The sequence below is a fragment of the Geobacillus jurassicus NBRC 107829 genome (assembly GCF_001544315.1).
In the GTDB taxonomy this organism is placed as follows: Bacteria; Bacillota; Bacilli; order Bacillales; family Anoxybacillaceae; genus Geobacillus; species Geobacillus jurassicus.
The window spans coordinates 1-57,671 of the sequence record NZ_BCQG01000015.1 but is presented as its reverse complement, the minus strand read 5'-3'; the positions used below and the strand labels follow the sequence as shown (position 1 = coordinate 57,671).

Here is a 57,671-nt window from a genome sequence, read left to right as displayed (position 1 = left end):
ATATTCCGCAAGATCGGCATAAGCACGGGCTTGTCCTTGACTTTCCGATCGGCGAAAACATGGTGCTGCAAACGTACTATCAGCCGCCGTACTCGAAACGGGGTCTGTTGAATTTTCAAGCCATTTACGAAAAAGCGCGCCGGCTCATCCGCGAGTTTGACGTGCGCACACCGGATGAGTATACGAAAGCGCGGGCGTTATCGGGCGGCAACCAGCAAAAAGCGATCATCGGACGCGAAGTCGATCGCGACCCGGATTTGTTGATCGCCGCCCAGCCGACGAGGGGGCTTGACGTCGGGGCGATTGAGTTTATTCACAAGCGGCTCATCGAACAGCGCGACCGTGGAAAAGCGGTGCTGCTCGTCTCGTTTGAGCTTGACGAAGTGATGAACGTCAGCGACCGGATCGCCGTCATTTATGAAGGAAAAATCGTCGCCATCGTCGATCCGAAAGAAACGACGGAGCAGGAGCTCGGGCTGTTGATGGCCGGAAGCAAACGGAAGGAAGCAGGTGTGTCGTGATGAAGTCGAATCGTCTCCAGCAATTTTTGATTCCATTGTTGGCCGTTCTTCTTGGCATGCTCGTCGGTTCGATCGTGATGCTTGCAAGCGGCTACAACCCGATCGCCGGCTTTGGCGCTCTCGTGTACGGAGCGTTTGGCGATCCGTACTATATCGGAGAAACGATCCGCCAGACGACGCCGTATATTTTAACCGGTCTGGCGGTGGCGTTTGCCTTTCGCACCGGCTTGTTTAACATCGGGGTCGAGGGGCAGTTGATCGTCGGTTGGCTGGCGGCCGTCTGGGTCGGAGTGTCCTTTGATTTGCCGAAGATCATTCATTTGCCGCTTGCCATTTTGGCTGCTGCGCTCGCCGGAGCGCTATGGGGCTTGATCCCGGGTGTGCTAAAGGCGTATTTGAAAGTGCATGAAGTCATTATTACGATCATGATGAACTATATCGCTTTGCATGTGACGAACGCCATCATCCGTTCGGTTTTGTCCGATGAAGGATTTAAATCAAAGCCGGTTAAGGAAAGTGCATCGCTTCATTCCGACTTTTTAGATGCCATCACGTACCATTCGACGATGCACTACGGCATTTTGATCGCCATTGCCGCCGCATTTGTCATGTGGTTTTTGCTTGAACGAACGACGAAAGGGTTTGAGCTGCGGGCGGTTGGGTTCAATCAGCATGCGTCGCAGTACGCTGGCATGAACGTGCGCACTAACATCATTTTAGCGATGGTCATCTCCGGTGCTTTTGCCGGCGTCGCTGGCGCGATGGAAGGGCTTGGCACATTCGGAAACATTTCGACGAAGGCCGGCTTCACCGGCCTTGGGTTTGACGGCATCGCCGTTGCTTTGATCGGGGGCAACAACGCGTTTGGCATTTTGCTCTCCGCCTTGTTGTTTGGCGCACTGAAAGTCGGGGCGCTGGAAATGCCGTCAAGCGCCGGCGTGCCGACCGAACTTGTCGATATTATTATCGCGCTCATTATTTTCTTTGTTGCATCCAGCTACATGATCCGCTGGCTGTTATCTCGTTGGCAAAAGGGGGCGGAGTAAGTGAGCGTGTATGACGTATTGCAAACGATTGTCCCGACAACGATTTTCTTCGCGGCTCCCCTCATTTTCACCGCCCTTGGCGGCGTGTTTAGCGAACGATCCGGCGTCGTCAATATCGGGCTCGAAGGGTTGATGACCATCGGTGCGTTTGTCGGCGTTGTCTTTAATTTAACGTTTGCCGATCGGTTTGGCGAACTGACGCCGTGGCTTGCTTTATTGGCCGCCATGGCGGTCGGAGCCGTGTTTTCGTTGCTGCACGCCGTCGCTTCGGTTACGTTTCGCGCCGACCAGGTCGTGAGCGGGGTGGCGATCAACTTTTTGGCCCTCGGTTTGTCGTTGTTTTTAGTGAAAAAAATGTACGGCAAAGGGCAAACGGACCAAATTCAAGTCGGGTTTGACAAAATTGATGTGCCAGTGCTAAGCGACATACCGGTCATTGGCCCGCTGTTGTTTTCCAATGCGTACGTGCCGTCGTATATTGCTATTGTGTTGGCGTTTGTGTCATGGTACGTCATTTACAAAACACCGTTTGGCTTGCGGTTGCGCGCGGTCGGGGAACATCCGATGGCGGCGGATACGATGGGGATTAACGTCGCCAAAATGCGCTACATCGCTGTCATGATCAGCGGGGCGCTCGGCGGGTTGGGCGGCGCGGTGTACGCGACGATCATCTCGCGCGACTTCAGCCATGCGACGATCTCCGGGCACGGGTTTATGGCGCTTGCGGCGATGATTTTCGGCAAATGGCATCCGATCGGCGCGATGGGGGCGGCGCTCTTTTTCGGGTTGGCGCAAAGCTTAAGCATCGTCGGGCAGACGATTCCGTTTTTGAAAAACGTCCCGACCGTTTACTTGCTCATTGCCCCGTATGCGCTCACGATTTTGGCGCTCGCTGGCTTCATCGGCCGCGCTGAGGCGCCGAAAGCGGCTGGCACGCCATATATCAAAGGGAAACGGTGACGAAAACGGCTGTCCGAGAAAGCGGACGGCCGTTTTTTTGATATGGTGCACCGGATGGATCGATTTGCATTTTTCGCTTGGCAAAAGGTATATTGTTGATAAGGGATCTTACAATAAACTTAGTGCACTCTTGTGAAGAGAAAAAGTAAGGAGGAGTTGGGTTGATCGACGAAAAAGTAACAGCGGTCGGACCGGTTCGCGTCCATACGATTTCGACCGATAAGTACAAAACGAACACGATTGTTTGGAAAATGAAAGCGCGCCTTGCCAAAGAGACGGTCACGTTGCGCGCGCTCTTGCCATACGTCTTGCAAAGCGGCACGGCTGACTACCCGAGCGTCAAGGCGCTGCGCACCTATTTGGATGAACTGTACGGGGCGACGCTGAATGTCGATTTAACGAAAAAAGGCGAACACCATATCATGACGATTCGCATCGATGTCGCCAATGAACGGTTTTTGCCGGAACAAACGCCCCTTTTGGAGAAAGCGCTTCAGCTGCTGGCCGATCTTCTTTTCCGACCGGCACTTGACGGCGGCCGGTTTGTTTCCGATATCGTCGAGCAGGAGAAACGGGCGTTAAGCCAGCGCATCCAAGCGGTGTACGATGACAAAATGCGTTATGCGAACATGCGCCTCGTGCAAGAAATGTGCAAAGGCGAGCCGTACGCCCTCTCGCCAAACGGCGAGCTCGAGGATGTCGACGCCATCACGCCGGAAGGGTTGTACCGCTATTATGAACGGGCGCTGGCCGAAGATGAGTTGGATTTATACGTCATCGGCGACGTTGCAGAAGAGGCGGTGCTCGCCGCGGTGAAGCAGCGTTTCTCCTTGCCGGACCGCACGCAGCCGGCGCGCTCTCCATCTGCTTCCGTTCAAGCGCGCAAGGAAGTGAACGAAGTCATCGAGCGGCAAGATGTGAAACAAGGAAAGCTCAACATCGGTTACCGGACGAACGTAACGTACGAAGATGACGATTATTACGCCTTGCAGCTGTTTAACGGCATTTTCGGCGGCTTTTCTCATTCCAAGCTGTTCATCAACGTCCGTGAGAAGGCAAGCCTTGCCTATTATGCCGCCTCGAGGCTGGAAAGCCATAAGGGGCTTTTGCTGGTCATGTCCGGCATTGAACCGGCCAATTACGAGAAGGCGCGCCGCATCATCGACGAGCAAATGCAGGCGATGAAAAACGGCGATTTCACTGACGAAGAAATGTCGCAGACGAAAGCGGTCATCCGCAACCAGCTGCTTGAGACGCTTGATACGCCGCGCGGGCTTGTGGAGGTGTTGTACCATAACGTCGTCTCGACGCGGAAGCGCCCGCTTAACGAATGGCTTGTCGGCACCGATCAAGTGACGCGCGAGGATGTTGTGCGCGTCGCTGGCAAGATGGAGCTTGATACGGTGTACTTTTTGACCGGAATGGAGGCGACGGAAGATGGAAAAACAGGTGTATGAAACGCTTCAGGAAGAGCTGTTTTACGAAAAAATGGACAACGGGCTGGATGTGTACATTTTGCCGAAAAAAGGATTCAACAAAACGTACGCGACATTTACGACGAACTACGGTTCCGTCGACAATCAGTTCGTCCCGCTCGGCAAAACGGAGATGAAGCGCGTTCCGGACGGCATCGCCCATTTTTTGGAGCATAAGCTGTTTGAAAAAGAAGACGGCGACGTGTTCCAGCAGTTCAGCAAACAAGGCGCCTCGGCGAACGCCTTTACGACGTTCACCCGCACCGCCTATTTGTTCTCAAGCACGGACAATGTGGAGAAAAACTTGGAAACGTTGATCGATTTTGTGCAAAGCCCGTATTTTTCCGACAAGACGGTGGAAAAAGAAAAAGGGATCATCGGCCAGGAAATCCGAATGTACGACGACAACCCGGACTGGCGCGTCTATTTTGGCGCCATCGAAAGCATGTATCACAACCATCCGGTCAAAATCGACATCGCCGGCACGGTCGAATCGATCGCCCAAATTACAAAAGAGCTGCTGTATGAATGCTATGAAACGTTTTACCATCCGAGCAACATGCTTTTGTTTGTCGTCGGCCCGGTCGATGAACAAAAAATCATGCAGCAAATCCGCGACAACCAAGCGAAAAAGTCGTTCCCCGACGCCCCGAAGGTGAAGCGGTTCACGTATGAAGAGCCAAGCGGTGTGGCGGAAAAGAAAAAAGTGATTCCGATGCACGTGCAGACGAACAAATGCTTTGTCGGCATTAAAGCGCCGTCCGTGCCTGACGCCGGCGAGCAAAAACTTCGTCACGAGCTCGCGTTTCATGTGCTGCTTGATTACTTGTTCGGCAAAAGCTCGCCGCATTACGAGCGGCTGTACCGAGAAGGGCTGATCGACGATACGTTCATGTACGACTATACAGAAGAGCGCGAATTCGGCTTTGCCCTTGTCGGCGGCGATACAAGGGACGCCGACCGGCTTGCGTCGGAAGTCCAAACGGTGCTGCTCTCCTTTTCCGCGGATACAGTCAAAAAGGAAGAGTTTGAACGGGTGAAAAAGAAAAAAATCGGCGCCTTTTTGCGCGCTTTGAACTCGCCGGAATACATCGCCAACCAGTTCACGCGCTACGCGTTTTACGGCGCCAGCCTGTTTGACATTTTGCCGGCGCTTTCATCGCTTACAATGGACGACATGGCGGCGGTTGCCTCTTCTTGCTTCCGCGAGTCGAAAATCGCTGTTTGCCAAGTCGTTCCAAAAGGGCAATGAGGCATCCTTCCTGCGAAGGATGCTTTTTTGCGGCAAAGAGGGGGAGGTTTCCATGCGCTACGCTTTGATCACCGGGGCATCCGGAGGCATCGGGCAAAGCATCGCCCGCGCGCTTGCTGAGGCGGGTTACGGGCTGTTTCTTCATTACTACCGGCGGCGGGCGCCGGTTGAATCGTTAAAAGCAGAGCTAGTCGGCACGCACGTTGTGCCGATTGAGGCCGATTTGTCGGCGCCAACGGGGGTAGACGAGCTGCTTTCGCGAATTGACCGCCCGATTGAAGCCATTATTTACAACAGCGGGGCGAGCTATTACGGGTTGTTGACTGACATGAACGATGAACTGATCGAACGGATGGTGCGGCTTCATATGACAAGCCCGGCGTTGCTCATCAAAAGACTGATTCCATCGATGGTGGCGAGAAAGCGCGGCCATATTGTGTTCATTTCCTCGATTTGGGGATTGTGCGGCGCGTCATGCGAGGCGGTGTATTCGATGACAAAGGGCGGGCAGAACGCGTTTGCCAAGGCGCTCGCCAAGGAGCTTGCCCCAAGCGGCATCCGCGTCAATGCTGTTGCGCCGGGGGCGATTGATACGGATATGCTGCGGTCGTTCAGCGCTGAGGAGCTTAAAGCGCTCGCTGACGAAATCCCCGCGGGCCGGCTCGGCACTCCGGATGAGGTGGCGAAAACGGTGGTGTTTTTGCTGTCGGACGCCGCTTCGTACATCACCGGCCAAGTCATTTCCGTCAACGGCGGCTGGTATTGCTGAACGTATATTTTCCGGTCCAGCAGGCAAACTATCCTTGAAACGTTCAACAAGGAGGGATTGACATGTCGGTACTGGATAACTTTGAACAATGGAAAGACTTTTTGGCGGAGCGTTTAGAACAAGCGCAACAGCAAGGATTGACTCAGCAAGTGATCTCGGACGTCGCTTACCAAATCGGGGACTATTTGGCGAAAAACGTCGACCCGAAAAACCCGGAAGAACGGGTGCTCGCTGACCTTTGGAGCGTTGCGGATGAAAAAGAGCAGCACGCCCTTGCCAACATGATGGTCAAGCTTGTCCAACAAAAATAATCACCCGGCAAAAAGAGAGGGGGTTCCCTCTCTTTTTTCTTCCTCCTTTTCGGTTGCTTTTCCATTTGCGATTATAGTAGTATGAACTTAGCATAAGGCGTTCGTGTGGACATCGGCAAGGGAGGAGACGGGATGGGCAAGCAGGAATGGTATTTGGAATATGAAATTCATGTCAACCGCCCGGGGCTCTTAGGCGATGTCGCTTCGTTGCTCGGCATGTTGTCCATTAACATCGTGACGATCAACGGTGTTCGGGATTCGCGCCGCGGCATGCTGCTTTTGTGCGACAATAACGAGCAAATTGAACGGCTGGCGACGATCTTGCGGACGATGGACAACATTACGGTGACGAAACTGCGCCAGCCGAAGCTGCTCGACCGCCTCGCCGTCCGCCATGGCCGCTACATCCAGCGCGATGCTGATGACAAAAAAACGTTCCGCTTTGTCCGCGATGAACTTGGACTGCTTGTCGATTTTATGGCGGAAATTTTTAAAGAAAAAGGACACAAGCTCATCGGCATCCGCGGGATGCCGCGCGTCGGCAAGACGGAGTCGATCGTCGCCGCCAGCGTGTGCGCCAACAAACGATGGCTGTTTGTGTCATCCACCTTGATCAAACAGACGGTGCGCACGCAGCTGATGGAAGATGAGTACAGCGAGGACAACATTTTCATTATCGACGGCATCGTCTCAAGGCGCCGGGGGAATGAGCAGCACTGGCAGCTCATTCGCGAGCTCATGCGCCTTGAGGCGACAAAAGTCGTGGAGCATCCGGACATGTTTGTCCGCCATACGGAGTACACTCTTGATGATTTTGATTACATTATTGAGCTGCGCCATGAACCGGACGAAGATATTTCCTATGAAGCGATTGACCGCCCATCTTTGTTGGGCGGCGACGGGTTTTCTGAATTTGGGTTTTAATTTGAAAAAGTGGAAGGTGTTGGCCGTTGACGGAACTAGGGAAACGTTTGCGGGAAGCGCGGGAAGAAAAAAATATGAGTTTGGACGAGCTGCAAGAGATGACGAAAATTCAAAAACGTTATTTAATTGGCATCGAAGAGGGAAACTACGCCATCATGCCGGGCAACTTTTACGTGCGCGCCTTCATCCGGCAATACGCCGAAGCGGTCGGACTCGACCCGGACGAGCTGTTTGAACAGTATAAACAAGACATTCCGCAGTCTTATCAAGATGACATTCCGCAGACGCTGTCGCGCGTAAAGACGCGCCAGCAATTGTCGGCCGAGGGGGCGAAGTGGCTTGATTGGCTGCCGAAAGTGATTGTCGCGGCGGTCGTCATCGGGGCGGCTGTCCTCGTTTGGGTGTTGCTCCAGCGCGGCGCCGTCAATGAGCCGCCGACAAAGACAAGCCCAAAAACAGCGGAGGTCGAAAAGCCGAAACATTCGCCGCTTGAGCAGGCGGAAAAACAGGAACAGACGAAGGAGCCAAAGAACGGTGCAGGCGGAGAAAACGAGCAGCCAACGCCCGCTGACAAAGAGGAAAAGCCGACTTCACCAGCTATGGCGCTCAATGTGACGGAAAAAAGCGGCAATACGGCGACCATCGAGGTGGAAAATGCCGGTTCTTTTTCCATCGAATTAACGTCCAAAGGGGCGTCATGGGTGGCAGTATACAATACGAAAGGCCATACGTTTTACAGCGGCAACTTGACAAACGGACAGACGAAAACGTTCGATTTGTCGGCGGAAAGCGAAGTATGGGTGAGAATCGGACGCACGCCTGACGTCGACATGAAAGTAAACGGCCAGCCGTTTGCCTATCCGTTTGCCCCACAAGACAAGGTGTTCCAAAAACTGCGGTTCATCCTGAAAAAATGACGGCAAGAGGCGGCTTTTTTGCGGAAAGGAAGCCGCTTCTTTGTCCGAACAGATGTTGACTAGCGGAGGTATTCGTTGTGAACTTGCCGAATAAAATTACAATAGCGCGCATCATGCTCATTCCGTTCTTTTTGATCGTGATGCTCGTCCCGCTCGGATGGGGAAGCGTTCATATCGGTGGGACGGAGCTTCCGGTCGCTCATCTTGTCGGCGCGCTCATTTTCATCGTTGCTTCAACGACCGATTGGATTGACGGCTATTATGCCCGCAAGTACGGGCTCGTGACGAACTTGGGCAAGTTTTTGGATCCGCTTGCCGATAAATTGCTTGTGTCGGCGGCGCTCGTCGTGCTTGTTGAGCTCGGGGCGGCTCCATCCTGGATGGTGATCGTGATCATCAGCCGCGAGTTTGCTGTCACCGGGCTGCGGCTCGTGCTGGCCGGCGAGGGGGAAGTCGTCGCCGCCAACATGCTCGGCAAAATCAAAACATGGACGCAAATTGTCGCCATTTCCGCCTTATTGTTACATAACTTCCCATTCTCGCTCATTCCGTTCCCGTTTGCTGATTTGGCGTTGTGGGTGGCGGTCATTTTCACGATTTGGTCCGGATGGGATTATTTCGCGAAAAATAAACATGCGTTTTCCCATTCGAAATAGCCGGCCGAAAAAGGAGGAGAAGGTTCGTTGAATGCGGAGATCATTGCCGTCGGCTCTGAGCTGCTGCTTGGGCAAATCGCCAATACGAACGCCCAGTTTTTGTCGCAGCAGCTCGCCGCCCTCGGCATTAACGTCTATTTCCATACGGTCGTCGGCGACAACGCCGGCCGCCTCGAACAGGCGGTGAAAACGGCGCAAACGAGAGCGAACCTCATCATTTTCACCGGCGGCCTCGGTCCGACGAAGGATGATTTGACGAAGGAGACGATCTCTCGTTTGCTTGGCCGCCGGCTCGTGATCGACGAGGAAGCTTTGCGGGAGATTGAAGCGTATTTTGTCCGCACGAACCGGCCGATGACGGAAAACAATAAAAAGCAGGCGCTCGTCTTGGAAGGATCGACAGTGCTGAAAAACGAGCACGGCATGGCGCCGGGGATGGCGCTGACCATTGACGGTATTACGTACATGTTGCTGCCCGGGCCGCCGAAAGAAATGCAGCCGATGTTCACAAAATACGGAAGCGCCTTTTTGCGCCGCACGTTTTCGCTTTCCGAGCGCATCGAGTCGCGCGTGCTCCGCTTTTTCGGCATCGGCGAATCGGCGCTCGAGACGGCGATTGCCGATTTGATCGACGCCCAGTCGAACCCGACGATCGCGCCGCTCGCCAATGACAGCGAAGTGACGCTCCGCCTGACGGCGAAGCACCGGGATGAGGAGGAGGCGAAGCGGCTGCTTGATGAGGTGGAAGCGGCCATTTTGGCGCGCGTCGGCCGCTACTGCTACGGATATAATGACGAAACGTTGTTTACGAAAACGCTCGAGCGGTTAAAAGAAAGAGGATGGACGATCGCGTCGGCCGAAAGCTTGACCGGCGGCCTGTTCCTTGAGCAGCTCACCTCCATCCCAGGTGCGTCGCAAGTGGCAAAAGGCGGTGTCATCTGCTACACGAACGGCGTGAAAGAAGAGGTGCTCGGTGTACCGCGGCTGTTGCTTGAGGCGGAAGGGGCGGTGAGCGAGCCGTGCGCTCGCCTGCTTGCTGAAAACGTCCGTACGATGTGCAATGCCGATGTCGGCATCAGCTTCACCGGCGTCGCCGGCCCCGATCCGCTTGAGGGCCACCCGCCCGGCACCGTGTATGTCGGCATCGCCATCCGCGGCCGCGACACGACCGTCCACCGTCTCACGTTATCCGGCACGCGCGATGCCATTCGCGTCCGCACCGCCAAATACGGTTGCTTTTTTCTCCTTGAGATGCTCGCGACCGGCCGTTGACCGGCCGCCCCTTCCTTGAACATCCCTCCACCGCACATCATTTTTCCACCGCATGGCATGGCGATTGTTGCTAGTTTCCCCATTGAAAAAACGAATAAATGTTCGTTTTTTGCTTGGCAACGGCCGCAAAACGCGGTATAGTATAAGTAGTCCTAGAATAAGGAGGAGTAGGTTAGTGAACCAAGATCGTCAGGCTGCATTGGAGCAGGCGTTGAAACAAATTGAACGACAGTTTGGCAAGGGGGCCATCATGAAGCTCGGCGAGCAAGCTGACCGCAAAGTGTCGGTCGTGCCGAGCGGCTCGCTGGCGCTCGACATCGCGTTAGGCGTCGGCGGCTATCCGCGCGGGCGGATTGTGGAAATTTACGGCCCGGAATCGTCCGGGAAAACGACCGTTGCCCTTCACGCGATCGCTGAGGTGCAAAAGCGGGGCGGGCAAGCAGCTTTCATCGATGCAGAGCATGCGCTCGATCCGATTTATGCCCAAAAATTAGGGGTCAATATTGATGAATTGCTGCTTTCCCAGCCTGACACGGGCGAGCAGGCGCTCGAAATCGCCGAAGCGCTCGTGCGAAGCGGCGCGGTCGATATTATCGTCATCGACTCGGTGGCGGCGCTTGTGCCGAAAGCGGAAATTGAAGGGGAGATGGGCGACGCCCATGTCGGCTTGCAAGCCCGGCTCATGTCGCAGGCGCTTCGCAAGCTGTCCGGCGCCATTAACAAATCGAAAACGATCGCCATCTTCATCAACCAAATTCGCGAAAAAGTCGGCGTCATGTTCGGCAATCCGGAGACGACGCCGGGCGGGCGGGCGCTCAAGTTTTACGCTTCCGTCCGCCTAGAGGTGCGCCGCGCTGAGCAAATCAAGCAAGGCAACGATATGGTCGGCAACAAAACGAAAATCAAAGTCGTCAAAAACAAAGTCGCGCCGCCGTTTAAAACGGCTGACGTCGACATTATGTACGGCGAAGGCATTTCCCGCGAAGGGGAAATCATCGATATGGCGTCCGAACTGGACATCGTGCAAAAAAGCGGTTCGTGGTATTCGTACAAAGACGAGCGGCTCGGCCAAGGGCGGGAGAACGCGAAACAATTTTTGAAAGAAAACCCGCACATCGCCGATGAAATCGCCCGCGCCATCCGCCAGCATTACGGCATTGATGTCGAAGAGGGAACGAGCGAACCGCAGCAAGACGAGTTCGGGCTGCTTGAGGAATAACTGCGCAAGGCGTCCTGGCAAGCTGCCGGGGCGCCTTTTTCCATTCGCACGCCTGCGAAGGAGGGCGGTGAGCCCAAAAAGAACGGCGGGCGAAACGGTCTTTTTCCGTTGTCATCCTCTAGGCGCGCCCGCCTGCCGCCAAAGCCGAGGGCTGGGGCGCGCCGGTGTAATATCTTGACAATTCATGTTGCCGCCTTTACAATGAACATGTATATTTGTCCATACGCCCGCCCGCTGCGGCGGACCGCCTTCGTGCGGAGGGCTGCGCGGGCGATTGCCATGCCAAGCGACTGATCATGTATTGAAAACGGAAATGTCCATTTGCGCCGGCTATGGCGGTGCGAAGAGAGAGCGAGAGAAAACCGAACAGCAAGAGGAGGTGAAACGATGGGCTCGATCATCATCTCCGCTTTGCTTGCCTTAGTCGTTGGTGCCGTTGTTGGCTTTTTTGTCCGCAAATCGATTGCCGAAGCGAAAATCGGCGGAGCGAAAGCCGCTGCCGAACAGCTGATTGAGGAGGCGAAACGCGAGGCGGACGCCTTGAAAAAAGAGGCGCTTCTCGAAGCGAAAGACGAGATTCATAAACTGCGCACGGAGGCGGAGCGCGACATCCGCGACCGGAGAAGCGAGCTCCAAAAACAAGAAAACCGCCTGATGCAAAAGGAGGAAAATCTCGACCGCAAAGATGAAGCGCTCAACAAACGCGAGGCGCTGCTTGAGGCGAAGGAAGAAGCGTTGAACGAAAGACAACAGCATATTGAACAAATGGAAAGCAAAGTGGAAGCGCTCGTCAAACAACAACAAGCCGAACTTGAACGCATTTCCGGCCTGACGCGCGACGATGCCCGCCAGCTCATTTTAGAGCGCGTCGAGAAAGAGCTGTCGCATGAGATTGCGATGATGATCAAAGAGGCGGAAACGCGGGCGAAAGAGGAAGCGGACAAGCGGGCGAAGGCGATTTTGTCGCTTGCCATCCAGCGCTGTGCCGCTGACCATGTCGCCGAAACGACCGTTTCCGTCGTCAATTTGCCGAACGACGAAATGAAAGGGCGAATCATCGGGCGCGAAGGGCGGAACATCCGCACGCTCGAGACGTTGACCGGCATCGATTTGATCATCGACGATACGCCGGAGGCGGTCATTTTGTCCGGATTTGACCCGATCCGCCGCGAGACAGCGCGCATCGCGCTCGATAAGCTTGTGCAGGATGGCCGCATCCATCCGGCGCGCATTGAGGAAATGGTCGAAAAGGCGCGCCGCGAAGTGGATGAGCATATCCGCGAAGTCGGCGAACAGACGACGTTTGAAGTCGGTGTTCACGGCTTGCATCCGGATTTGATCAAAATTTTAGGGCGGCTCAAGTTCCGAACGAGCTACGGGCAAAACGTCTTAAAACACTCGGTAGAAGTGGCGTTTTTAGCCGGACTGATGGCGGCCGAGCTCGGGGAGGACGAAATGCTGGCGCGCCGGGCCGGCTTGCTTCATGACATTGGGAAAGCGATCGATCACGAAGTGGAAGGAAGCCATGTGGAAATCGGCGTTGAGCTGGCGACGAAGTATAAAGAACATCCGGTCGTCATCAACAGCATCGCCTCCCACCATGGCGACACTGAACCGACGTCGGTCATCGCCGTGCTTGTCGCGGCAGCCGATGCGCTGTCGGCGGCGCGACCGGGAGCGCGCAGTGAAACGCTGGAAAACTATATCCGTCGTCTAGAGAAGCTTGAAGAAATCGCCGAATCGTACGAAGGCGTAGAAAAATCGTACGCCATTCAAGCCGGGCGTGAAGTGCGCATTATGGTCAAACCGGATATGATCGACGATTTGGAAGCGCACCGGCTGGCGCGTGACATCCGCAAACGGATCGAAGAAGAGCTCGATTACCCGGGCCATATTAAAGTGACGGTCATCCGCGAAACGCGGGCGGTCGAATACGCGAAATAAAGTGGCTATTGCCACTTTCTTTTTTTGTGCGTAAAATAGGAGGGTATAACGATGCGTAGATGGGCGAAAGGCGATATTTTTCGTTTAGAAAGGGATCACGGATGAGAATTTTATTTATCGGCGACGTCGTCGGCTCGCCGGGGCAAAAAATGGTGGAGCACTATTTGCCAAAGCTGAAGGAAAAACACCGGCCGGACGTCGTTGTGATCAACGGCGAAAACGCTGCCGGCGGGAAAGGGATCACTGAACCGATTTACCGGGCGTTTCTCGCTTCGGGCGCTCATGTTGTCACTTTAGGGAATCACGCATGGGATAAGCGCGATATTTTTGAGTTTATCGATCAAGCGAAAGCGCTCATCCGCCCGGCCAATTACCCGCCTGGCACGCCGGGAAAAGGGATCGTCTACGTGCCGACCGAGCACGGCGAGGCGGCGGTCATCAATTTGCAAGGACGAGCGTTTTTGCCGGCCATTGACTGCCCGTTTCAAAAAGCGGATGAATTGATCGCCGACGCTTCGGCGCGCACGCCGGTCATCATCGTCGATTTCCATGCTGAGGCGACGAGCGAAAAACAGGCGATGGGCTGGTACCTAGACGGCCGTGTATCCGCCGTCATCGGGACGCATACGCACGTTCAGACGGCCGATAACCGCATTTTGCCAAAAGGCACGGCGTACATTACCGATGTCGGCATGACTGGGCCGTATGACGGCATTTTAGGCGTCGACCGGGAGGCGGTGTTGCGCAAATTTTTAACCGGGCTGCCGGTTCGTTTCGGCGTCAAGGAAGGAAGAAGCCAGCTGAACGCCGTTTATGTCGATGTAGATGAACAAAGCGGGCGGGCGCTCCGCATAGAACGGTTGATCATTAATGATGACCACCCTTATTTTGAATAGTCCGTTTTTTAAAAATTTTTAAAAACAGGCTCCTCCTATGCAGGAATAGTTGTCGAAACAGTGAATATAGTTACAGTGAGGACCTTTTACCGAAATCATTTTCCAAGGAAACGAGGGAGGAGCTAGAAATGGAAATATTAAAAGTTTCAGCAAAATCGAATCCGAACTCTGTAGCTGGTGCACTTGCCGGGGTGCTGCGCGAGCGCGGCGCGGCGGAAATTCAAGCGATCGGCGCAGGTGCATTGAACCAAGCCGTTAAGGCAGTAGCGATCGCACGAGGGTTTGTGGCACCGAGCGGTATGGACTTGATTTGCATTCCGGCGTTTACGGATATTATCATTGACGGGGAAGAGCGGACAGCAATCAAATTGATTGTCGAACCTCGTTAATTGGATGATCGGCCAATGGTGATATATAACCTGTTGGCGCCTTCGGCTGCGAAGGCAGGCAGGTTATTTTTTGCTTTTTCAAGGGGGAAATGAAATGATCTTCGATGCACATTGCGATGCGTTGATGAAGTTATGGCAGAATCGGTCGCTGTCGTTTCGCGATGGAGCTTCGCTTCACGTCACTCTTTCGGGAATGGTGGAAGCAGGGGTGAAAGTGCAATGCTTTGCCGTCTACATACCGGAAACGGTGTCGGAGGAAGCACGGTTCACTGTGGCGCTCGAGATGGTGGACATCTTCTTTACCCGCATTATCGATGCGTTTCCGTCCGTGAAGTTCGTGCGGACAAAACGGGACATCGCCGCCCTTAAAGAAGGGGAAATCGGGGCGATGTTGACGCTGGAAGGCTGCGACGCCATCGGCGCCAACCTTGTCAAGCTGAAGACGCTCCTTCGCCTCGGCGTCGCTTCGGTTGGCTTGACGTGGAACTTCTCAAACGCCGTTGCCGATGGAGCGTGGGAGAAGCGCGGCGCCGGGTTGACGGCGTTTGGCCGGCAAGTCGTTGAGCTTCTTAATGAAGCAAAACGATGGGTCGACGTGTCCCACTTATCGGAGAAAGCGTTTTGGGATGTCATCGAGATGGCTCGGTTCCCAATCGCTTCCCATTCCAATGTCCATCGTCTATGCCCGCATCCGCGCAACTTAACCGACGAGCAAATCAAAGCGCTGATCGAAAAAGACGGCATGATTGGTGTGAATTTCGTCCCGTACTTTTTGACGACGAACAAAAGCGGGGCGGCGATCGCCGATGTGCTTCGTCATCTCGACCATATATGTGCGCTCGGAGGGGAAACCAACGTCGGGTTCGGCTCCGACTTTGATGGCATAACGGAGACGGTCGCCGGTCTTGGAACGGTGCGGGAATATGCGCGGCTTGTCAACGAGTTGTACAAGCATTACTCCGCCGAGCAGGCGGCCCGTTTTTTATTCGGCAACTTCTACGCCCATTTGCCGGAGTGACGAATATCACTGAGTATCGGCTCTGCGTATCCTAGAATAGAAGACAGGGCATCGGCGGAGCCGCCCGAAAAAGGCGTCCAAAATGGTAGTTTCCTTGTCAGAAAAGTGGTACAATAGTAGCGAAAGGCTGGAGTGAACATAAAGGGGTGTAAAGCATGATTGAACAGCTGTCATGGAAGGTAGGCGGCCAGCAAGGGGAAGGAATTGAAAGCACAGGAGAAATTTTCTCCACAGCGCTGAACCGCCTTGGGTATTACTTATATGGATACCGCCATTTTTCTTCACGCATCAAAGGGGGGCATACGAACAACAAAATCCGCGTCAGCACGAAGCCGGTGCGGGCGGTCGCCGATGATTTGGACATCTTGGTGGCGTTCGACCAGGAGACGATTGACTTCAACTTCCACGAGCTTCATAGCGGCGGCATCGTCATTGCGGACGCCAAATTCAATCCGGTGATTCCGGAAGGAAAAGGAGTGGCGCTTTACGCCGTTCCGTTCACCGATATCGCCACACAGCTTGGCAACCCGCTGATGAAAAACATGGTCGCCATCGGCGCAACGAGCGCGGTGCTGGATTTGGACGCCGCCGTGTTCGAAAGCGTTGTCGTTGACACATTTGGACGCAAAGGAGCGCAAGTTGTCGGGAAAAATATGGAAGCGATTCGCGCCGGTGCGCAATATATGAAAGACGAGCTCAACGGCCAGGCGAAAACGATGAAACTAGCCAAAGCCGACGGCAAACGGAGAATGTTCATGATCGGCAACGACGCCATCGCTTTGGGCGCCATTGCCGGCGGAGCGCGCTTTATGGCCGCCTATCCGATCACCCCGGCTTCGGAAATTATGGAATACTTGATTAAAAAGCTGCCGGATTTTGGGGGCGCGGTCATCCAGACGGAAGATGAAATCGCCGCCTGTACGATGGCGATCGGCGCCAACTATGCCGGCGTTCGGGCGTTCACCGCTTCCGCCGGACCGGGGCTGTCGCTCATGGCGGAAGCGATTGGACTAGCCGGCATGACGGAAACGCCGCTTGTCGTCGTCGACACGCAGCGAGGCGGCCCGAGCACTGGCTTGCCGACGAAGCAAGAACAATCGGACTTGCTCGCCATGATTTATGGCACACACGGGGAGATTCCGAAAATCGTCATGGCGCCAAGCACGGTCGAAGAAGCGTTTTACGATATGGCGGAAGCGTTTAACCTAGCCGAGGAATATCAATGTCCGGTCATTTTCCTGTCGGATTTGCAGCTGTCGCTCGGAAAGCAGACGGTCGAGCCGCTTGATTACGACCGGGTGGAAATCCGCCGCGGCAAGCTGATGAATGGTGAGCTGCCGCCGCTTCCGGACAAAGACAATTTCAAACGGTATGAAATCACGCCGGACGGCGTTTCGCCGCGGGTGCTGCCGGGGACAAAATACGGCATCCACCATGTCACCGGGGTCGAGCATGCAGAAACAGGCCGCCCGTCAGAGACGGCGGCGAACCGCCGGGCGCAAATGGAAAAGCGGATGCGCAAACTCGAGCACATTCATTTCCCGACGCCGGTGCACAAACAACTCCGCCACGAAGAGCCAGATTTGCTTTTGATCGGCTTTTTATCGACGCGCGGGGCGATCGAAGAGGCGATGGAGCGCCTCGAGCAAGACGGTGTCAAAGTCAACCATGCGCACATTCGTTTGCTTCATCCGTTCCCGGTCGATGACATCCGGCCGCTTGTCGAAAAAGCGAAGCGGGTCGTCGTCGTCGAACAAAATGCAACCGGGCAGCTGGCCAACCTGTTGAAAATGAACGTCGGGCATGCCGACAAAATCGCCAGCGTCTTGAAATTCGACGGCAATCCGTTCTTGCCGGGCGATGTCTATACTAAATGCAAGGAGTTGTTAGCACAATGGCCACCTTTAAAGATTTCCGCAATGATGTAAAGCCGAACTGGTGCCCGGGTTGCGGCGACTTTTCCGTGCAGGCCGCCATTCAGCGCGCCGCCGCCAATCTTGGATTGGAGCCGCACCAGCTGGCGGTCATTTCCGGGATCGGCTGTTCGGGGCGCATCTCCGGCTACATTCACTCTTACGGCTTCCACGGCACGCATGGCCGTGTTCTGCCGCTTGCACAAGGAGTGAAAATGGCGAACCGTGATTTGACGGTGATCGCCGCCGGTGGCGACGGCGACGGGTTTGCCATTGGCATGGGCCATACCGTCCACGCCATTCGCCGCAACATCGACATTACGTACATCGTCATGGACAACCAAATTTACGGATTGACGAAAGGGCAAACATCCCCGCGCAGCGCTGCCGGCTTTCAAACGAAAAGCACGCCGTACGGGTCGATCGAGCCGGCGCTGTCGCCGCTCGAAATCGCCTTGAGCGCCGGAGCGACGTTTGTTGCGCAAGGCTTCTCAAGCGATTTAAAAGAATTGACGAGCTTGATTGAAGAAGGCGTCAAGCATAAAGGCTTTGCGCTCATCAACGTCTTCAGCCCGTGCGTCACGTACAACAAAGTGAACACGTACGAGTGGTTCAAAGAGCGGCTCGTCAAGATAAGCGACATTGAAGGGTATGACCCGTCCGACCGCGAGAAGGCGATGCAGACGGTCATGAAATACGATGGGCTTGTCACCGGGATTATTTACCAAAACAAAGAACAAAAGTCGTACCAAGAACTTGTGCCGGGCTACAGCGAGACGCCGCTTGCCGAGGCGGAGCTGAAAATGAGCAAAGAAAAGTTCGCCGAACTCGTGGCAGAGTTTATGTAAAATATGGAAACAACCCACACCCGACGGGGGCTTGCCTCATCGGGTGTTTTTTTGCTATGATGACATGTTCTGGGCTTCCGGAACAATTCCCATTGTGTTTCTTGGCAGTTGACGATATACTATGGTAGTGTGTAGTTGGAAGAAATTTGCCGAGAACCATCCATGATGTTGGCAGAAAGGAGATGGAGATTGCGATGAACGAAAAACAACGTTTGGAGCAAACAGGACAAATCAAAACGGAAAGCCATCCAGCGGACAGAAAATCCGCCTTGGAGCGGCTGAAAGAAAAAACGACGAAAGACTACGAGAAATATTTCACGAGCGTATTTATTCCGCCGAACTTAAAAGAGGCGAAAAAGCGCGGCAAAGAGGAAGTCAAATACGTGAAAGACTTTGCCATTCCTGAAGAGTTTCGCGGCATGGGGCGCGGGCGGAAGTTTTACATCCGCACGTACGGCTGTCAAATGAATGAACACGACACGGAAGTGATGGCCGGCATTTTCATGGCGCTCGGCTATGAGCCAACGGACCGCCCGGAAGAGGCAAACGTCATTTTGCTCAACACGTGTGCGATTCGCGAAAACGCGGAAAACAAAGTATTTGGCGAGCTCGGCTACTTGAAACCGCTCAAAACGACGAACCCGGATTTGCTACTGGGCGTGTGCGGCTGTATGTCGCAAGAAGAATCGGTCGTCAATAAAATTTTAAAGCAATACCAATACGTCGACCTCATTTTCGGCACGCACAACATCCATCGTCTGCCGTACATTTTGCATGAGGCGTACATGTCGAAAGAAATGGTCGTCGAAGTATGGTCGAAAGAAGGCGACGTCGTCGAAAACTTGCCGAAAGTGCGCAAAGGGAAGATTAAAGCGTGGGTCAACATTATGTACGGCTGCGACAAGTTTTGCACGTACTGCATCGTTCCGTACACGCGCGGCAAGGAGCGGAGCCGCCGTCCGGAGGACATCATCCAAGAAGTGCGCCAGCTCGCCGCCCAAGGCTATAAAGAAATTACGCTGCTTGGGCAAAACGTCAACGCCTACGGGAAAGATTTCGCCGATATGAACTACGGTCTTGGCGATCTAATGGATGAGCTGCGCAAAATCGATATTGCGCGCATCCGCTTCACAACGAGTCATCCGCGCGACTTTGACGACCGGCTCATCGAAGTGCTCGCCAAACGCGGCAACTTGGTTGAACATATCCATCTGCCGGTGCAATCGGGCAGCACGGAAATTTTGAAAATGATGGGCCGCAAATATACGCGCGAGGAGTATTTGGAGCTCGTCCGCAAAATCAAAGCAGCCATCCCGGACGTCGCTTTGACGACCGACATTATCGTCGGCTTCCCGAACGAGACGGACGAGCAGTTTGAAGAAACGTTGTCGCTTTACCGCGAAGTCGAGTTCGATTCGGCGTACACGTTCATCTACTCGCCGCGCGAAGGCACGCCGGCGGCGAAAATGAATGACAACGTGCCGATGGAAGTGAAAAAAGAGCGGCTCAAGCGGCTCAATGCCCTCGTCCAAGAAATCGCGGCCAAGAAAATGAAGCAATACGAAGGGCAAGTCGTCGAAGTGCTTGTAGAAGGCGAAAGCAAAACGAATCCGGACGTATTGGCCGGCTATACTCGCAAAAACAAGCTCGTTCACTTTGCCGGCCCGAAATCGCTCATCGGGCAACTGGTCAACGTGCGCATTACGCAGGCGAAAACGTGGACGCTTACAGGCGAACTTGTGAATGAAGCGATCGAGGTGAATGAACATGGCAAAATATACGCGGGATGATGTCTTGGCCCAAGCGAAGCAGTTGGCGAAAATGATCGCCGAAACGGAAGAAGTCGACTTTTTCAAACGGGCGGAAGAAAAAATCCACCAAAACGAAAAAGTGCGCGCGTTGATTAACGAGTTAAAATCGTTGCAAAAGCAAGCGGTCAACCTCCAACATTACGGCAAACATGAAGCGTTAAAAAGAGTGGAACAAAAAATTGACGACATTTATGAACAGCTGTCGCAAATTCCGATCGTCAGCGAGTTTCAACAGTCGCAGGCCGATGTGAACGACCTGCTGCAGCTTGTCGCCTCGACGATTTCGAATACGGTGACCGATGAAATTTTAGCCTCGACCGGCGGCGACGTGCTGCGCGGCGAAACCGGCGCCGCGCTTCGCTACAACAAGCACGGCGGCTGCCATTAAAGGCGGGCATGGCGCGTCTTCGCCATGGGCGAACAAAAAAGCGTCCGCAACGGGCGCTTTTTTATTGGTTATAAGCGGCGGTCCGCGCTGATGTGCGGCTTCACAAAAGGTGCGCCCCGATGCGCGGGGCTTTTGTCTTTTTGGAAATGGCTATACAGTGGTGCACAGAGCAGCGGAACGTCTTTCCGCCAGCCGGCGCCCCGGGGGCGGCTGCCTAGCGGCAAAAAAGAAGGCACATCGAACGGAACACGCGCATACAATGAACTATACGGAATAATGATTCATTTGCTGTGCACATTAGCGGAGATGGCGCATAGGATGAAATGAAGATTCATTTGAGGAGGGTTCCGTTCGATGTCTGAATACAGAGAAATTATTACGAAAGCCGTTGTCGGCAAAGGCCGCAAGTTTACGCAGTCGACCCATACGGTGACGGCGCCGAACCGCCCGTCAAGCATTCTCGGCTGCTGGATCATCAACCATCGCTATGAAGCGAAAAAATGCGATAAAACGGTCGAAATTCACGGCCATTATGACATCAACGTTTGGTATTCGTACAACAACAATACAAGAACCGAAGTCGTCACCGAAACGGTGTCGTATAAGGACGTCGTCAAATTAAAATATCGCGACAAAGACAATTTAATCAGCGATGACACCGATGTCATCGTCCGCGTCATCCAGCAGCCGAACTGCCTTGAATGCACGATTTCACCAAACGGCAACAAAATCGTCGTCGATGTTGAGCGGGAGTTTGTCGCCGAAGTGATTGGCGAAACGAAAGTGTGCGTTGCGATCAATCCGGAAGGATGCGGCAAGGACGATGATTTTTGCGACGATGATGATCTTGATGAAGAATTAGAAGATTTAAGCCCGGATTTGCTGCTTGGCGAGGAAGAGTAAAACTAGGAAATTTCTTTCCTAGTTTTTTCTTTTGCCGCTTGTTATAATAGTAGCGCAATCAACGGCTTTGGGGCCGAAAAGGTTGGGGAGAAGCGATGCCATCGTACACACCGATGATCCAGCAATATTTGCACATTAAAGCGCAATATCCGGACGCGTTTTTATTTTTCCGGCTCGGCGATTTTTACGAACTGTTTTTTGACGACGCCATCAAGGCGGCGCAAGAGTTGGAAATTACGCTGACAAGCCGCGATGGCGGCGGCGATGAACGGGTGCCGATGTGCGGAGTGCCGTACCATTCGGCGCAAGGGTATATTGAACAGTTGATCGAAAAAGGATATAAAGTCGCCGTTTGCGAACAAGTCGAAGACCCGAAAACGGCCAAAGGCGTCGTGCGCCGCGAAGTCGTGCAGCTCATCACCCCAGGGACGCTCATGGAAGGCAAAGGGCTCACCGAGAAGGAAAACCACTACTTGGCGGCGCTCACGCCGTTTGCTGATGGTACATACGGTTTGGCTTACGCAGATTTGTCGACCGGCGAGGTCCGGTTGACGCTTCTTTCTTCATGGGAAGAGGCGGCGAACGAGCTGCACGCCGTTGGAGCGCGGGAAATCGTCATCGGCTCGGACAGCGCGGAGGAATGGGTTCGCGAGCTGAAAGAACGATATACAGCGGCGATCTCTTACGAGGATGACACATCGTTGCGGGACGAATGGGGCGGTGTCGTCGGGCATGTGGCGCAAGAAAAGCTGCGGACAGCCGCCGCCCGCCTGCTTCATTACCTCGTCCGCACGCAAAAGCGGCGGCTCGATCATTTGCAGCCGGCTGAGCTGTATCAAGTCGATCACTATATGAAAATGGACCGCCATTCAAAGCTGCATTTGGAATTGGTGGAAACAGTGCGGTCAAAAGGCCGGAAAGGCTCGCTCTTATGGTTGCTGGACGAAACGGTGACGGCGATGGGCGGACGGCTCTTAAAACAATGGCTTGACCGGCCGCTCATTGACCGGCGCGAAATCGACCGGCGCCACGATTTTGTGGAAACATTGAAAACGAGCTATTTTGAACGGCAGGAACTGCGCAGCCTGCTGCGCAATGTGTATGACATCGAGCGCCTTGTCGGCCGCGTCTCCTACGGCAACGCCAACGCCCGCGATCTCGTGCAGCTGAAAAAGTCGCTTCTTCAAGTGCCGGCGCTCCGCCAGACGGTCGGCGCGCTGCCGCTCGCTGAGGCGGACAAGCTGTGCAAGCGCCTCGATCCGTGCGAAGAGCTCGTCGATTTGCTCGAGCGCTCGATTCAAGAACAGCCGCCGCTTTCCGTCAAAGAAGGAAACATCATCAAAGACGGATATGATGAGCGGCTTGACCGCTACCGCGACGCGAGCCGCAACGGTAAAGCGTGGATCGCGGAACTCGAGGCGAAAGAGCGGGAAGCGACCGGCATCAAATCGCTCAAAGTCGGCTACAACCGTGTGTTCGGCTACTATATTGAAGTGACCAAGCCCAATCTTCCCCTCGTTCCGGAAGGGCGCTACGAGCGGAAGCAGACGCTCGCCAACGCTGAGCGTTTTATCACTGCCGAATTGAAGGAAAAAGAGGCGCTCATTTTGGAGGCGGAAGAAAAAAGCATTGAACTCGAATATGAACTGTTTGTCGCCATTCGCGAGCAAGTGAAGCAATACATCCCGCGCCTGCAGACGCTGGCCAAAGCCGTTGCCGAACTCGATGTGCTGCAGTCGTTCGCGAAGGTGAGCGATGAGCGGCGCTACGTGCGCCCGCAGTTTTCCACGGAGCGCGTTTTGGTGATTCAAGGCGGCCGCCACCCGGTTGTTGAAAAAGTGCTCGGCGCGCAAACGTATGTGCCGAACGACTGCTACATGGATCGCGAACGGGAAATGCTGCTCATCACCGGACCGAACATGGCCGGGAAAAGCACGTATATGCGGCAAGTGGCGCTTACCGCCGTCATGGCGCAAATCGGCTGTTTCGTTCCGGCCGAGAGGGCGGTGTTGCCGATTTTTGACCAAGTGTTCACCCGCATCGGCGCTGCTGATGACTTGTCGGCGGGCCAAAGCACGTTTATGGTTGAAATGTTGGAAGCGCGCCACGCCATTGCCCATGCGACACAAAACAGCCTGATTTTATTTGATGAAATCGGGCGCGGTACATCGACGTACGACGGCATGGCGCTTGCTCAGGCGATCATTGAATACATTCATGACCATATTGGTGCGAAAACGTTGTTTAGCACCCACTACCATGAGCTTACCGCCTTGGAGCGTTCGCTCCCGCGGCTTTCGAACGTCCATGCCCGCGCCATCGAGGAAAACGGCAAAGTCGTCTTTTTGCATCAAATCGCCGACGGGCCGGCCGACCGCAGCTACGGCATCCACGTCGCCGAGCTGGCCGGGCTTCCGGCTTCGCTCATCGAACGGGCGCGGGCCATCTTAGCGGAACTGGAGCAAGCGGCGGGAAAACGGGAAGCCGACGCAGGCCGGATGGGCGATGGCGCACGGGCGGAAGCGGTTTTTGCTTTCAAGGGGAACGAAGCGTCGGACGTTGGCCGCGCGGTTGGGCGCGAGGAGGCCTCCCGTCCGTCAGCCGGCGCGGCTCGGGAGGACGTTTTGCCGGAAGCGGCGTTTGAGCAGCTGAGCATGTTTCCTGACCTTGCCCCGGCGCCTGCGGGGCCGCCTCTTTCAAACAAAGAGAAAAAGGCGCTTGCGGCGCTGAAAGAGGTCAATTTGCTTGAGATGACGCCGCTTGAGGCGCTAAATAAACTGTATGAGCTGCAAAAGCTCGTCAAGTAAAGGAGGGAGGCTCGATGGGACGCATCCGCAAGCTCGATGACCTGCTGGCAAACAAAATCGCCGCCGGCGAAGTCGTCGAGCGGCCGGCTTCGGTCGTCAAGGAGTTGGTGGAAAACGCCATTGATGCCCATAGTACCGTCATCGACATCGAGCTCGAAGAGGCGGGGATGGCAAAAATCCGCGTCATTGACAATGGCGACGGCATGGAGGAAGACGACTGCTTGCTCGCTTTTGAACGGCATGCGACAAGCAAAATTCATGACGAGCACGATTTGTTCCGCATCCGCACGCTTGGTTTTCGCGGTGAAGCGCTGCCGAGCATCGCTTCCGTATCCGAAGTCGAGCTGGTCACCGGCACGGGCAGCGGCCCAGGAACGAAGCTTGTGCTTCGAGGCGGCGCGCTCATCTCCCGCGAGCGGGCGGCGGGGCGCAAAGGGACGGATATTACCGTATCGAACTTATTTTTCAACACCCCAGCGCGTTTGAAATATATGAAAACGATCCACACCGAGCTCGGCCATGCGGCCGACGTCGTCAACCGGCTTGCGCTCGCCCATCCGGACGTATCATTTCGCCTCCGCCATCAAGGAAAAACGTTGCTTGCCACCAATGGCAGCGGTGATGTCCGGCACGTGCTCGCCGCCATTTACGGCGCCGAGACAGCGAGACAAATGATCCCCATTAAAGCGGAATCGCTCGATTTTACCATTCGCGGCTACATTTCGCCGCCTGATGTGACGCGCGCCTCGCGCAACTACATCTCGCTTGTTGTCAACGGCCGCTACGTGCGCAGCGTGCCGCTTGTGAAAGCGATTGAAGCTGGCTACCATACGCTCTTGCCGATCGGCCGCTATCCGATTGTGTTTCTGGCCATCGACATGGATCCGGTGCTTGTCGATGTCAACGTTCATCCGGCGAAGCTCGAGGTCCGCTTCAGCAAAGAAACCGAGCTGCACGAGTTGGTTGTTGACGCGATCCGCCGGACGTTTCGCGAGCGGACGCTCATTCCGTCCATATCCGCTGACAGCAAGATGTCCAAATCGAAGGCGGAACAGGCAGCTTGGACGTTCACCCATCGCGTCTGCGAGCCGTCTGTCTTATTCGACAAAACCGTTGGCGGGGAGGATGCGGCAGCCCCCCTAGCGCCGCTAGCCGGTGAAGCACCGACTGGGCTGTCATCTGCGTCCGGCCAGACTGGTGAGTTGGATGAATGCGGGATGCCAGCGGATTCCGTTCAGGAGGAAACAGCCGTTAGACATCGTCTGTCCGCTGCCGAGCCGAAGCTGGAGACAGAGGAGGGAGAAAAACGGGTTGCGCCCCGCCTGCCGGCAGATGGGCAAGCAGCAGGGAAACCGGCGGACGACCGCCTGCCGCCGCTTTATCCGATCGGCCAATTGCACGGGACATACATTTTGGCTGAGAACGAACATGGGCTGTATATGATCGATCAGCATGCGGCGCAAGAGCGGATCAACTACGAATATTTCCGGGAAAAACTTGGCGAGGCAACGAATGAGGTGCAAGACTTGCTCGTCCCGCTTACGTTCGAGTATCCGGCGGACGAGTACGAGCGGATCACCGCCTTCCGCGACGAACTTGCCCGCTGCGGCGTGTTTCTTGAACCGTTCGGCCCGCGGGCGTTTCTCGTTCGCTCCCATCCGACGTGGTTTCCGCGCGGGAAAGAGAAGGAAATTATTGAGGAAATGATCGAGCAAGTGTTAGCGATGAAAACGATCGATCTTAAGCAATTGCGCGAGCAGGCCGCCATTTTAATGAGTTGCAAACAGGCCATTAAAGCGAACCGACATTTGCGCACTGATGAACTGTTCGCTTTGCTTGAGGCGCTGCGGCAGACGACGGATCCATTCACTTGCCCGCACGGCCGGCCGATCATTGTCCATTTTTCGACATATGAAATTGAAAAACTATTTAAACGGGTGATGTAGCCTGCGCTCCCTTTGCGCAACAAAGGGGGCGTTTTTTGTAATCATTTTGTAATCTACTTTTATTCTTCTTGTTACAGACGAATTGTTTTGATTTTACTATAATGGCTCATGTGTAGGAATACATGGCGAAATTTGTAGAGCGATCGCGAATTTTGGCTAAGCGGCTAGCATAGAGAAAATCCACATCGACGTCATAGGGGGATGCAGCATGAAAAAAACGTTTGTATTGACAAGCACGTTGATCGGCTCTTTGCTGGCCGGCCATGCGGCGTCAGCGGCGAGCTATACGGTGCAAAAAGGTGATACGCTTTGGGGGATTGCGCGGCAATCCGGCACGACGGTCGCGGCGTTAAAGCAAGAAAACGGTTTGTCTTCCGATTTGATTTTTCCTGGGCAAGTATTGCGCGTAAATGAGCAAGATGAGCCGAACCAAACGCCTTCGAATACATATACGGTCGAGCCTGGTGATACGTTAAGCGGAATTGCCCGCAAGCTTGGCACAACTGTGGATGCGTTGCTCAAGCTCAATCCAAGCATTGCGAACCCAGACTTCATTCGCGCCGGGCAAACGCTGCAAGTAGCAGGCGGACAAGGAAGTTCCAATACATACAATGTGAAGCCGACGGCTGCGGCCGTGAACGGCCAGTACATCGTCCAAAAAGGGGATACGCTGTCGGGAATTGCGAAAAAGTTTCAAACGAGCGTCGACCGTCTATTGGCGCTGAACCCGCAAATTACAAACCCGAACAACATCCGCATTGGCCAAGCCATTAAAGTGGCGGGCGGAGTGGCTGATGTCCAGGAGGCCAAACAGCAAATATCGGCCGCCAACTCGGCTGATGCTGAGTCGTCCGCATCGCTTGCCGACCGAATCATCGATATTGCAGAAAAATATTTGGGAGCGCGCTATTTGTACGGAGCAAGCCCATCGCGCACCGATGTGTTTGACTGCTCCTCGTTTACGATGCGCGTCTTTAGCGAAGCGGGCATTTCATTGCCGCGTACATCAATCGCCCAAGCGCAAGCCGGAAGAACGGTGTCGTTTAGCCAGCTCCAAAAAGGCGACCTCGTCTTTTTTGACACCGATTCAAATGGGACGATCAACCATGTCGGCATTTACGCCGGCAACGGGCAAATGATCAACGCGACCGTTTCGTTAGGCGTTACGTATTCATCGCTGACGTCGTCATATTGGAAAACGCGGTATGTAAAAGCGGTTCGGGTAATCAACTAAATGAAAGACGATAGATGCAGGCTGTTCGCGCGAAGCCTTAGGCGCTTCGGTGAACAGCTTTTTTGTTGTTTGTGCGAAGCGAAAGCTGAATCCAAAAAAGTGCAGGGTGATGCCGTGGGAAACGTGTTAGCGGTTTTGAGGTTTTCTGCTTTTAGGGCAACAAAAAAATGGAAGAAAATGAAAACAGTCCGGCTTTCGGGCGCGTATGATTTGGCGCAATCCTCATTCATCATGTAAAATAAGATATTCATAGAAGGTCGGTGAAAAAATAACTGTTCCTCTTCAATCAATGGTTCTCAATTGAAACGAAGGACGGGATTTGCAAGGTTTTTCAATTTGAGAAATGCTGCTGGGGAATGGCATGTTCCGTTAAATCACCGGCCCTATAGGTTATCGAAAAGGAGGACGTTGGCATGAACAGCCGCCTGTCAGTGATGGTGAGCATCGTGCTCGCTATGCTTGTCGCCTCGATGGATACGACGATCATGAACACGACAATGCCGATCATTGCCAAAGAACTTGGAGGATTTTCTTTGTACGCATGGGCATTTGCGTCATACATGATTACGACGACCGTCCTGTCGCCGATCGCCGGCCGCTTGTCCGACCTATTCGGGCGCAAAAAAGCATTCAGCTTTGGCATCATTTTATTTTTGATTGGCTCGCTTCTTTGCGGCTTGTCGCAAAACATGGTGCAACTCGTTTTGTTCCGCGCCGTACAAGGGATCGGAGCTGGGTTTATGATGCCGTTTCCGGCCATTATCGCCGGCGATTTGTTTCCAGTGGAAAAACGCGGGAAAATCCAGGCGTTTTTTACCGCCATGTGGGGCATTTCCGCCGTGCTTGCGCCGCTTTTAGGTTCGCTGTTTGTCGAATATATGACATGGCGCTGGATTTTTTATGTCAATATTCCGATTTGCCTGCTCTCGCTTTTGACGCTGCTCCCATATAAAGAAGTATATGAACCGAAGCGGGCGGCGGTCGATTACATGGGAGCCGTGTTGTTTGCAGCGGCGGTCAGTTTGCTTTTGCTTGTCACCGTCGTTGCGCGGGGGCAATGGCTGTACGGGGCGGCCGGCGCGCTCTTGCTTGTTGCGTTTTACTTTTTTGAAAAACGACAGCCGTCTCCGCTCGTGCCGCTGTCGCTTGTCCACCACCGGACGCTCAAATGGATGAACATTAACGGCTTTGTCAGCTGCGTTGCGCTGTTTGGGACATCAAGCTACATCCCGCTCTTTTTGCAAAACGTCGCCCATTTGTCCGTATTTATAAGCGGCGTCGCCTTGCTTGGCTCGTCCATTGGCTGGATGATTGCCGCCGTGCCGGCGGGGAAATGGATTTTGCGCTATGGCTACCGTCCGCTTCTCATCATCGGCAATGTGCTGCTGGTTGCGTCCGGCTTGCTTCTTGCACTGCTTAACGAGAGCCATGGGTTTTGGTACGTTTTCCTCATCATGTTTGTTCAAGGGCTGTCGTTCGGGTTGACGTCGACCGTCGGCGTCATCGGCTCGCAGCAGCTTGCCGATGCTCATGAAAAAGGAATTGCGACGTCCTTTTTTATGTTTTGCCGCAATATCGGCACGGCGATCGGCGTGACCGTCATGGGAGCGTTTTTGACGAAGGCGCCGACGTTTATGGCCGGCATCCATCATTTGTTTTTGTTCGGCCTCATTGGCAGCATCGTGGCGCTTGTCACCTCGCTTTTCATTCATGATGAAGCTGAAGCCGGCCGGAACACGTGGCAGCCGGAAGGGACGGCATAAGGCAGGAAAGCGGCATCGGTGTGCTCTGTCTTTCGCAAAAACGGCTAAACATTGGCTGTTATTGTCCGATAATATAGCTGGAACAACATATTTGATTCACAAATGGGGGACTTGCCAATGAACATGAAAATGACCGTACGCAAAAAACTGCTGGCCGGCTTTGGCCTCGTCTACGTGTTGATTGCTCTGTTAGCCGGGTTCGCCTATTACGAGATTTCCGTCCTTGACCGTACATACACCGATGTGCTCGACAAACGGGTGCCGAAGCTCGTCAATGCCAAAGAGCTTGAAGTGTTGATTCGCCGCGAGGTCGGCAGCATGCGCGGCTATTTGTTGACCGGCGATGAGACGTCGCGGGAAAACTTTGAAAAAACGCATGAGGGGTACAAGCAAACGAGCAAAAAGCTGGCGGCGGAGCTGACGCGGGAAGAAACGAAACAGCTGCTTGCCGAACTCGATTTGCTGGAACAGCAGTTTTATGAACTTGGGCAAAAAACGTTCGAATTAAAAGCGCAAAACAAATCGGAACAGTATATCGCCCTTGTGACGACGACCGGCCGCGACTTGACAAACCAGTTTGATGAAAAAGTGAAACGTTTGGCTGCTCTCCAGCAGCAGGAAATGAATGAAGCGAACAGCGGGGCAAGCGCATCGGCGGCTGCGGTTCAGCGGCTGATCATCATCGTCGGTTTGTTGACGGCGGCGGCTGGAGCGGCAGTCAGCTATTACATCAGCCGATCGCTTTCTCGCCCGCTATTGGCGCTGTCGGAAGCGGCGAAGCGGATTGCCTCCGGCGATTTGACAGAGACGAAAACCGGCGTCCGCAACCGCGACGAAATCGGCGAGCTCGCTGCTTCGTTTGAACAAATGGCAAAAAACTTGCGTGAAGTGCTTCAGGAAGTGGCGCAAAGCGCCGAACAAGTCGCCGCTTCGTCGGAGGAGCTGGCGGCGAGCGCCGAACAGACGAGCAAAGCGACCGAGCAAATCGCCATGACGATCCAAGGCGTTGCCTCCAGCATGGACAAGCAAATGCAAAGCGTTGAAGAAACGTCCGCCGCCGTCAATTCGGTGTCTGAACAGATCGAGCAAATTTCCGGACGGGCGAAAAGCGTGGCTGCCATTGCCGCCGACGCGTCAAAACAAGCGGCCGACGGCGGGCAAACGATCGAGGCTGGCGTCGCACAAATGAACAAAGTGAATGATACGGTCGAGCGGTTGGCTGGCCTCATCAAAGGGCTCGGGCACCGTTCGGAGCAAATCGGCTCGATCATCGAAGCGATCCGCAGCATTGCGGCGCAGACGAACTTGCTCGCTTTAAATGCCGCCATTGAGGCGGCGCGCGCTGGCGAGCATGGGCGCGGTTTTGCCGTCGTCGCCGACGAAGTGCGGAAGCTCGCTGAGCAATCGGCGCAATCGGCGCAGCAAATCGCGGAATTGATCGCCGCCATCCAAGAAGAAACGGCCCATGCCGTCCAATCGATGGAGTCGGTCGTTAACGAAGTGGCAGCTGGAACAGGCGTGATCCGCACCTCGGGTGAAACATTCGCCCGCATCCGTTCCGCCGTGGACGAAGTTGCGGCGCAAATCCGCGACGTGTCGGCCGCTGTTAGCGAGATGGCCTCTTCTTCGGAACAAATCGTGCGTTCCGTCCGTTTGGCCGCTGATGTTGCCGAATCGACATCGGCCGGTGCGCAAGAAGTGTCAGCGTCGACCGAGGAACAGCTGGCCTCGATGGAGGAAATTTCGGCTTCGGCCGCGTCGCTCTCGAAAATGGCCGACGATTTGCAGGCGATTGTCAGCAAGTTTTCATTATGAGGTTGTCCCAAAAGGTTGTTTGCCTTTCCACGAGGCACAACATACTGTTTTCTGAGTTGGTGTCATGCGTATATACAGGCATGAGAGAAGGTGCCCCATAGCTTTTGGGACACCTTCATTTTTATCCGAACTTCGGATTTTTGCTGCCACCATGTATAAAACAGCTTGCAGATGGCGAAAACGTAGGAAAGAAATTGTTCCATGCGTTGCCGTTTTTATGTATAATGATGTTTGACACTAGTTCAACAACAGAAAGCAGTGACGCACCATGGCCGAAAAAGTCGTCGTCATTGTCGGGCCGACGGCAGTCGGCAAAACGAAGCTCGGCATCGCTTTGGCGAAAAAGCTGGGCGGGGAGATCATCAGCGGCGATTCGATGCAAATTTATAAAGGAATGGACATAGGGACGGCGAAAGTGAAGCCGGATGAGATGGAAGGGATTCCACATCATTTGCTTGACATTAAAGAGCCGTGCGAACCGTTTTCCGTCGTCGAATTTCAGCGGCTTTGCCGAGCGCTCATCGCAGAGATTTCCGCGCGCGGCCGGCTGCCGATCATCGTCGGCGGCACTGGGCTGTACATTCAGGCCGCCATTTACGACTACCAATTTTCCACCGCCCCTTCCGACGAAACGTACCGCCAGGCGCTCAAACAGCTGGCGGCCGAGCAAGGAGCCGAAGCGCTTCACCGGCATCTCGAGGCGGTTGACCCAGCGAGCGCGGCCCGCATTCATCCGCACAACATCCGCCGCGTCATCCGCGCCTTAGAAGTGTACCATTGCACGGGAAAGCCGTTCAGCGAGTGGCAGCAAGGACAGCCAAAGCGGCTTTTGTATGAGGCGGCCATCGTTGGCTTGACGGCGGAGCGGGATGTGCTTTACCGCCGCATCAACGAACGGGTCGATGAAATGATCGCTGCAGGGCTTGTCGAAGAGGCGAGGGCGCTTTACGACCGCGGCCTGCGCGACTGCCAGGCCGTGCAGGCGATCGGCTACAAGGAGCTGTACGACTATTTTGACGGCCGCGTTTCCCTTGCCGAAGCGATTGAGCAGCTGAAACAAAATTCGCGGCGCTATGCGAAACGGCAGCTCACGTGGTTTCGCAACCAAATGCCGGTGAAATGGTTTGACATGACCGCCGCCGAGCAGTTTGCCGCCAAGGTGGAGGAAATTTTTCACTATGTAGCAGGAAAGCTTCGATTTGAAGCGAATATATAATCATATCTTTTTAGAGAGAAAAGAGGAGGACGTTTGATGAAAAATACGATCAACATTCAAGACCAGTTTTTAAACCAGCTGCGCAAAGAAGGCATCCAAGTGACCGTCTTCTTATTGAACGGCTTCCAGCTGCGCGGGTACATTAAAGGATTTGACAACTTCACCGTGTTGCTTGAAGTGCAAGGAAAACAGCAGCTCATTTACAAGCACGCCATTTCGACGTTTGCGCCGGAGCGAAACATCCATTTTGAAATCGAGCAGCAAGGCTGACGGTACATACGCCGCTGGAAAAAGACGTCTTCCTTTACGGAGGGCGTCTTTTTCTTAATTGATGGGGCCGGCGCCGTCGGATTCCTGCTTCTCCCGGAGAGAAGACGCTTTTTCTTTTCCGATGCGTAAACCGCCTCTTTCATGAATAAACATATACAAACTTTTTCCGCTATGGCCGACCGGTTGTTCGTTTGGGCGATTGTCACGGATTGGCGGCGGCGTACGTATACTAGTAACGAAAAGGCAAGGCGTCAAAAGCCAAGTCGGAATGAGTGCGGATGGCAGAAAACGGGAAGCGAGGTGACGCCCCTTGTCAGAACTGACAATGAACAAGGCGAAAGGGCAAATCAACATCGTGTTAAACTCTAAAACGGTGAACCATTTAGTGAAAGAAGAGCGGAACGACTGGCTTGATGGCGAAGAGCATCAAGCGCTCCGCAATATTCAAAAGGAGCTCGATCAACTGATCGGCCTGGATCATGTCAAAAAAATCATCAAGGAAATCTACGCCTGGCTGTACGTCAACCGGATGCGCAAAGAAAACGGCTTAAAAGCGAACCGCCAGGCGCTCCATATGATTTTCAAAGGCAATCCAGGCACCGGCAAAACGACGGTGGCGCGCTTGCTCGGCAAGCTGTTTTTTGAGATGAACGTTTTGTCCAAAGGGCATTTCATCGAGGCGGAGCGGGCAGATTTGGTCGGAGAGTACATCGGGCATACGGCGAGCAAAACGCGCGATCTGATCAAAAAAGCGCGCGGCGGCATTTTGTTTATCGATGAGGCGTATTCGCTCGCCCGCGGCGGCGAAAAAGATTTCGGCAAAGAAGCGATTGATACACTTGTAAAAGGAATGGAAGATTTTTGTGACGATTTAGTTGTCATTTTAGCCGGCTATCCGAAAGAAATGGACTACTTTTTGTCGTTAAATCCCGGCTTGCCGTCGCGTTTTCCGCTTACGATTGAGTTTCCCGATTACACGGTCGAGGAGCTTGTGCAAATCGCCAAGCAAATGCTGCGCGAGCGCGAATATGAAATGACGCCGGAGGCGGAGCGGAAGTTGTACATTCATCTTGAAGGGACGCTGGAATCGACCGGCCGCCTCAAGTTCAGCAACGGCCGCTATGTGCGCAACCTAATTGAGAAGGCGATCCGCAAGCAGGCAGTCCGTCTTCTTCATGAAGGGCGCTATGACAAAAAAGAGCTGATGACGATCCGCGACCGCGACCTTGTCATTCATGCGTAAGACGGAAACGGAGACGCTCCTTTCTTGGTCTAAAAAGAAAGGGGCGCGTTTTTTTGTCCTAGAAAAAGAGGAATGCCATGAAAAAGGGCGAATACATAAACAATAAGGGCATGCGCAACAATTTATCTGAATTGTCTGTCTTATCAAATCCGCCTGCTTGCCCGAATCAACGATAAAGGGGGGCTGCCGCTTGTACATGACGATTGGGGAGATGTTTTCCCAGACGGTAAGAAAGTTTCCGACGCGCGAGGCAGTGGTCGAAGCGGCGACCGGACGTCGCTATACGTACGCCGAATGGGAGGTGGAAGTGAACCGATGGGCGAACGCGTTTCTTGAAGCTGGCGTACGCAAGGGAGACCGCATCTCGACGGTGCTGTATAATACGCTTGAGCTCGCGACTGCCTTGTTTGCCTGCGCCAAAATTGGGGCGGTGTTCAATCCGATCAACTTCCGGCTGAAAGCAGAAGAAATCGCCTATATTTTGACGGACGCCGAGCCAAAAATCGTGCTGTTTGAACGGGCGGTGGAACGAGAGCTTGCTGCGATTCACAGCCGTTTCCCGCACGTGTCATTTTGGTCGATCGACCGCGACCCGCCGCCGTTTGCGAAAAACGCCCATGAGCAGGCTGCGCGGACCTCAGAGGAAGCGCCGCGCATTCATGTGGAAGAGAGCGACCTTTATGCCATTATGTATACAAGCGGCACGACCGGGCGGCCGAAAGGGGTCATGCACCGTCACCGCGACATGATCGAGCAAAGCGTCATTTGCCATGGCGTGATGCGCATCCGTGAAACGGACCGCGGGCTGGCGGCGGCGCCGCTGTTCCATTGCGCCGAGCTGCATTGCTGCTTGCTGCCGCGCGTGCACGCCGGAGCGGCGAGCGTCATTTTGCACCATTTCGACGCCAAGCTCGTTCTTGAAACGATCGAGCGGGAGCGGATTACGATTCTATTTGGCGCCCCGACGATGTGGAACATGATGTTGCAGGAAGATGTAAGCGGTTACGATTTGTCTTCGCTTCGCCTCGGCCTATACGGCGCTGCTCCGATGGCTCCGGCGCTTGTCAGGCAATGCCAAGAGCGGCTCGGCATCGAGCTTATTCAAGCGTACGGCATGACGGAAATGGGGCCGGCGGTGACGTTTTTGCTCGAAGACGAGCAGCTCGCGAAACCCGGTTCCGCCGGACGCGCCTGCCTGAACCATGAGATCCGCGTCGTCCGCGCGCGTGAAGACGGGCCGTCCGATCCGGATGATGTGCTGCCGCCGTACGAAGTCGGCGAAATTGTGATGCGTGGGCCGTGCATGATGATGGGTTACTACAAGCGCGAGGAAGCGACGGAAAAAGCGTTGTACAAAGGCTGGTATCATTCCGGCGACCTCGGCTACCTTGATGAAGACGGCTATTTGTATGTCGCCGACCGGGTCGATGACATGGTGATCAGCGGCGGGGAAAACGTCTATCCGCGCGAAGTCGAGGACGTATTGTACGAGCATCCAAAAGTGCTTGATGTCGCTGTGCTCGGCGAGCCGGATGAGTTGTGGGGCGAAAAAGTCGTCGCCTTCGTCGTCAAAAAAGATGACAGCTTGACTGCCGATGAGCTCGAGCAGTTTTGCAAAACGAGCGACCGCCTCGCTCCGTACAAACGTCCGCGCGCCTACTATTTCATCGATGCCCTGCCCCGCAACGCGAGCGGGAAAATCCAAAAGTTTTTGTTGCGCGAACAGCTGAAAAAACAGGCGGCGGGGGGAACAACAGAAAAGTGACGGAACAGAAAAGAGGAGGACAGATGACAGCCCGCTATTTGCGCGAAGAACATCATATATTCCGCGATGCGTTCCGCAAGTTTTTGGAAAAAGAAGCATACCCGCATTATACCGAGTGGGAGAAGCGCGGCATCATTCCGCGTTCGTTTTGGGCGAAGATGGGCGAAAACGGCTTTCTTTGCCCGTGGGTTGATGAAAAGTATGGAGGCTTGAACGCTGATTTTGCCTACTCAGTCGTCATCAACGAGGAGCTGGAAAAAGTAGGATCGAGCCTCATCGGCATCGGCTTGCACAACGACATCGTCACGCCGTATATCGCGTCGTACGGCACGGAAGAGCAAAAACAAAAATGGCTTCCGAAATGCGTCAGCGGCGAGATCATTACAGCGATTGCCATGACCGAGCCGGGGGCGGGTTCGGATTTGGCCAACATTTCGACAACGGCAGTAAAAGACGGTGACTACTACATCGTCAACGGGCAAAAAACGTTTATCACGAACGGCATTCATGCCGACTTGATCGTCGTCGCCTGCAAAACCGACCCGCAGGCGAAGCCGCCGCACCGCGGCATCAGCCTGCTCGTCGTGGAGCGGGATACGCCGGGGTTTACGCGCGGCCGGAAGCTGGAGAAAGTCGGGCTGCACGCCCAAGATACGGCCGAGCTGTTTTTCCAAGATGCGAAAGTGCCGGCATATAATTTGCTTGGCGAGGAAGGAAAAGGATTTTACTATTTGATGGAAAAGCTCCAACAGGAGCGGCTTGTTGTCGCCATCGCCGCCCAAACGGCGGCAGAGGTCATGTTTTCGCTCACGAAGCAGTACGTTAAACAGCGGTCGGCGTTCGGCAAACGAGTGAGCGAGTTTCAAACCGTCCAGTTCCGCCTTGCGGAAATGGCGACGGAGATCGCCCTCGGGCGCACGTTTGTCGACCGCGTCATTGAAGAGCATATGGCGGGAAAACAGATCGTCACCGAAGTGTCGATGGCGAAATGGTGGATTACCGAGATGGCGAAACGCGTCGCCGCCGAGGCGATGCAGCTGCACGGCGGCTACGGCTATATGGAAGAATACGAGATCGCCCGGCGCTACCGCGATATCCCTGTAAGCGCCATTTATGCCGGGACGAACGAGATGATGAAAACGATCATCGCCCGGCAGCTAGATTTGTAGAAAGAGGGAAAGATATGCTCCATGGCATTGTTGTCGTTGATTTTTCCCATTACTTGCCAGGTCCGTTTGCGAGCTGGCGCCTCGCCCAGCTCGGAGCCGAAGTCATCAAAATCGAGCCCCCGTCCGGCGACCGGCTGCGCCCGTTCGCCGGGGGCCGGATGTTTGCCGCTTACAACGCCGGCAAACAAAGCGTCGCCCTTGATTTAAAGACGGAGGCGGGGCGCGAGCAAGCACGGCGGCTCGCCGCCCGTGCCGATGTGGTGATCGAAAGCTTCCGCCCGGGGGTGATGGCGCGGCTTGGGCTTGGCTATGACGACATCTGCCGCGACAACGAACGAATCATTTACTGCTCGATCAGTGGCTTCGGCCAACAGAGCAGCCGCTCGCTGCTTGGCAGCCATGATCTGAACTACATGGCGCTTTCCGGTTTGCTTGCGCAGTTCGCGGACCGAAACGGCCGACCGGTTCATCCGAAGATCACGCTTGCCGATTTTATCGGCGGCATGGCGTCGGCCGAGCGCGTGTTGGCGGCGCTGTTTGCCCGCGAGCGGACCGGCAAGGGGGCTTATCTTGACGTCTCGCTTGTGGACGGATTGGTCGCGATGATGGCCGGCCATTTTGCCATTGAGCACGGCGGCGGGCCGGACAACGGCCTTGTCGAGCTTTCCGGGGAGGTGGTGTGCTATCAGCTGTACGAGACAAAAGACGGACGCTATATGAGTTTAGCGGCGCTTGAGCCTCACTTTTGGCGGCGGTTTTGCGAAGCGGTCGGCCATCCGGAATGGATGGAGGCGCAATGGGCGCCGGCTCGGCTGGGGGAAGCCGTATATGATGGGCTCGTCGCTTTGTTCCGCGAAAAGACGCTTTCCGAATGGAGCGCGTTCGCCGAAGCGATTGACGCCTGCCTCGCTCCGGTGCTGGAGACGGGTGAGGCGAAGGCGCTGTTTGCTGACAGCCGGCTCCGCCATCTCGTCCGGCTGCAGCCAAACGGAGCATGGACGGCCGCACATGGGCCGGACGGCCAATGGGGCGGTGTGGCAGCTCCGGACATTAATGAACATGCTTATTTGTTAGGGGAGGGGAATGAATCATGATGAAAACACCGTTAAACATTTCCATGATGCTTGAGCGGGCGGAGCTGTTTTTCCCGAAAAAGCAAGTCGTTTCGCGCATGAAAGGAGGCGTCGTCCGCCATACATACAAGGAGATCGGCGAGCGGACGCGCAGGCTGTCAAGCGTGTTGAAGCGGCTCGGGGTGGAAGTCGGCGACCGCGTCGGCACGTTCGCCTGGAACCATCACCGCCATTTGGAAGCGTATTTTGCCATTCCGGGCATCGGGGCGGTGCTCCATACGATCAACATCCGCCTCTCGCCGCAGCATATCGCGTACATCATCAACCATGCCGATGACCGCGTGCTGCTGATCGATGATGATTTGCTGCCGGCAATTGAAGCGGTCAAGGACGAAATCCCGAACGTGCGCGCCTTCATCGTCATGACCGATGCCGACGAGCTGCCGGAAACGACGTTGTCGCCGGTGTACCATTACGAGAAACTGCTTGCTGAGGGCGATCCGGCGTTTCCGTTCTTCAAAGACCTCGATGAATACCAACCGGCTGGTATGTGCTATACGTCGGCGACAACCGGAAATCCGAAAGGAGTCGTCTACACGCACCGGAGCACGGTTCTGCACGCGATGGCGCTAGGGCTGGCTGACACGCAAGGATTGTGCGAGCGCGATGTCGTCATGCCGGTTGTGCCGATGTTTCACGTCAACGCGTGGGGGCTGCCGTTTGCCGCCACTTGGTTCGGTTCGACGATTGTCATGCCGGGGCCAGCGTTTACCCCGAAAGTGCTTGCCGAGCTGATTGACGCCGAACGGGTGACGATCACCGCCGGCGTGCCGACGATTTGGCTTGGACTCTTGCAAGAACTCGAGAAAGGAAACTACGATGTAAGCAGCTTAACGCGCGTCATTTGCGGCGGATCGGCAGCTCCGAAAGGGGTCATCCGGGCGTTCGAAGAAAAGTACGGCATTCCGTTCATTCACGCGTACGGCATGACGGAAACGAGCCCGCTTGTGCTCGTGTCGCGCCCGAAAAGCTATCAAGACGGGCTGTCGTACGAGGAGAAACTGGACATTCGCGCCAAGCAAGGGCTGCTCGCGCCAGGGCTTGAGATGAAAGTGATCGGCCAAAACGGGCCGGTTCGTTGGGACGGGCAGGAAATGGGCGAGCTTTGCCTGCGCGGGCCGTGGATTGCCTCTGAGTATTACAACGATGAGAGAACGAACGAAGCATTTCGCGATGGCTGGCTGCATACCGGCGATGTCGTCACCGTCGACGAAGAAGGATTCGTCAAAATCGTCGATCGGACAAAAGACGTCATTAAAAGCGGCGGCGAATGGATTTCGTCCGTCGACTTGGAAAACGCGCTCATGGCGCACGAGGCGGTGTTTGAAGCGGCGGTTGTCGCCGTGCCGCACCCGAAATGGCAGGAGCGGCCGATTGCCTGCGTCGTGCTGAAAGAAGGCAAAAGTGTGACGAAGGAAGAGCTGTACGACTTTTTGCGCCCGCAATTTACGAAATGGTGGCTGCCGGATGACATTGTGTTTCTCGATGAAATTCCAAAAACGAGCGTCGGCAAGTTTTTGAAGCGGAAACTGCGCGATGAGATGGCGGCGCGTTATGCCGATGCGGCGACGGAGTAAAGGAGGCGAACACCGTGGCAGAAACGATTGCCGTCATCGGCGCCGGGGTGATGGGAAGCGGCATCGCGCAAACGGCGGCGATGGCGGGAAAAACGGTGCATTTGTATGATGTGTCTGAAGCGGCCTTGCAAAACGGGCTCGCTTCGGCGGAAAAAAGCTTGCGCCGCTTTGTCAAAGCCGGCGAGCTGTCCGAGCCGGAGGCAGCGGCAGCACTTGGGCGCATCCGCTCGACCGTCGATTTGGCCGAAGCGGTGCGCGGGGCGGATGTCGTCATCGAAGCAGTGCCGGAAAACTTGGCGCTGAAAAAAGACGTGTTTCAGCGGCTTGATCAACTGGCGAAGCCGAACGCCATTTTGGCGACCAACACATCGGAGTTGAGCGTTACGGCGCTTGCCGCCGCGACCAACCGGCCGGAGAACGTCATCGGCATGCATTGGTTCAATCCGGCGCCAGTGATGAAGTTGATCGAAATTGTGAAAGGTGAGACGACTTCCGACGACACAGTCGACGCCATCCGCCGGCTGTCCGAAGAGTTTGGCAAAGAAACGGTCGTCGTGAAAGACCGGCAAGGGTTTGTGACAACGCGGGCGCTTGCCGCCCATATGATCGAGTGCATCCGCATGTACGAAGAAGGGGTTGCCTCAGCGGAAGACATCGATAAAGCGGTGCGGCTTGGCCTCAATTATCCGATGGGGCCCTTTGAGCTAGCCGACATGGTCGGGCTCGATACGCTCCTGTTTGTGAGCGAAAACATGACGGAAGCATACGGCGACCGATTCCGGGCGCCGCAGCTTTTGCGCAAGCTCGTCGAAGCCGGGCATTTAGGGCGGAAGACGGGGAAAGGGTTTTATACGTATACAAAATGAACAGGCGCATCTCACAGGCAGAGCAATGAGAGCAGAAACATGCCAATTTGGCGGCGCCCGCGGCTTATCGGTCGGCGGGCGCCATTGGATAAAAGGTGCGGTTTGCACCGTCAAGGCATGGCGATGACAAAAAAACAACAAGGGGGAGAAAATGGTGCGTGAAGCGGTCATTGTCGAAGCGGTCAGGACGCCGGTCGGCAAGCGGAACGGCGTCTTCCGGGACGTTCATCCGGTCCATTTGGCCGCGGTGGTGCTTGATGAAGTCGTGCGCCGGGCCGGCATCGACAAGCGGGTGGTCGAAGACATCGTCATGGGCTGCGTGACGCCGATCGCCGAACAAGGATACAACATCGGCCGGCTGGCGGCGCTTGAGGCCGGGTTTCCAGTCGAAGTGCCCGCCGTGCAAATCAATCGAATGTGCGGCTCGGGGCAGCAGGCGATCCATTTCGCCGCCCAGGAAATCCGCTCCGGGGATATGGATGTCACGATCGCGGCCGGGGTCGAAAGCATGACGAAAGTGCCGATTTTAAGCGATGGCAACGATCGGACGATTCCGCCGTCGCTTCATGAAAAATACGAATTCATCCACCAAGGCGTCTCCGCTGAGCGGATTGCGAAAAAATACGGCTTGACGCGCGAAGAGCTTGACGCCTACGCGTACGAAAGCCATCGACGCGCCTTGGCTGCTCAGCGCGAAGGGAAGTTTCGCGCCGAAATCGTCCCGGTGAAAGGGCTTGACCGCGACGGCCGCGAGATGCTCGTCGTTGATGACGAAGGGCCGCGGGCGGATACATCTCCGGAAGCGCTCGCTTCGCTCAAGCCGGTGTTTCAAGAAGACGGCCTCATCACCGCCGGCAATGCGAGTCAAATGAGCGACGGGGCGGCCGCTGTGCTTTTAATGGAACGGGAGGCGGCGAGGCGGTTCGGGCTGAAGCCGAAAGCGCGCATCGTCGCGCAGACGGTCGTCGGCTCCGACCCGACGTACATGCTTGATGGCGTCATCCCGGCGACGCGGCAAGTGCTGAAAAAAGCGGGCCTCGCGATCGATGACATCGACCTCATTGAAATCAACGAAGCGTTCGCCCCGGTCGTACTTGCCTGGCAAAAGGAAATCGGCGCCCCGCTTTCGAAGGTGAACGTCAACGGCGGCGCCATCGCGCTCGGCCATCCGCTCGGCGCGACCGGTGCGAAGCTCATGACGTCGCTCGTCCATGAACTTGAACGGCGCGGCGGCCGCTATGGGCTATTGACGATTTGCATCGGCCACGGGATGGCGACGGCCACGATCATCGAGCGGGAGTAAGAGCAAGGCGTGAAAAAAGCATCTTGACGAAGCATTGGACAGCGGTGGCGGCCAGCAAGCCGCCGGGCCGCTGTTTTTTTCTTTCGTGATGGGAAAATCAAAAATATAGGACGGAGTCGAAGCCGTGTGATAAGATGAAAGAAAACAAAGTGAAAGGGGGAGCTCTGTGCAAAAGGAGAAACCGTTTTACACGTATAGTGATATTGAAAATTGGGAAGGAAATTGGGAACTGATTGATGGTGTTCCATACTTACTGGCTTCTCCTTCGTTTGCGCACCAATATGTTGTTGGACAGCTGCACTTGGCTTTAGCTTCGTATTTCCAAGCGCGCGGCTGCCATGTCATCCTTTCCCCGTTTGACATTCAGCTTGATCCCGAAGAGCCGGAACGGACGGCGAAAACAGTCGTTCAGCCGGATTTATCGGTCGTCTGCCGGACTGAGCAAATCCGCAGCCGTCGAATGAAAGGAGCTCCCGATCTGATTGTTGAGGTTCTGTCGCCAAGCACCGCCTTACGCGATCGAAACCAGAAGTACCATTTATACGAAAAACATGGGGTGCGTGAATATTGGATTGTGGATCCGAGCAACTGGACAGTCGAAGTGTTCAGCCGGCAAGACGGGCGATTTCAACAGCGAGCTGTCTTCGGACCGAGCGATGAACTCGTTTCCTTTTGGCAGCCGGATTTAACCGTTTCGCTCGCCCCGGTGTTTCCTCCGGAAGAAAGCGAAGTGTAATGCAGCTGGCAAAGGTTTTTGTGTCGCTTTGCCAGGGTGGCTTTTGCGAAAAAAGTTGCGGCCTCTAAATAGACAAAAAGCCGAAGGGGATCCATGCCATGAAACAACCCGTTCTCGCTTCCTTGTATTTATCGCTTGCCGCTAGCATTTGGGGCGGGATGTATGTCGTCAGCAAATACGTCCTTGAATTCATCCCGCCATTTACGCTCGTCTGGCTGCGCTACGCCGTCGCCTTGATCGTGCTTGGCGTAATTGCTGTTGTGAAACGGGAGCACCCGCCGAAAAACAGGCGCGATTGGGGTTTAGTCATTGCCATCGGAGCGATCGGCTACGTCGTCTCCATTTCGTTGCAGTTTGTCGGCACGAAATGGTCAAATGCCCATACCGCTTCGCTCATTACCGCCTCGACGCCGACGTTTGTCGTGCTGTTTGCCCGCTGGCTGCTCGGCGAAGCGCTCACATGGCGGAAGCTTGTTGCGTTGTTGTTGGCGACATCCGGGGTGATCGTCATCGTCGGACTTGGAGGCGGCGGGGAATCGACGCTTGCCGGAAATATGGCTTTAGTCGGCGCGGCGGTCACCTGGGCGCTGTTGTCGGTGCTTGTCAAAATGGCGTCGGCCCGCCTGTCCGTGTTTTCGATCACCACGTACGCTATTTTCACTGCGTTTATCGGCATGACGCCGATGATGCTCACCGAAGGGCCGGGGCTTGCTGCGAGCCATTGGAGCGTTCCCGTCGCCCTTGGAGTGTTGTATCTTCATACTATACTGACAATGTCATGCCGATTGATGAGGAGCTGTTGTCTCTGACGGTTTTCTCATTGTCCGCCGCTACTTATGTCTGCCCTTTCGCTTTCTCCCCAACCGCTCGGCGCGGCAGCTTCCAGCCGTACGCGTATGACAAAATGCGCAAAGCGGCCACGGCGATAAACAGCACATACAGCTCAACGGGCGACTCGGCCCATTTCAGCCCGATGGCGAGGCCGGCGAGAATGGCCCAGACGGCGTAAATTTCCGCATGCAGCACAAGCGGCTTCCGTCCGGCGAGCACGTCGCGGATGATGCCGCCGCCGCTTCCGGTCAACACAGCGGCGACGATGACCGCACTTAACGGATGCCCCATTTTGACGGCATACAGCGCTCCTTGGATGGCAAACGCCGACAGCCCGAGGGCGTCAAAAAAGTTGCCCCACCGCTTCCACGGCGGCAGCATTTGCTTTGGGAATAAATAGACGATTGTCATCGAGACTAAGGCGACAAGAAAGAGCGGCCCTTGTTCCCATAACGCCGACACGGGAACCCCGATCAGCAAATTGCGCACCGCCCCGCCGCCAAAGGCGGTGACGATCCCTAAAATGTACACCCCAAGCAAATCGTACTCCTCTTCCATCGCCACGATCGCCCCGCTGATGGCAAACGCGACCGTGCCGATAATGCTCAATACTTCCCAGGTCATTCTTGCTGTTCCTTTCCGTGCGGTGTTCTTGTATCATTGTAGAGGCAAAAGCGGCGGAAAATCAATCGTTTTTTTGGAACGAACTAGCAGACTGTCGGTGAAATTTGGTATCATGGACACAGATAACATGTTCGCCGAAAAGGAAAGGAAGGGATGTCATGAGCCGCGAACAAGCGATTATTGTCGGCTGCCAGCTCGCCGGCGTCGACGATGAACGGTTTCGCTATTCGATGGAAGAGCTCGCTTCGCTCGTTGCGACGGCAAACGGCGAAGTCGCGGCCGAACTCGTGCAAAAGCGCGAGGCGCCGCACCCGGCGACCTATATCGGCAAAGGGAAAACGGAAGAGCTCGCCGCGTTGGTCAAGCAGCTGGAACCGGACGTCGTCATTTTCAACAGCGAGCTCTCTCCAAGCCAAGCGCGCAATTTGACAAGAATGCTTGGCGATGTGAAAGTGATTGACCGGACGCAGCTTATTTTAGACATTTTTGCTCAACGCGCCCGTTCGAAAGAAGGGAAGCTGCAAGTCGAGCTCGCCCAGCTGGAGTATATGCTGCCGCGCCTTAGCGGCCAAGGAGAGGCGTTATCCCGCTTGGGCGGCGGCATTGGGACGCGCGGTCCGGGGGAAACGAAGCTGGAGACCGACCGCCGCCATATTCGCCGACGCATTGACGACATTAAAGCTGAGCTGCGGCGCATCGCCGAGCATCGCGGGCGGTACCGCGAGCGCCGGCAAAAAAACCAAGCGTTTCAAGTTGCGCTCGTCGGTTACACGAACGCCGGCAAATCAACGATCTTCAACCGGCTGACCGCCGCGGATTCGTTCGAGGAAAATTTGCTGTTTGCAACGCTTGACCCATTGACGCGCAAATGCGTCTTGCCATGCGGCTACACGGTGCTTGTCACCGATACGGTTGGGTTCATCCAAGACTTGCCGACGACGCTCGTCGCCGCGTTCCGCTCGACGCTTGAGGAAGTGAAAGAGGCCGATTTGTTGCTCCATGTCGTCGATTCGTCGCATCCGGACTACGCCGCGCACGAGCGGACGGTGTCGCGGCTGCTCGCTGAACTAGGGGCTTCTTCCATTCCAATGGTCACGGTGTACAATAAAAGCGATCAAAAAACGCCGGAATTCATTCCGACAACGACTGCTTCCATCGTGATGAGCGCGCTTTCCGCCGTCGACATCGATCGGCTCCGCTATTTTCTTGAAGCGGCGGTGAAACAGCAAATGGCCCGTTACGACGTGTCGATCCCAAGCGGCGAAGGAAAATTGCTTGCCCGGTTAAAAACGGACACGATTTTGCACGAATGGCATTATAATGAGCAAGGGGGCACGTACGACTGCCAAGGGTACGTGTTGCCGACGCACCCGCTGTACGGGGAGCTGCAACCATTCCAACGATAGAAAGGGTTCATCTATGTTTTGGACGCAATGGAAACACGGAGAAACGATCGCTGCTCTCGTCGAGGAAATCGAAGCGCAAATCGCACCGATTCACCGTCGCATCGACAAATTGGTTGATGCGAATCAATACCGCGTGCTTGAGAGCTTCCGCCGCCATCAAGTGAGCGACGGCCATTTCATCCCGTCGACCGGCTATGGCTATGACGATACCGGCCGTGATACGCTCGACCGCATTTACGCCGACGTCTTCGGCGCCGAAGCAGGCCTTGTACGGCCACAAATCATTTCCGGCACGCATGCGATCGCCATCGCTTTGTTCGGCATTTTGCGCCCGGGGGATGAATTGCTTTACATCACCGGCGCTCCGTACGATACGCTTGAGGAAATCGTCGGCGTCCGCGGCCGCGGCATCGGTTCGTTGAAAGAATTTCAAATCAGCTACCGGAGCGTGCCGCTTACAGAAGACGGATCAGTCGACTTTCCAGCTGTTCGCGAAGCGATCCACGAGCGGACGAAAATGATCGGCATTCAGCGCTCGCGCGGCTATGCGACTCGACCGTCGTTTACTGTCGAAGAGATCGGCAACATGATTGCATTCGTCAAGTCGATCAAACCGGATGTCGTCGTGTTTGTTGACAACTGCTACGGTGAGTTCGTCGAAGAGAAAGAGCCATGCCATGTTGGCGCTGATTTGATGGCCGGCTCGCTCATTAAAAATCCAGGCGGGGGTCTAGCGAAAACGGGCGGTTACATCGTCGGCAAGCGGGAATACGTCGAGGCGTGCGCCTATCGGATGACGTCCCCAGGCATCGGCGCCGAAGTCGGCCCGTCGCTGTACAGTCTGCTTGAGATGTACCAAGGGTTTTTCCTCGCCCCGCACATCGTCGGCCAAGCGCTCAAGGGAGCGGTGTTCACCGCGGCGATGCTTGAACGGATCGGTCTTGAGACGTCGCCGGCATGGGATGAGAAGCGCACGGATCTTGTGCAGTCCGTTCGCTTTGACGATCCGGAGCAGATGGTCGCTTTTTGCCAAGCCATTCAAGCGTTTTCGCCGGTGAACGCCCATTTCACTCCGTATCCGAGCGACATGCCCGGCTATGAAGACAAAGTGATCATGGCCGCCGGCACGTTCGTGCAAGGAGCGAGCATCGAGCTGACCGCGGACGGTCCGCTGCGCCCGCCATACGTTGCATATGTCCAAGGGGGCTTGACGTATTCACACGTGAAAATCGCTGTCTGTTCTGCTGTTCATCGCCTCCTTGAACGGCAGTTGATTAGTTTGTGAGAAAAGATGACGTTTCATTGACTGATTTTTTGACATTATGATAAAATAAAGGTATTAAAAGCGAGGAGGAATTGGCATGAGCAGCAACATTCGACGTTCCATGCCATTGTTTCCGATTGGGATTGTGATGCAGCTGACCGACTTATCGGCCCGGCAAATCCGCTATTATGAAGAACATGGCCTCGTCACGCCGGCGCGTACGGAAGGCAACCGGCGGCTTTTTTCGCTCAACGACATCGACCGTTTGCTGGAAATTAAAGATTTGATCGACCAAGGCGTCAATTTGGCTGGCATCAAGCGAATTTTTGCTGCTCGACAAGAAGGGCGCCGCGAGCAGCCAGAAAAGATCGACAAAGTGGGCAAGCCGAAGTTGTCGGACGAGGAGCTGCGGGAAATTTTGCGTACGGAGCTGCTGCAGGCCGGACGGTTCCAGCGCGCATCGCTTCGCCAAGGAGATCTCGCTCGCTTCTTTCACTAATGATGGGAAATGATTTCGGAGCCGGGGAGGAGTTTGAATCATGGCAAAATATACGCGCGAAGACATTATGCGCATCGTCAAAGAAGAAAACGTCAAATACATTCGCTTGCAATTTACCGACATTTTAGGCACGATCAAAAACGTGGAAATTCCGATCAGCCAGCTTGAAAAAGCGCTCAACAACAAAATGATGTTCGACGGGTCATCGATCGAAGGGTTTGTGCGCATTGAAGAATCGGACATGTATTTGTATCCGGACTTGGATACGTTCGTCATTTTCCCGTGGACCTCAGAAAAAGGAAAAGTCGCTCGCTTCATTTGCGACATTTACAATCCGGACGGCACGCCGTTTGAAGGCTGCCCACGCTACAACTTGAAGCGGATGCTAAAAGAGATGGAAGCGCTCGGCTTCACGGCGTTCAACTTAGGGGCGGAGCCGGAGTTTTTCCTCTTCAAGCTCGATGAAAAAGGGCATCCGACGATGGAGCTGAACGACCGCGGCGGCTATTTTGACTTGGCGCCGACGGATCTCGGGGAAAACTGCCGGCGCGACATCGTACTTGAACTCGAGGAAATGGGCTTTGAAATCGAGGCGTCGCACCATGAAGTCGCCCCGGGCCAGCATGAGATCGATTTTAAATATGCCGATGCCATCAAAGCGTGCGACGACATTCAAACGTTTAAGCTCGTCGTCAAAACGATCGCCCGCAAACACGGGCTGCACGCGACGTTCATGCCAAAGCCGATTTTCGGCATCAACGGTTCGGGGATGCACTGCAACTTGTCGCTGTTCCGCAACGGCGAAAACGCCTTTTTCGATCCGAACGCCGATCTGCAGCTGAGCGAGACGGCGCTCCAGTTCATCGCCGGCGTGCTGAAGCATGCGCCGAACTTTACGGCGGTGACGAATCCTACGGTCAACTCGTACAAACGGCTTGTTCCGGGCTATGAAGCGCCGTGCTATGTCGCTTGGTCGGCGCGCAACCGCAGCCCGCTCATCCGCATTCCAGCTTCGCGCGGCATGAGCACGCGCATTGAGGTGCGCAGCGTCGACCCGTCGGCCAACCCGTACTTGGCGATGGCAGTGCTGTTGGCTGCGGGGCTTGACGGCATTCGCAACAAACTCACTCCTCCAGCGCCGGTGGACCGAAACATTTACGTCATGACAAAAGAAGAACGGCTCGAAGAAGGCATCGTCGATTTGCCGGCGACGCTTATCGAAGCGATCGAAAATTTGAAATCGGACGAAGTGATCATCCAAGCGCTCGGCAAACATTTATTCGAGCATTTCGTCGAAGCGAAAGAAATCGAGTGGGATATGTATCGGACGACGGTTCATCAATGGGAATTGGACCAATATATGGAACTCTACTGATTTGCAAAAAAGCTGCCCTGTTTGCAGGGCAGCTTTTTTGCTGGACGCAAGCCGGCTCGAGTCAGTCGAACAGGCGATAAACGCCGATCACTTTGCCGAGAATCGTGCAGTCGCGGACGATGATTGGTTCAAGATGGGCGTTTTCCGGCTGCAGGCGGATATGATCTTTTTCCTTGAAAAACCGCTTCACTGTCGCCTCGTTGTCTTCCGTCATGGCGACGACGATATCGCCGTTGTTCGCCGATGACTGCTGGCGGACGATGACGTAGTCGCCGTCTAAAATGCCGGCTTCGATCATGCTGTCGCCCATCACCTCAAGCATAAACAGCTGCTCTTCACCGGCGGCGAGCCGCTTCGGCAGCGGAAAGTAGCCTTCGATGTTTTCCACAGCTGTAATGGGCTGGCCGGCCGTCACCTTGCCGATGATCGGCACCGAGATGATCTCCTCTTTTTCTCTCTCCTTGGCCATGTCGTTGTCCAAAATTTCAATGGCGCGCGGCTTCGTCGGGTCGCGGCGGATGTACCCTTTGCTCTCTAAGCGCGCAAGGTGCCCGTGGACGGTCGAACTTGACGCCAACCCGACCGCTTCCCCGATTTCCCGCACCGACGGAGGATAGCCCTTTGTTTTTACTTCCTGTTTAATAAACTCTAAAATTTGCTGTTGCCGTTTCGATAGTTTCGTCATTCTTTAACACCTCTCGCCACATCGTTTGCCTTCATTATACCATGCGGAAGATGAAAAAACAAACATAAGTTCGAATTTTTTATTGACACAAACAAATGTTCTTGGCTATAATGAAAGCAAGCGAACAAACATTCTGGAAAAGGGTGGGGGAAATGGGGAAAACGTTGCTGCATTACTTTCTGTTTTCATTTTTGTTTGCGCTCATGCTGGCGGGGTTCGTCTATGCCGGCAGTCCAATTGACAAAAAAGAATACGTGGCGATCACGGTCGCTCCTGGCGACACGCTTTGGGGGCTGGCGAAACAGTACGAGCAGGAGCACAATATGCCGCCTGATGAGTTCATCCGCTGGGTCATGGATGTCAACCATTTGCCGAGTCCGCGCCTTGCCGCCGGTGAACGGATCGTCATTCCTGTGTTAAAATCAAAGCAGGGCGGCTCGGTGGCCGTCAATCAGTGACCGGAAAGAAGGGATGGATCATGAGGGCGGTCATTTACTGCCGCGTCAGTACGGACAAAGTCGAACAGGAGACGTCGCTCGCGAGGCAGCGCGATGAGCTCGAGCGGCTGGCGGCCGAGTGTGGATTGGAAGTCGTCAAAGTGATCGCTGAGCAGGCGAGCGGCTATGAAGTCGATCGCGACGGCGTATTGGAGCTGCTTTCGCTTTGCGAGGAAGGCAAGGTCGATGTACTGCTCATTCAAGACGAAACGCGGCTCGGGCGTGGCCATGCACGCATGGCGTTGCTGCATTGCTTGAAAAAAACAGGGGTGAAAATATACAGCGCCAGCCACCGCGGGGAGATGCCGCTGTCGGAGGCCGATGAGATGGTGTTATCCATCATCGCTATTGTCGAGGAGTACCAGCGGAAAATCCATAACGCGAAAATTCGGCGCGGCATGCAGCGGGCCATCGCTCGCGGCTACCGGCCGGAGCGGAACTTAAGGCGCCGGGGCGAAAACGCCGGGCGCGACCGAATCGAGCTGCCGGTAGAGGAGATCGTCCGCTTACGCGAACGCGGCTTAACGTTTGCCGACATCGCCGCGACGCTGCAAAGCTTTGGCTACGAGGCGTCCAAGGCGACCGTCCATCGCCGTTACCAGGAATATATGGACGAGCAACAAGGGCGGCGTTGAACGTGTGCTGCGCCTGGCCGTAAAGCAGCGAACAGGTGAAGGAAGACTATCAAGATGCCATCGTTGCCATCTTCCCGCTTGATCAGATAAGATAAAACAGAATGAGAATATGGCAGATAGGAGAAGATGACCAATGCTTGCCAAACATAAATTAGCCCGCATCAACGAACTGGCGAAAAAAGCGAAAACGGCCGGTTTGTCGGCCGAAGAGGTGTTCGAGCAGGCGAAGCTTCGCCGCGAATACATTCAGGCGTTCCGCAAGACGATGACCGATATGCTCCATTCGGTGACGATCATCGACCCGAACGGCAACGACGTGACGCCGAAAAAGTTGAAGGAAAGCCAGCGGCGGCGCTTCCATTAAGGCGTGGGAAAACAGACGGCGCTTCGTTTGCACTGAAAGAGAAAAGAAACGTTGTACAAGCAAGCCCATTTTCTATATGATAGTAAATGACACCATGTTGATGAAAAGGAGGAAGACGATGGCGCATTCAATCGAGGAGTTGGCGATTACGACGATTCGCACGCTGTCCATTGACGCGATCGAAAAAGCAAAATCTGGGCATCCGGGCATGCCGATGGGTGCGGCGCCGATGGCGTACACGCTTTGGACGAAATTTATGAACCATAATCCGGCGAATCCGAACTGGTTCAACCGCGACCGGTTTGTCTTGTCCGCCGGGCACGGGTCGATGCTGTTGTACAGCTTGCTCCATTTAAGCGGCTACGATGTATCGATGGAGGATTTGAAACAGTTCCGCCAATGGGGAAGCAAAACGCCGGGCCATCCGGAGTACGGTCATACGCCGGGGGTGGAAGCGACGACCGGCCCGCTCGGCCAAGGGATCGCGATGGCAGTCGGCATGGCCATGGCCGAACGGCATTTGGCGGCTACATACAACCGCGACGGGTTTGAGATCATCAACCATTATACGTACGCCCTTTGCGGCGACGGTGACTTAATGGAAGGGGTGGCGAGCGAAGCCGCGTCACTCGCCGGCCACTTAAAGTTGGGCCGCTTGATCGTCTTGTATGACTCGAACGACATTTCGCTGGACGGAGAGCTCAACTTATCGTTCTCGGAAGACGTCGCCCAGCGCTTCCAAGCATACGGCTGGCAATATTTGCGCGTTGAGGACGGCAACAACATTGAAGAAATCGCTAAAGCGTTGGAAAAAGCGCGGGCGGACCTCAGCCGGCCGACGCTCATTGAAGTGAAAACGACGATCGGCTACGGCGCGCCGAACAAAGCGGGCACATCCGGCGTCCACGGCGCGCCGCTCGGGGCGGAAGAGGCCAAATTGACGAAAGAGGCGTACCGCTGGACGTTCGCTGAAGATTTTTACGTGCCGGAAGAAGTATACGCTCACTTCCGGGAAACGGTGCAAGAGCCGGGAGCGAAAAAAGAAGCGGAATGGAATGAACAGTTCGCCGCGTACGAACGGGCGCATCCGGAGCTGGCCGCCGAGCTGAAGCGGGCGATTGAAGGGAAGCTTCCGGACGGCTGGGAGGCGTCCTTGCCGGTATACGAAGCAGGAAAAAGCCTAGCGACCCGCTCATCGTCCGGGGAAGTGATCAACGCCATCGCCAAAGCGGTGCCGCAGTTTATCGGCGGTTCGGCTGACTTGGCGAGCTCGAATAAAACCTTGATCAAAGGCGGCGGCAACTTCCTGCCGGGGAGTTACGAAGGCCGCAACATCTGGTTTGGCGTGCGCGAGTTTGCCATGGGGGCGGCGCTGAACGGCATGGCGCTCCATGGCGGATTGAAAGTGTTCGGCGGCACGTTCTTCGTGTTCTCTGACTATTTGCGTCCGGCGATTCGCTTGGCGGCGCTCATGGGCTTGCCAGTCACCTACGTCTTGACGCACGACAGCATCGCCGTCGGCGAAGACGGCCCGACGCACGAGCCGGTCGAACATCTCGCTTCGCTTCGGGCGATGCCGAACTTGTCAGTCATCCGACCGGCTGATGCCAATGAAACGGCGGCGGCATGGCGGCTGGCGCTCGAATCGACGGACAAGCCGACCGCGCTCGTCTTGACGCGTCAAGATGTGCCGACATTGCCGCGAACGGCTGAATTGGCGTATGAAGGCGTGAAAAGAGGCGCGTACGTCGTTTCGACGGCGAAAAATGGCGCTCCAGAGGCGCTGCTGTTGGCGACCGGCTCGGAAGTCGGCCTGGCCGTGAAAGCGCAAGAAGCGCTCGCCGCTGAGGGCATCCATGTTTCTGTCATCAGCATGCCATCGTGGGACCGCTTCGAAGCGCAGCCAAAATCGTACCGCGATGAAGTGCTTCCGCCGGCGGTGACGAAGCGGCTTGCCATTGAAATGGGCGCGTCGCTCGGTTGGGAGCGGTACGTCGGCGCCGAGGGCGACATTTTGGCCATCGATCGGTTCGGCGCCTCGGCTCCAGGAGAAACAATCATGGCTGAGTACGGCTTCACGGTCGACAACGTCGTCCGCCGCACGAAAGCGTTGCTCGGCAAGTAATCGGGCGATTGTGGAGACAAACTGCCCTTGCGACCGTTGCAGGGGCAGCTTTTTTATCATCTCCAGCCGAGAAGCTTTCCACTTCAACACTTCTAGTAGGTGCAAGTGGGGGAGCATTCAAGAACATGGATGCATTTTCACGTTTGTGTGAGGGCAAAAGCTTGTTTACGACATTTGGAAGGGCTGTTGCTAACAAAAATCGACAATGTTAGTGAAAAAACTTGCCGTTAATAGACATATTTTTCCCCTTTCCTTTTCTATAATAGAAAATAGATGAACAGAAATGGGGGATGGGGCATGGTCCGCTATTGGATTTATTTGTTGAATGACGATGTGGCGTCGCATTACCGCCATCGGGCGGAAAAAATTGTCGAACTGCTTCGTGAGCATCAATACGCGAAAGCGCCGCTAAAGGCGATCTGCCGCAAGCAAGTCGAATTTATCACCGAACGGCTGTCGTTTTCACGCCTGGAACTCGGCTTAAAGCAGTATTTTGCCGGCCGCGTCGGCAAAAATTTGGAGCGCAATATGTTTGTTTTGCAAAACGACGCCGGCGAGGAAGCGTTGCTTGTCGTGCAAAAGCGCCGTTTGCTTCTTGTCGCTGACAGTGCGCCGCTTGCCGCGGACATCGGCCGGGCGCTCGCTCGGTTGGCGCCGACGTTTTTGGCGGTCGACGCTGATTTTGCCGATTACTACTGGCTGTCCGCGCCTGCGCAAGGAAGAAAATTTGCGTAATGAAAAGATTTTTGTCGCGAAATATTGTCTAATGGCGCATCGTTTAGTACACTGTTAGGGAGACAACAAGAAGGAGGAAAATCGCTGTTATGTGGGGTACGATTCTCGTTGGCGTGCTGGCGCTCATCGCCGGTGTGGCGATCGGATTTTTCATCGCCCGCAAAACGATGATCAATTATTTGAAGAAAAATCCGCCGATCAATGAACAAATGATCCGGATGATGATGATGCAAATGGGCATGACGCCGTCGCAGAAGAAAATCAATCAAATGATGAAAATGATGAACAATCAGCTGAAATAAGCGCAACGGACACTCGATCGAGAGTGTCTTTTTATTTTGCAAAAATGTTCTTTCAAAATTTTTCTAGTTTTGTTACAATAATATGGCGATTGTTCGTCAGCCAAACGAAAGGAGGGCGGGATGCGTGAGCGTGTTTCGCGATTTGTTTTGGTTTTTCCGCCAAGAAAAGAAGGCGTATATCACCGGCATTTTCGTGCTTGTCATCGTCGCGTTTTTGGAGACCGTTCCGCCGAAGGTGATCGGCTTGTTGGTCGACCATATGAAAAACGGAACGATGACAAAAGGGGTGCTCATCCGCTGGATCGCCGTCCTTGCCGCGGTTGCGGCGGCGCTTTACGGGCTTCGCTACGCTTGGCGCATTTGCATTTTCGGCGCCGCGGTCAAGCTCGCCCGCCAGCTGCGCAACGAGTTATACCAACATTTTACGAACATGTCGCCGTCGTTTTACCAACGGAAACGGATCGGCGATTTAATGGCCCATGCGACGAACGATTTGCAGGCGATTCAGCAGACGGCCGGAAGCGGCATTTTGACGCTTGTCGACTCAGTGATGCTTGGCGGGTTCGTGTTGGCGACGATGACGTTTTCGATCAGCTGGAAGCTGACGCTTATCAGCCTGTTGCCGCTGCCGGTGATGGCGGCGGCGACGAGCCGGTATGGAACGATCCTCCATCGCCGGTTTTTGACGGCGCAAGAGGCGTTTTCATCGCTGAACGACAAAGTGCAAGAAAGCATCAGCGGCATTCGCGTCATCAAGGCGTTCGGTTATGAGGAACACGATGTTGAGGCGTTTCGCCGTCAATCCGAAGATGTCGTGGCGAAAAACGTCGCCGTCGCCAAAATTGATGCTTTGTTTGACCCGACAATCGGGCTGCTTGTCGGGCTGTCGTTTTTTCTCGCTGTGGCGTTTGGCAGCCAAATGGTTCTGGCCGGCGAGTTGACGATTGGCGAGCTCGTGTCGTTTACGACCTACCTTGGCCTGCTCATTTGGCCGATGCTGGCGTTCGGCTGGCTGTTTAACATCGTTGAGCGCGGGCGCGCCTCGTACGACCGAGTGCGGGCGCTGCTGGCTGAACAAAATGAAATCACCGAACGTCCCGATGCCGTGGGCGTTCCTCCGCAAGGAGACATTGAATACCGCATTCGGCAATTTGTCTATCCGGGAGAGGCGAAGCCGGCGCTTACGGATGTTCATTTTTGGCTCAAGCGCGGGGCGACGCTTGGCGTCGTCGGCAAAACCGGGGCGGGAAAAACGACGTTGCTGCGCCTGCTATTGCGCGAGTTTGACGGTTACGATGGCGAGATCCGTTTCGGCGGCCGCGACATCCGCGATTATACGCTTTCCGCGCTTCGTTCGGCGATCGGCTACGTGCCGCAAGACCATTTTTTGTTTTCCACTTCCATCCGCGACAACATCGCTTTTGCGAAACCGGAAGCAAGAGAGGATGAGATAGTCCGAGCGGCGCGGCTGGCCAACATTCATGATGACATTTTGCAATTTCCCGATGGGTATGAGACGATCATCGGCGAGCGCGGCGTTTCCTTATCCGGCGGGCAAAAACAGCGGCTGTCGATCGCGCGGGCGCTCCTCATCGATCCCGAAGTGCTCATTTTTGATGACGCGTTGTCGGCTGTGGATGCGAAAACCGAGGCGCGGATTTTAGCGGCGCTCAAACAGGAGCGGCGCGGAAAAACGACGATCATCGCCGCCCATCGTTTAAGCGCGGTTGAGCATGCCGATTGGATTCTCGTCCTTGACGGGGGGCGAATCGTGCAGGCGGGAACGCACAGGCAGCTGATGGCTGAAGACGGCTGGTATCGCGACATGCACCGGCGCCAGCAGCTTGAGGCGCTTGCGGAGTGACCACAGCCTTAAACGTCCGAACTCTCGCCAAAAACGAGCGGAGCGAACAGCCTGAAAATATAAGTTTTGTTTATGAGATAGGAGGAAGCGGATGAACGACGGAACGTTGACGGCGAAAGAACAGCGGCGCGTCTTATGGCGGCTGCTCGCTTATATGGGAAGATACAAAAAGGAAACTGCGCTTGCGTTTACGCTTCTTCTGTTGGCGACGACCGGGGAGCTTGCCGGTCCGTATTTAGTGAAAGTGTTCATTGATGACTATTTGGTGCCGGGCCGCTTCGACTTTGGCCCGGTGGCGGCGCTGGCCGCCGTCTATCTCGGCGTGCTCGTCTTGAAAACGATCATTTCCTACTTCCAGCTTGTCGAGTTTCAGCGGCTCGCCTTATATGTCATTCAAGCGATGCGGATGGATGTGTTTGCGAAAGTGCACCGGCTCGGAATGAGCTATTTCGACCGGACGCCGGGCGGAAGCATCGTTTCGCGGGTGACGAACGATACGGAAGCGATTAAGGATATGTTCATCAGCGTCCTCGCGGCGTTTGTGCAAAACGGCTTGTTTGTCATCGGCGTGTTTGCCGCCATGTTTTCGCTCAACGTTCGTCTTGCATTGTTTTGCCTGTTCATTCTTCCGGCCATTGCGTTGATTATGAAGACGTACCGACGCTACAGCTCGGTGTTTTATCAAGAGATGCGCGAACGGCTGAGCGAACTGAACGCCAAATTGAATGAATCGCTGCAAGGGATGGCCATCGTTCAGGCGTTCCGCCAGCAGCGCCGCTTATATCAAGAGTTTGCTGCTGTCAATGAAGCGCATTACAAGGCGGGGATGAAAAACATCCGGCTTGATGGGCTGTTGCTTCGGCCAGCGGTCGATATGGTGTACATGTTGTCGATCATGGTTGTGCTCAGCTTTTTCGGCGTCACGGCGTTTGACAGCCCGGTGGAGATCGGCGTGCTGTACGCATTTGTTAACTATTTGGAGCGCTTTTTCGAACCGGTGACGCAAATGATGATGCGCCTGTCTCTTTACCAGCAGGCGATCGTTTCCGCCTCTCGCGTGTTCGCCCTTCTTGATCATCAAGAAGAGGCGCCGGCCAATCCGGATGGGTCGTCGCATGCGATCGAGCGCGGGGAAATCGAATTTCGTGACGTCAGCTTTTCCTACGACGGCAAACGGGATGTGTTGAAGCGGCTGTCGTTTGTCATCCGTCCGGGGCAGACGGTCGCGTTTGTCGGCCATACCGGCAGCGGCAAAAGCTCGATCATCAATTTGCTTATGCGCTTTTATGAGTTTGACCGCGGCGACATTTTGATTGACGGCCGCTCGATCCGCGACTACTCGCGCGCTGAGTTGCGCCGCCGCCTCGGCCTTGTCTTGCAAGATCCGTTTTTGTTTTACGGGACGGTCAAAGAGAACATCCGCATGTATAACGAAAAATTGAGCGATGACCAAATTCGGGAGGCCGCCCGGCTCGTTCAAGCTGACGCGTTCATTGAGCGGCTGCCCGGCGGCTACGACCACGTGCTTGCCGAGCGCGGGGCGACGTTATCAAGCGGCCAGCGCCAGCTTCTTTCCTTTGCCCGCACGATCGCTGCCGATCCGAAAATTTTGGTGCTCGATGAGGCGACAGCCCATATTGACACGGAAACGGAAGAGGCGATCCAAGATGCGCTTGCCCGCATGCGAAAAGGGCGGACGACGATTGTCATCGCCCATCGTTTATCGACGATCCAAGACGCTGATCAAATTTTCGTTCTCCATCGCGGCGAAATTGTCGAGCGCGGCACGCATCAGCAGCTGCTGGCGCAAAAAGGGCTTTACTACCAAATGTACTTGCTGCAAAACGGCCTTGTCGACGCCCATGTGTAAGCGCGTCATTTCGACGCCAATGCTTGGAGCAAAAAGAAAAAGCGCCATGTCCTGCCTAGCGGGAGGCGCTTTGCTTTCGCCGTTTGACTTGATCGCGTTGATACGCATTGAGCAACGTGTCAAGCTCTTTGCTGATTTTCATGGCCGCCGCTGAGTTTAGCCCCGTTTTGGCCACCGTGTCGACAAGCTCCATCCGTTTTTGTTCAATCAAGGTCAACAAGTTGCGTTTTGGCACGAAGAAACCGTCCTTTTCATGAGAATATCATGTATTGTATTTTATACTATTTTACCTAATGAACGCAAAAATGGAAAATAGAAAG

The 57,671-nt window shown here is 55.0% G+C and carries 52 protein-coding genes and 1 pseudogene (1 of these 53 running past the window's edge); 49 read left to right on the top strand and 4 right to left on the bottom strand.

Annotated features, from left to right (window positions below; all coding sequences use genetic code 11):
• The 12 genes from nupO to recA form a co-directional block, all read left to right on the top strand.
• A protein-coding gene (nupO, locus tag GJ1_RS05915) for an ABC transporter ATP-binding protein (RefSeq protein ID WP_066229771.1) crosses the window boundary here: on the top strand, positions 1–521 show its end. Its footprint begins 1,006 nt before the window's first position; the window shows 521 of its 1,527 coding nt (coding positions 1,007–1,527); the start codon falls outside the window, past its left edge; it ends in the stop codon at positions 519–521.
• Complete coding sequence (locus GJ1_RS05910; protein ID WP_066229797.1) at positions 521–1,567, top strand: ABC transporter permease; 1,047 nt, start codon at positions 521–523, stop codon at positions 1,565–1,567. The genes nupO and GJ1_RS05910 overlap by 1 nt, the downstream gene beginning before the upstream one ends.
• Positions 1,568–2,527 (top strand): ABC transporter permease, encoded by a 960-nt coding sequence (locus GJ1_RS05905; RefSeq protein ID WP_066229768.1) that lies wholly within the window; start codon positions 1,568–1,570, stop codon positions 2,525–2,527.
• 161 nt (positions 2,528–2,688) lie between these two features.
• Entirely contained in the window at positions 2,689–3,984 is a 1,296-nt protein-coding gene (gene yfmF / locus GJ1_RS05900) for an EF-P 5-aminopentanol modification-associated protein YfmF (RefSeq protein ID WP_066229765.1), read from the top strand.
• Positions 3,965–5,254: an EF-P 5-aminopentanol modification-associated protein YfmH gene (yfmH, locus tag GJ1_RS05895; protein ID WP_066229763.1), complete on the top strand. Its 1,290-nt coding sequence runs from the start codon at positions 3,965–3,967 to the stop codon at positions 5,252–5,254. Before yfmF ends, yfmH begins: the two co-directional genes overlap by 20 nt.
• A gap of 52 nt (positions 5,255–5,306) precedes the next feature.
• Positions 5,307–6,023 carry an elongation factor P 5-aminopentanone reductase gene (gene ymfI / locus GJ1_RS05890; protein ID WP_066229760.1) on the top strand — a complete coding sequence of 239 codons (717 nt, stop codon included), beginning with the start codon at positions 5,307–5,309 and terminating at the stop codon, positions 6,021–6,023.
• A 62-nt stretch (positions 6,024–6,085) separates the two neighbouring features.
• Positions 6,086–6,334: a DUF3243 domain-containing protein gene (locus tag GJ1_RS05885; protein ID WP_066229757.1), complete on the top strand. Its 249-nt coding sequence runs from the start codon at positions 6,086–6,088 to the stop codon at positions 6,332–6,334.
• 132 nt (positions 6,335–6,466) lie between these two features.
• Complete coding sequence (locus GJ1_RS05880) at positions 6,467–7,258, top strand: DUF3388 domain-containing protein (RefSeq protein ID WP_066229755.1); 792 nt, start codon at positions 6,467–6,469, stop codon at positions 7,256–7,258.
• Positions 7,259–7,284: 26 nt separating this feature from the next.
• Complete coding sequence (locus GJ1_RS05875) at positions 7,285–8,175, top strand: helix-turn-helix domain-containing protein (protein WP_066229752.1); 891 nt, start codon at positions 7,285–7,287, stop codon at positions 8,173–8,175.
• A 77-nt stretch (positions 8,176–8,252) separates the two neighbouring features.
• A complete protein-coding gene (gene pgsA, locus GJ1_RS05870; protein WP_066229751.1) occupies positions 8,253–8,831 on the top strand; it encodes a CDP-diacylglycerol--glycerol-3-phosphate 3-phosphatidyltransferase in 579 nt (192 codons plus the stop codon).
• A gap of 27 nt (positions 8,832–8,858) precedes the next feature.
• On the top strand, positions 8,859–10,103 hold the full coding sequence (locus GJ1_RS05865; RefSeq protein ID WP_066229748.1) for a competence/damage-inducible protein A: 1,245 nt from the start codon (positions 8,859–8,861) through the stop codon (positions 10,101–10,103).
• 175 nt (positions 10,104–10,278) lie between these two features.
• The gene (gene recA, locus GJ1_RS05860) at positions 10,279–11,322 is read left to right on the top strand and encodes a recombinase RecA (RefSeq protein ID WP_066229746.1); all 1,044 of its coding nucleotides are present in this window, start codon (positions 10,279–10,281) and stop codon (positions 11,320–11,322) included.
• A 182-nt stretch (positions 11,323–11,504) separates the two neighbouring features.
• Here recA and GJ1_RS18300 read toward each other — a convergent pair whose 3' ends face one another.
• Positions 11,505–11,723: a hypothetical protein gene (locus GJ1_RS18300; protein ID WP_157068361.1), complete on the bottom strand. Its 219-nt coding sequence runs from the start codon at positions 11,721–11,723 to the stop codon at positions 11,505–11,507.
• Here GJ1_RS18300 and rny point away from each other — a divergent pair.
• The 25 genes and pseudogenes from rny to GJ1_RS05730 form a co-directional block, all read left to right on the top strand.
• The gene (gene rny, locus GJ1_RS05855) at positions 11,710–13,266 is read left to right on the top strand and encodes a ribonuclease Y (protein ID WP_066229743.1); all 1,557 of its coding nucleotides are present in this window, start codon (positions 11,710–11,712) and stop codon (positions 13,264–13,266) included. The two genes, GJ1_RS18300 and rny, sit on opposite strands and share 14 nt — an antisense overlap.
• 101 nt (positions 13,267–13,367) lie before the next feature.
• Positions 13,368–14,162, top strand: coding sequence for a TIGR00282 family metallophosphoesterase (locus GJ1_RS05850; RefSeq protein WP_066229738.1), 795 nt, complete (start codon positions 13,368–13,370; stop codon positions 14,160–14,162).
• Positions 14,163–14,290: 128 nt separating this feature from the next.
• Positions 14,291–14,551, top strand: coding sequence for a stage V sporulation protein SpoVS (gene spoVS / locus GJ1_RS05845; RefSeq protein ID WP_003251598.1), 261 nt, complete (start codon positions 14,291–14,293; stop codon positions 14,549–14,551).
• Positions 14,552–14,645: 94 nt separating this feature from the next.
• A complete protein-coding gene (locus GJ1_RS05840) occupies positions 14,646–15,569 on the top strand; it encodes a dipeptidase (protein ID WP_066229736.1) in 924 nt (307 codons plus the stop codon).
• A 155-nt stretch (positions 15,570–15,724) separates the two neighbouring features.
• Positions 15,725–17,497: a 2-oxoacid:acceptor oxidoreductase subunit alpha gene (locus GJ1_RS05835; protein ID WP_066229733.1), complete on the top strand. Its 1,773-nt coding sequence runs from the start codon at positions 15,725–15,727 to the stop codon at positions 17,495–17,497.
• Positions 17,464–18,330, top strand: a complete 867-nt coding sequence (locus GJ1_RS05830; RefSeq protein WP_066229728.1) for a 2-oxoacid:ferredoxin oxidoreductase subunit beta — start codon at positions 17,464–17,466, stop codon at positions 18,328–18,330. The genes GJ1_RS05835 and GJ1_RS05830 overlap by 34 nt, the downstream gene beginning before the upstream one ends.
• Positions 18,331–18,524: 194 nt before the next feature.
• Positions 18,525–20,120 carry a tRNA (N6-isopentenyl adenosine(37)-C2)-methylthiotransferase MiaB gene (gene miaB / locus GJ1_RS05825; RefSeq protein WP_066229793.1) on the top strand — a complete coding sequence of 532 codons (1,596 nt, stop codon included), beginning with the start codon at positions 18,525–18,527 and terminating at the stop codon, positions 20,118–20,120.
• Positions 20,098–20,529, top strand: coding sequence for a YlbF/YmcA family competence regulator (locus tag GJ1_RS05820; protein ID WP_066229723.1), 432 nt, complete (start codon positions 20,098–20,100; stop codon positions 20,527–20,529). Before miaB ends, GJ1_RS05820 begins: the two co-directional genes overlap by 23 nt.
• A 354-nt stretch (positions 20,530–20,883) precedes the next feature.
• Positions 20,884–21,432, top strand: a complete 549-nt coding sequence (locus GJ1_RS05815) for an outer spore coat protein CotE (protein ID WP_066229720.1) — start codon at positions 20,884–20,886, stop codon at positions 21,430–21,432.
• A gap of 95 nt (positions 21,433–21,527) precedes the next feature.
• Positions 21,528–24,239: a DNA mismatch repair protein MutS gene (gene mutS / locus GJ1_RS05810; protein WP_066229715.1), complete on the top strand. Its 2,712-nt coding sequence runs from the start codon at positions 21,528–21,530 to the stop codon at positions 24,237–24,239.
• A 14-nt stretch (positions 24,240–24,253) separates the two neighbouring features.
• Positions 24,254–26,185 (top strand): DNA mismatch repair endonuclease MutL, encoded by a 1,932-nt coding sequence (gene mutL / locus GJ1_RS05805; protein WP_066229712.1) that lies wholly within the window; start codon positions 24,254–24,256, stop codon positions 26,183–26,185.
• Between the two features lie 208 nt (positions 26,186–26,393).
• Entirely contained in the window at positions 26,394–27,419 is a 1,026-nt protein-coding gene (locus GJ1_RS05800; RefSeq protein ID WP_066229709.1) for a C40 family peptidase, read from the top strand.
• Between the two features lie 413 nt (positions 27,420–27,832).
• On the top strand, positions 27,833–29,182 hold the full coding sequence (locus GJ1_RS05790) for an MDR family MFS transporter (protein ID WP_066229703.1): 1,350 nt from the start codon (positions 27,833–27,835) through the stop codon (positions 29,180–29,182).
• A gap of 117 nt (positions 29,183–29,299) precedes the next feature.
• Positions 29,300–30,997: a methyl-accepting chemotaxis protein gene (locus GJ1_RS05785; protein WP_066229700.1), complete on the top strand. Its 1,698-nt coding sequence runs from the start codon at positions 29,300–29,302 to the stop codon at positions 30,995–30,997.
• A 268-nt stretch (positions 30,998–31,265) separates the two neighbouring features.
• Entirely contained in the window at positions 31,266–32,213 is a 948-nt protein-coding gene (gene miaA / locus GJ1_RS05780; RefSeq protein ID WP_066229697.1) for a tRNA (adenosine(37)-N6)-dimethylallyltransferase MiaA, read from the top strand.
• Between the two features lie 36 nt (positions 32,214–32,249).
• Entirely contained in the window at positions 32,250–32,483 is a 234-nt protein-coding gene (gene hfq, locus GJ1_RS05775) for an RNA chaperone Hfq (protein WP_066229693.1), read from the top strand.
• A gap of 310 nt (positions 32,484–32,793) precedes the next feature.
• On the top strand, positions 32,794–33,726 hold the full coding sequence (gene spoVK, locus GJ1_RS05770) for a stage V sporulation protein K (protein ID WP_066229690.1): 933 nt from the start codon (positions 32,794–32,796) through the stop codon (positions 33,724–33,726).
• Between the two features lie 190 nt (positions 33,727–33,916).
• A complete protein-coding gene (locus GJ1_RS05765) occupies positions 33,917–35,491 on the top strand; it encodes a fatty acid--CoA ligase (RefSeq protein ID WP_066229687.1) in 1,575 nt (524 codons plus the stop codon).
• Positions 35,492–35,514: 23 nt separating this feature from the next.
• Positions 35,515–36,660, top strand: a complete 1,146-nt coding sequence (locus tag GJ1_RS05760; RefSeq protein ID WP_066229684.1) for an acyl-CoA dehydrogenase family protein — start codon at positions 35,515–35,517, stop codon at positions 36,658–36,660.
• 14 nt (positions 36,661–36,674) lie between these two features.
• A complete protein-coding gene (locus GJ1_RS05755) occupies positions 36,675–37,754 on the top strand; it encodes a CaiB/BaiF CoA transferase family protein (protein ID WP_066229681.1) in 1,080 nt (359 codons plus the stop codon).
• Entirely contained in the window at positions 37,751–39,370 is a 1,620-nt protein-coding gene (locus GJ1_RS05750; protein WP_066229678.1) for a long-chain fatty acid--CoA ligase, read from the top strand. The genes GJ1_RS05755 and GJ1_RS05750 overlap by 4 nt, the downstream gene beginning before the upstream one ends.
• A gap of 14 nt (positions 39,371–39,384) precedes the next feature.
• Positions 39,385–40,236, top strand: coding sequence for a 3-hydroxyacyl-CoA dehydrogenase family protein (locus GJ1_RS05745; protein ID WP_066229675.1), 852 nt, complete (start codon positions 39,385–39,387; stop codon positions 40,234–40,236).
• A 151-nt stretch (positions 40,237–40,387) separates the two neighbouring features.
• A complete protein-coding gene (locus GJ1_RS05740) occupies positions 40,388–41,539 on the top strand; it encodes a thiolase family protein (RefSeq protein WP_174520098.1) in 1,152 nt (383 codons plus the stop codon).
• Between the two features lie 166 nt (positions 41,540–41,705).
• Entirely contained in the window at positions 41,706–42,275 is a 570-nt protein-coding gene (locus GJ1_RS05735; RefSeq protein ID WP_066229672.1) for a Uma2 family endonuclease, read from the top strand.
• 98 nt (positions 42,276–42,373) lie between these two features.
• Positions 42,374–43,048 (top strand): annotated as a pseudogene (locus GJ1_RS05730) (DMT family transporter); the annotation flags it as partial.
• 61 nt (positions 43,049–43,109) lie between these two features.
• Here the strand turns inward: GJ1_RS05730 and GJ1_RS05725 are convergent.
• A complete protein-coding gene (locus tag GJ1_RS05725; RefSeq protein WP_066229669.1) occupies positions 43,110–43,730 on the bottom strand; it encodes a trimeric intracellular cation channel family protein in 621 nt (206 codons plus the stop codon).
• Between the two features lie 158 nt (positions 43,731–43,888).
• On the opposite strand from GJ1_RS05725, the gene hflX reads away from it, so the two are divergent.
• The 4 genes from hflX (at position 43,889) to glnA (ending at position 48,274) form a co-directional block, all read left to right on the top strand.
• The gene (gene hflX / locus GJ1_RS05720) at positions 43,889–45,136 is read left to right on the top strand and encodes a GTPase HflX (RefSeq protein WP_066229666.1); all 1,248 of its coding nucleotides are present in this window, start codon (positions 43,889–43,891) and stop codon (positions 45,134–45,136) included.
• 13 nt (positions 45,137–45,149) lie between these two features.
• Entirely contained in the window at positions 45,150–46,421 is a 1,272-nt protein-coding gene (locus GJ1_RS05715) for a methionine gamma-lyase family protein (protein WP_066229663.1), read from the top strand.
• A 76-nt stretch (positions 46,422–46,497) separates the two neighbouring features.
• On the top strand, positions 46,498–46,899 hold the full coding sequence (locus GJ1_RS05710; RefSeq protein WP_066229661.1) for a MerR family transcriptional regulator: 402 nt from the start codon (positions 46,498–46,500) through the stop codon (positions 46,897–46,899).
• A gap of 40 nt (positions 46,900–46,939) precedes the next feature.
• The gene (gene glnA / locus GJ1_RS05705; RefSeq protein WP_066229657.1) at positions 46,940–48,274 is read left to right on the top strand and encodes a type I glutamate--ammonia ligase; all 1,335 of its coding nucleotides are present in this window, start codon (positions 46,940–46,942) and stop codon (positions 48,272–48,274) included.
• A gap of 61 nt (positions 48,275–48,335) precedes the next feature.
• On the opposite strand, the gene lexA is transcribed toward glnA, so the two are convergent.
• Positions 48,336–48,959, bottom strand: a complete 624-nt coding sequence (gene lexA / locus GJ1_RS05700) for a transcriptional repressor LexA (RefSeq protein ID WP_011230827.1) — start codon at positions 48,957–48,959, stop codon at positions 48,336–48,338.
• Between the two features lie 152 nt (positions 48,960–49,111).
• On the opposite strand from lexA, the gene yneA reads away from it, so the two are divergent.
• The 8 genes from yneA to GJ1_RS05660 all read left to right on the top strand — a co-directional run bounded on the left by yneA (position 49,112) and on the right by GJ1_RS05660 (position 57,351).
• On the top strand, positions 49,112–49,417 hold the full coding sequence (gene yneA / locus GJ1_RS05695) for a cell division suppressor protein YneA (protein WP_044736882.1): 306 nt from the start codon (positions 49,112–49,114) through the stop codon (positions 49,415–49,417).
• Between the two features lie 20 nt (positions 49,418–49,437).
• On the top strand, positions 49,438–50,091 hold the full coding sequence (locus tag GJ1_RS05690; protein ID WP_066229654.1) for a YneB family resolvase-like protein: 654 nt from the start codon (positions 49,438–49,440) through the stop codon (positions 50,089–50,091).
• 133 nt (positions 50,092–50,224) lie between these two features.
• Complete coding sequence (locus GJ1_RS05685; RefSeq protein ID WP_066229651.1) at positions 50,225–50,455, top strand: DUF896 domain-containing protein; 231 nt, start codon at positions 50,225–50,227, stop codon at positions 50,453–50,455.
• Between the two features lie 118 nt (positions 50,456–50,573).
• A complete protein-coding gene (tkt, locus tag GJ1_RS05680; RefSeq protein ID WP_066229648.1) occupies positions 50,574–52,580 on the top strand; it encodes a transketolase in 2,007 nt (668 codons plus the stop codon).
• Between the two features lie 297 nt (positions 52,581–52,877).
• Positions 52,878–53,315: a sporulation inhibitor of replication protein SirA gene (gene sirA / locus GJ1_RS05675; RefSeq protein WP_066229643.1), complete on the top strand. Its 438-nt coding sequence runs from the start codon at positions 52,878–52,880 to the stop codon at positions 53,313–53,315.
• An 89-nt stretch (positions 53,316–53,404) separates the two neighbouring features.
• A complete protein-coding gene (locus tag GJ1_RS05670) occupies positions 53,405–53,617 on the top strand; it encodes a YneF family protein (protein ID WP_033010341.1) in 213 nt (70 codons plus the stop codon).
• A gap of 124 nt (positions 53,618–53,741) precedes the next feature.
• Positions 53,742–55,481 (top strand): ABC transporter transmembrane domain-containing protein, encoded by a 1,740-nt coding sequence (locus GJ1_RS05665; RefSeq protein ID WP_066229640.1) that lies wholly within the window; start codon positions 53,742–53,744, stop codon positions 55,479–55,481.
• 91 nt (positions 55,482–55,572) lie between these two features.
• Positions 55,573–57,351 (top strand): ABC transporter ATP-binding protein, encoded by a 1,779-nt coding sequence (locus GJ1_RS05660; protein ID WP_066229637.1) that lies wholly within the window; start codon positions 55,573–55,575, stop codon positions 57,349–57,351.
• Positions 57,352–57,406: 55 nt separating this feature from the next.
• On the opposite strand, the gene GJ1_RS05655 is transcribed toward GJ1_RS05660, so the two are convergent.
• A complete protein-coding gene (locus tag GJ1_RS05655) occupies positions 57,407–57,586 on the bottom strand; it encodes an aspartyl-phosphate phosphatase Spo0E family protein (RefSeq protein ID WP_066229634.1) in 180 nt (59 codons plus the stop codon).
• Positions 57,587–57,671: the final 85 nt, after the last annotated feature.

Bases quoted from the DNA above. Each gene is read 5' to 3' on its own strand.
- mutL (WP_066229712.1), top strand. From the start codon at position 24,254: ATGGGACGCATCCGCAAGCTCGATGACCTGCTGGCAAACAAAATCGCC.
- GJ1_RS05910 (WP_066229797.1), top strand. From the start codon at position 521: ATGAAGTCGAATCGTCTCCAGCAATTTTTGATTCCATTGTTGGCCGTT.
- GJ1_RS05670 (WP_033010341.1), top strand. From the start codon at position 53,405: ATGTGGGGTACGATTCTCGTTGGCGTGCTGGCGCTCATCGCCGGTGTG.
- GJ1_RS05750 (WP_066229678.1), top strand. From the start codon at position 37,751: ATGATGAAAACACCGTTAAACATTTCCATGATGCTTGAGCGGGCGGAG.
- GJ1_RS05785 (WP_066229700.1), top strand. From the start codon at position 29,300: ATGAACATGAAAATGACCGTACGCAAAAAACTGCTGGCCGGCTTTGGC.
- rny (WP_066229743.1), top strand. From the start codon at position 11,710: ATGGGCTCGATCATCATCTCCGCTTTGCTTGCCTTAGTCGTTGGTGCC.
- GJ1_RS05685 (WP_066229651.1), top strand. From the start codon at position 50,225: ATGCTTGCCAAACATAAATTAGCCCGCATCAACGAACTGGCGAAAAAA.
- sirA (WP_066229643.1), top strand. From the start codon at position 52,878: ATGGTCCGCTATTGGATTTATTTGTTGAATGACGATGTGGCGTCGCAT.
- GJ1_RS05830 (WP_066229728.1), top strand. From the start codon at position 17,464: ATGGCCACCTTTAAAGATTTCCGCAATGATGTAAAGCCGAACTGGTGC.
- GJ1_RS05850 (WP_066229738.1), top strand. From the start codon at position 13,368: ATGAGAATTTTATTTATCGGCGACGTCGTCGGCTCGCCGGGGCAAAAA.
- GJ1_RS05880 (WP_066229755.1), top strand. From the start codon at position 6,467: ATGGGCAAGCAGGAATGGTATTTGGAATATGAAATTCATGTCAACCGC.
- GJ1_RS05715 (WP_066229663.1), top strand. From the start codon at position 45,150: ATGTTTTGGACGCAATGGAAACACGGAGAAACGATCGCTGCTCTCGTC.
- GJ1_RS05815 (WP_066229720.1), top strand. From the start codon at position 20,884: ATGTCTGAATACAGAGAAATTATTACGAAAGCCGTTGTCGGCAAAGGC.
- GJ1_RS05885 (WP_066229757.1), top strand. From the start codon at position 6,086: ATGTCGGTACTGGATAACTTTGAACAATGGAAAGACTTTTTGGCGGAG.
- GJ1_RS05820 (WP_066229723.1), top strand. From the start codon at position 20,098: ATGGCAAAATATACGCGGGATGATGTCTTGGCCCAAGCGAAGCAGTTG.
- GJ1_RS18300 (WP_157068361.1), bottom strand. From the start codon at position 11,723: ATGATCGAGCCCATCGTTTCACCTCCTCTTGCTGTTCGGTTTTCTCTC.
- miaA (WP_066229697.1), top strand. From the start codon at position 31,266: ATGGCCGAAAAAGTCGTCGTCATTGTCGGGCCGACGGCAGTCGGCAAA.
- GJ1_RS05800 (WP_066229709.1), top strand. From the start codon at position 26,394: ATGAAAAAAACGTTTGTATTGACAAGCACGTTGATCGGCTCTTTGCTG.
- yneA (WP_044736882.1), top strand. From the start codon at position 49,112: ATGGGGAAAACGTTGCTGCATTACTTTCTGTTTTCATTTTTGTTTGCG.
- GJ1_RS05755 (WP_066229681.1), top strand. From the start codon at position 36,675: ATGCTCCATGGCATTGTTGTCGTTGATTTTTCCCATTACTTGCCAGGT.
- GJ1_RS05835 (WP_066229733.1), top strand. From the start codon at position 15,725: ATGATTGAACAGCTGTCATGGAAGGTAGGCGGCCAGCAAGGGGAAGGA.
- miaB (WP_066229793.1), top strand. From the start codon at position 18,525: ATGAACGAAAAACAACGTTTGGAGCAAACAGGACAAATCAAAACGGAA.
- GJ1_RS05725 (WP_066229669.1), bottom strand. From the start codon at position 43,730: ATGACCTGGGAAGTATTGAGCATTATCGGCACGGTCGCGTTTGCCATC.
- GJ1_RS05840 (WP_066229736.1), top strand. From the start codon at position 14,646: ATGATCTTCGATGCACATTGCGATGCGTTGATGAAGTTATGGCAGAAT.
- GJ1_RS05790 (WP_066229703.1), top strand. From the start codon at position 27,833: ATGAACAGCCGCCTGTCAGTGATGGTGAGCATCGTGCTCGCTATGCTT.
- hflX (WP_066229666.1), top strand. From the start codon at position 43,889: ATGAGCCGCGAACAAGCGATTATTGTCGGCTGCCAGCTCGCCGGCGTC.
- glnA (WP_066229657.1), top strand. From the start codon at position 46,940: ATGGCAAAATATACGCGCGAAGACATTATGCGCATCGTCAAAGAAGAA.
- GJ1_RS05740 (WP_174520098.1), top strand. From the start codon at position 40,388: ATGGTGCGTGAAGCGGTCATTGTCGAAGCGGTCAGGACGCCGGTCGGC.
- GJ1_RS05760 (WP_066229684.1), top strand. From the start codon at position 35,515: ATGACAGCCCGCTATTTGCGCGAAGAACATCATATATTCCGCGATGCG.
- GJ1_RS05710 (WP_066229661.1), top strand. From the start codon at position 46,498: ATGAGCAGCAACATTCGACGTTCCATGCCATTGTTTCCGATTGGGATT.
- GJ1_RS05660 (WP_066229637.1), top strand. From the start codon at position 55,573: ATGAACGACGGAACGTTGACGGCGAAAGAACAGCGGCGCGTCTTATGG.
- tkt (WP_066229648.1), top strand. From the start codon at position 50,574: ATGGCGCATTCAATCGAGGAGTTGGCGATTACGACGATTCGCACGCTG.
- GJ1_RS05690 (WP_066229654.1), top strand. From the start codon at position 49,438: ATGAGGGCGGTCATTTACTGCCGCGTCAGTACGGACAAAGTCGAACAG.
- mutS (WP_066229715.1), top strand. From the start codon at position 21,528: ATGCCATCGTACACACCGATGATCCAGCAATATTTGCACATTAAAGCG.
- ymfI (WP_066229760.1), top strand. From the start codon at position 5,307: ATGCGCTACGCTTTGATCACCGGGGCATCCGGAGGCATCGGGCAAAGC.
- hfq (WP_066229693.1), top strand. From the start codon at position 32,250: ATGAAAAATACGATCAACATTCAAGACCAGTTTTTAAACCAGCTGCGC.
- lexA (WP_011230827.1), bottom strand. From the start codon at position 48,959: ATGACGAAACTATCGAAACGGCAACAGCAAATTTTAGAGTTTATTAAA.
- yfmH (WP_066229763.1), top strand. From the start codon at position 3,965: ATGGAAAAACAGGTGTATGAAACGCTTCAGGAAGAGCTGTTTTACGAA.
- spoVS (WP_003251598.1), top strand. From the start codon at position 14,291: ATGGAAATATTAAAAGTTTCAGCAAAATCGAATCCGAACTCTGTAGCT.